Genomic DNA, 55723 nt, shown 5'->3' with positions numbered 1-55723 from the left:
CCTGGTGTCGGCGAAGGCGAGCCGCGTCCCGAACGCGCTGTGGTCCTCCCTCGACGACCTGTCCGCGCTCTCCGGCCAGGTGGCCTCGCGCCGTCCCGACGCGGTCACGGCGCGCGTCGAGGGCGGCGGGCTCGTCGTCGCCGGTCGCCGCCTGGGCATCGCCCGCGTCGTCGACACCCGCGTCACCACGCTGCCCGACGACGTGCCGGTCACCGACCCGGCCCGCCGGGTCGTCACCGGCCACGACCTCGACCTGCCGGTCGACGGCCGGCTGACCCCGGCCCACGTCGAGGCCCTGCTCGGGCGCGGCCCCGGCCTGACGCCGCTGGGCGACGACGTGCTCGCGGGCTGGCTGGTGGTCCGCGCGGCCGCCGGGCGCGAGGACGTCGCGGTCTCCGGCGCGGTCCGCCGCCGCCTCGCCGTCACCACGCTGCTCTCCGGCACCCTCCTCGACTGCGCCCTGCACGGCGAGGCCCTGCCCCAGCTCGCCCACTGGCTCGCCGCTCCCGGCCCCGGCACGCTCGCGGCCCTGCTCGACGTCGGCGCCACCTCCGGTGCCGGTCTCGCGACCGGCGCCGGCCTCGCCCTCGCCTCCCTGCGCGACCGCGGCACCACCGCGGCGTGACACCCGTCCCCACCACACCCCCCGCACACGATCTCCCCGAAGGAGTGCCGATGAAGGACCACGTCGAGCTGAGGAGCGGCGCCTACGCCGACTCCGTGACGCTGCTGCAGGTGAGTCGTGCCGTCCAGGCGGCCCCGGGGGTGGTCGCCGCCCAGGTCGCGATGGCCACCGGGCTCAACCTCGAGGTGCTCGCCGGCATGGGCTTCGACGTGCCGGCCTCCTCCCCCAACGACATGGTCGTGGCGCTGCGCCTCGACGACGACGCCGACGTCGCCACCGCGCTGGCCGCGGTCGACGCCGCCCTCGTCCCGGCCCGTCCCGCGTCGGGGGCCAGCGAGGTCGCGCCGCCGCGCACCACCGGCTCCGCCCTGCGCCGCACCGGCCCCGACGCGGTGGCGCTCGTGTCGGTGCCCGGCGCCAGCGCGACCGTCGAGGCGATGGACGCCGTCGAGGCGGGCCGCGACGTGATGGTCTTCAGCGACAACGTGCCGGTCGAGGAGGAGGTCGCGCTCAAGACGTACGCCGCCTCCCGCGGCGCGCTCGTCATGGGGCCGGACTGCGGCACCGCGGTGATCGACGGCGTCGGGCTCGGCTTCGCCAACACCACCCGCCCGGGCCGCATCGGCATCGTGGCCGCCTCCGGCACCGGCTGCCAGCAGCTCCTCGTCCTCCTCCACCACGCCGGTGCCGGGATCGACGGCGTGGGCGTGCGGCACGCGCTCGGCGTGGGCGGGCGCGACCTGTCGGCCGCCGTCGGCGGGCTCTCGACGCGCGAGGCGCTGCGCCGCCTCGACTCCGACCCCGACGTCGACCTCGTGGTCGTGGTGTCCAAGCCCCCGGCCCCCGAGGTCGCCGAGGCGCTGGCGAAGGACGCCGAAGCGCTGGGCACCCCGGTCGAGCTCGGCCTGCTCGGTCGCGGCCAGCGCGACCTCACCACCGTCGCCGAGGCCGTGCTGGCCCGGCTCGGGCACGAGGCGCCGCAGTGGCCGGTCGCGGGCGAGGACAACACCGGTGCGGCGACCGGTCCGCTGCTGCGCGGGCTGTTCGTCGGCGGCACGCTGTGCGACGAGTCGATGCTGATGGCCACCGAGGTGCTCGGGCCGGTCCGCAGCAACATCCCGCTGTCGGACGACCTCGGCCTCGACTCCACCGAGCCGGGCGACCTGCTCACCGACACCCACACGATGATCGACTTCGGCGACGACGCGCTCACCCAGGGCCGCGCGCACCCGATGATCGACCCGACGCTGCGCAACGAGCAGCTCGCCCGCGCCGCCGCCGACCCGCAGACCGGCGTCATCCTGCTCGACCTGGTGCTCGGCCACGGCGCCGAGCCCGACCCGGCCGCGATGCTGGCTCCCGCCATCCGCGAGGCCCGCAGCGCGCGGCCGGTGCCGGTCATCGTCAGCCTGGTCGGCACCGACCTCGACCCGCAGGGCCTCGACGCCCAGCGCGACGCCCTGGTCGCCGCCGGCGCCGAGGTGCACCTGTCCAACGCCGCGGCCACCCGCCGCGCCCTCCAGCTGCTCGAAGGAGCCCGCGCATGACCCCCACCGTCGTCACCCTCGGCGCCACGAGCCCCGAGGTCGTCGCCTGCGGCGCCGACATGTTCGCCGACGCCGTCGCCGGCCAGGCCGTCGACGTCGAGCGCGTCGACTGGCGCCCGCCGATGCCGGGCACCGAGGCCGACCTCGCCGCCGTCGCGACCGACCCGCGCCGCCCGGAGGCCAACCGCCGTGCCGTCGAGGCGATGCTGGGCGTGACCGCCCACCTCGTCGACGTCGCCCCCGCCTCGGAGGTCCTCGGCCTCGAGCGGGGCCAGTTCCTGCACGCCGGCCCGCCGATCGCGTGGGAGCAGGCCTCCGGCCCGCTGCGCGGCGCGCTGATGGGCGGCGCCGCCCTCGAGGGCCTCGTCGACGACCCCGAGGACGCCGTCGCGCTGTTCGAGTCGGGCAGCAGCGTCAGCCTCGAGCCGTGCCACCACCGCAGCGCCGTCGGCCCGATGGCGGGCGTGGTCACGCCGTCGATGTGGATGTGGGTCCTCGAGGACCGCGCCACCGGCCGCCGGACGTACTGCTCGCTCAACGAGGGCCTCGGCAAGGTGCTGCGCTACGGCGCCTACAACGACGAGGTGCTGACCCGGCTGCGCTGGATGGGCGACGTCCTCGGCCCGCTGCTGCAGGCGGCCGTCCGCGGGACCGCGGAGGCCTCCGACATCACCGGCATCCTCACCCAGATGCTGCAGATGGGCGACGAGGCGCACAACCGCAACCGCGCCGGCACCCTGATGCTGGTGCGCGACCTCTCCCCCGCGATGGTCACGTCCGGCTTCGACGCCAAGGACGTCGCGGACGCGCTGCGCTTCGTCGGCGGCAACGACCACTTCTTCCTCAACCTCGCGATGCCGGCCTGCAAGCTCGCCCTCGACGCGGGCCGCGACGTCCCCGGCTCGACCATGGTCGTGGCGATGGCGCGCAACGGCACCGAGTTCGGCATCCAGGTCTCCGGCACCGGCGACCAGTGGTTCACCGGCCCGGCGCAGGTCGCCGAGGGCCTGTTCCTCGGCGACTACGGCCCGGACGACGCCAACCCCGACATCGGCGACTCCGCGATCACCGAGACCGCCGGCATCGGCGGCTTCGCGATGGCCACCGCCCCCGCCATCGTGCGCCTCGTCGGCGGCACCGTCCCCGACGCACTGGCCACCACCCGCCGGATGCACGAGATCACCCTCGCGGAGAACCCGCGCTGGTCGGTGCCGGTCCTGGAGTTCCAGGGCACGCCCACCGGCATCGACGTGACCAAGGTGTGCCGTACGGGGATCCTGCCGCAGATCAACACCGGCATGGCCGGCGCGGTCGCCGGGGTGGGCCAGGTCGGTGCCGGGCTGGTCACGCCGCCGGCCGAGATCTTCCCGCAGGCCCTCGCCGCGCTCGCCGACGCCGCACGGGCGGCGCGCGCCTGACCCGTCAGGCGCGGGCGGGCCGCTCGTTGTAGACGCCCGCCGGCTCCTGCCCCGAGAGCTCACCGATCGCCGCCATGATGCGGTCGGTGAGCTCGCGGCGCGCCCGGCCGGACGGGACGTCGTCGTACTCGTCGGCGACCGTGATCGGCGCCCCGAAGCGCACCGTCACCTTCGCGCGGCGGGGGCGGCTCTCGCCGACGGGCTGGATGTCCTCGGTGCCCTCGAGGCCCACCGGCACGACTGGGCAGCCGGCCGTCAGCGCGAGGTGCGCGACGCCGGTACGGCCGCGGTAGAGCCGGCCGTCGCGCGAGCGGGTGCCCTCGGGGTAGATGCCGAACGCCTCCCCGCGGCGCAGCACCTCGAGCGCGGTGTCGAGGCTGGCAATGGCAGCCCTGGTGTCGTCGCGGTCGACGGGGAGCATGCCCAGGCCCTCGAACCAGGCGCGCTGCAGCGCGCCCTTGACGCCGGTGCCGGTGAAGTAGTCGGACTTGGCGAGGAACACCACCTTGCGCGGCACGACGACCGGGATCACCACGCTGTCGAAGAACGAGAGGTGGTTGCTCGCCACGATGACCGGGCCGGTGGTCGGGACGTGGTGCAGCCCCTCGACCGTCGGGCGCCACACGGCTCGGGCCAGCGGAGGGATGACGCCGTGCGCGACCGTGTAGAGCATGGCCCGATCCTGCCACCCCGGGTCGGTGCGGGTCAGGGAGCGTCCGCGCCCCGGAGCGTCGGGGCGACGAACGCCGCCCGGAGGTCGACCGCACCGCCCGGACGCAGCGGCGTGCCCTCCTCGAGGTACGCCTGCCGCGCCTCCTCGTCGTGCGAGGGCGGGAGCGAGCCGTCGGAGCGCACCACCCGCCACCACGCCACCGCCGCACCGTGGGTGGCCATCACGTTCCCGACCAGCCGGGGTCCGCCGCGGCCGAGGCGGTGGCCGACCACGTCGGCGATCGCGCCGTAGGTGGTGACCCGGCCGCGCGGCACCGACTCGGCGCACTGCAGCACCAGCTCGGCGTAGAGCTCGCGCTCCTCCGGGGTCGTCACTCCGGCTCCGCCTGCGTCAGCCGCGCGGTGGCGAGCAGCGCCACGACGGCCGCGAGCCCGGCCGCCAGCCACACCCAGGACGGCGCCACGACGGTGTCGAGGCTGCGGAGCGCGCCGTAGGCCACGGGCATCGGCACCAGGGTCAGCAGCGCGCGTCGCAGCCACAGGCGCGCCAGCCCCGGGTCGACCGGGAGCGTGCCGGGGCCGTGGGAGAGCACCACCGCGTCGACGTGGGCCAGCACCAGGAGCACGCCGACCACGAGCACCCGCCAGTCCAGGACGCCGTGGGCGCTCCACCAGCCGGCCACCAGGCCGAGCGCGACGACACCGGCGAGGTGGTCGGGGGTGCGCGCCCACAGCAGCGAGCACGCCACCACCCCGAGCAGCACGAACCAGTGCGGGACCACGGGCAGCGCCAGCGCGAGCGCCCCGCACGGCAGCAGCACCAGCAGCGTGCGCAGCGCCAGCACGGTGCGGGTGGTGCCGGGTGCGACGAGCCTCATCGCGCCCTCACCTTCGGCACCCGGGAGCGGCGCGCGAGCTGGCGCAGCACGGTGTCGAGGGTGCCGGGCCCGCGCCACGGCACCACCGGGCAGCCCAGCAGCGCGAGCTGGCGCAGCCGGTCGTCGCGCTCGATCCGCTGCATCCGCTCGGCCAGGCTCGCCAGCGCCAGCGGGTCGCCCTCCTGCTCGCGCTCGCCCAGCGTGTCGATCACGACGACGGCCGTCCCGCTGCGCAGCAGGCCGGCGGTGGCGGTGACCAGCGGGGTGAAGAGCATCGGCGACAGCACGTGGACCACGCTGCCCGCGCCCGCGCCGAGGTCGAGGCGCTCGGGCGCCTCGCTGCGCGCGTCGGCCCGGACCCGGGCGAGCGTGCCCTGCACCCGCTGCAGGTGCCGCGGCCCCGACCCGAGGCCGATCCGGACGGGGTCGGAGGTGAGCACCAGCAGGCCCACCCGGTCGCCGGTGCGGACGTGGTGCTCGGCGAGCGCGCTGGCGGCGCGCACCGTCAGGTCGAGGGTGCTCGCGGCGCCGTCGATGCCGCCGGAGACGCCGATGTCGCGCAGCGCGTCGACCACCAGCCAGACCCCGGCGTCCTGCTCCGCGCGCGTGGTGACGACGTGCAGCTCGCCGGTGCGCAGCGACACCGGCCAGGTGATCCGCTTGAGCCGGTCGCCGGTCGTGAACCGCCGGATCCCCTCGAAGTCGGTGCCGCTGCCGATCTGCCGCGACCGGTGCCGACCGACCAGGCCGTCGGGCTGCGGCACCTCGGCCCGGCTGTCGTACGGCGTCGCCTGGGGCAGCACGACCACGGAGTGCTCGGACATGTCCGCCGGCCCCCAGCGCCAGCCCGCCCACGCGCTGGTGAGCGCGACCCGCTCGGCGCCGAGCGCCCGCCTCCCCCAGCGGCGCGGGCTGACCTCGAGGACGGGCAGCCCGTCGGCCACGAGCGTCCCGACCGTGCCGTGGCGCGGGCGGGTGGCGACGTGCGCGGACCGGGCCGCCACCCGGACGGCGTGCTCGACGCCGGTGAGGTCGTCGACGTCCATCCGCACCGCGGTGCCCTGGCCCTCGTGGAGGCGGCCGTGGTCGACGGCGGTCCGCACCACCGGGTCGTGCCGCGGACGGTGCAGCAGCCCCATCGCGGCGAGCAGCACGAACGGGGCGCCGAGGACGACGAGCACGCCCTGGCCGAGCAGCAGCCCTCCCGCGGTGCCGCCGAGCGCCAGCAGGCACGCCCGGACCAGCCCCGCGGTGGGCCGCCACGAGCTCACCGGCGCGACTCCAGGGTGCGCGGCGCCTCGACGGACCCCAGCACGGCGTCGACGACCCGGGCCCCCGACGCCTGGGTCATCCAGAGGTCGGGCTTGACCGTCACCCGGTGCGCGAGGACGGCGCGGGCGACCACCTTGACGTCCTCCGGGACGACGTAGTCGCGCCCGCGGATCGCCGCCCACGCCCGCGCGGTGAGGACCAGGCCGAGGCTGCCGCGGGGCGACGCGCCGGTCAGCACGTCGGCGTGGCGACGCGTCGCGGTGACCAGGTCGACGCAGTAGCGACCGACCGACTCGTCGACGCCGACCTCCTCGACGGCGGCCTGCATCCGCGCCAGCCCCGGCGCGTCGGTGACCTGGGTGACCTCGACCTCCTCGCGCCGCCGGTCCAGGCGGCGCCGCACCACGTCGTACTCCTCGCCCTCGCTGGGGTAGCCGAACCCGACGCGCAGCAGGAAGCGGTCGAGCTGGGCCTCCGGCAGCGGGTAGGTGCCCTCGTACTCCACCGGGTTGGCGGTGGCGAGGACGTGGAACGGGCTCGGCAGCCGGTGGGTCTGGCCCTCGACGGTCACCTGCCCCTCCTGCATCGCCTCCAGCAGGGCCGCCTGGGTCTTGGGCGGCGTGCGGTTGATCTCGTCGGCGAGCAGCAGCCCGGTGAAGACCGGGCCCGGCCGGAAGTCGAACTCGGCGCGGCGCTGGTCGTAGACGTAGGACCCGGTCAGGTCGGCCGGCAGCAGGTCGGGGGTGAACTGGGCGCGCGCGAAGTCCAGGCCGAGCGCGGCCGCGAAGGACCGCGCCGCGAGCGTCTTGCCGAGGCCGGGGTAGTCCTCGAGCAGCACGTGCCCCTTGGCCAGGACGCCCGCCAGCACCAGCGCCAGCACCTCGCGCTTGCCGACGACGGCCCGGCCCACCTCGTCGAGCACCTGCTCGGCGAACGGCGCGACCTCGGTCGGTGCGGGTGCTTCAGTCACGGATCTCCTCGATTCGGGTCAGGATGCGGTCGACGTCGGCCGGCGAGAGCCGGCGGACGGGATCGAGCTCGAGGCGGAGCGCCTCGGCCAGGTCGGGGTCGCGGGCACGGGCGAGCGCGACGAGGCGCTCGCGCAGCGCCTCGGAGGGCTGGCTGGCCTGCCGGTGGCCGGTGAGGATCCGCAGGTCGCTGCTCGCCTGGTCGACCCGGTCGGACGGCGGCGGCAGGCCGCTGCGCCAGGACGTCAGCGGCACGTTGGCCGAGTCGAGGACCAGCCAGGCCGTGGCCAGCGCGATCAGGGACCACAGGGCGTACGGCACCGGCCGCGGACCGAAGTCGAACAGGGCGGCGGCGCCGAAGCCCACCGCGGCGAGCGCGACGCCCCCCAGCAGCCGCCCGCGCCACTGCGGCGAGATGCGGGCGGGCCGGGCCCTCACGCGCGCACCTCGAGGCTGCGTCGGATCTCCGCGAGCGCGGCCAGCGCGGCGTCGCGGTGCTCCTCGGTGATCGGGTGCTCGGAGAAGCGGGCCTCGCGGTAGAGGGTGGCGAGGCGGTGCACCGCGCCGGCGTCGGCCTCGACGAGGTCGAGGATGCGCAGCGTGTACTCCGAGGACGTCTCCCAGGACCGGCGGGGCGAGCCCGCGCGGGCGCCCTGCACCTCGAAGCGCGACCACGCCGCGACGATCGCGTTGCGGGCGTCGCCGTCGCGCAGCAGGTGGTCCTGGCCGGCGGCGTCCTCGGTGATCGCCGCGACCAGCCGGGCGGGCGCCGAGAGGGTCTCGAAGGCGACGTCGTCGGGCTCGTCCTCGGCCGGCGCCCGGCGCCGCCAGGCCTCGCGCAGCTGCAGCAGCAGGAAGCCGATGAAGGCGAGCACGGCCAGCAGGACCAGCGCCTCGAGCGTCCAGACGAGGATCTTCAGCCACAGCGGCGCGTCGGCCTGCTCGACCATCCGCCGGGCGTCCTGGTCGGAGGCGTCGGGCGGGTCGCAGTAGGTGCGGTCGGCGGCGTCCGGCGGGACCTCCACGGTCACGGTGCCGTCGGCGGCGGTGCGCACGGGGAGCGGGATGCAGGACTCGGTCGCGGTCGTCAGCGTGGCCGGCTGCGGCCCGTCGCCGGTGAAGACCCGGTCCGGACCCGCCAGGGTCCCCCACGCGACCAGCACCACGAAGGTGCTCGCGGCCAGCACCGCGAGCGCGGCGCGCATGCCCGACGTGAGCTCCCCTGACGCACGCATGGCGCGAACCCTAGGCGAAGGGTCCGCGCCGTGCGAGGGGTACGGGCTGCGGCTGCGTCAGTAGGCCGGCTGGCTCGGGTCGATCTGGCTGACCCAGGCCACCACGCCGCCACCCACGTGGACGGCGTCACCGAAGCCGGCGCCCTTGAGCACCGCGAGCACCTCGGCCGAGCGGACGCCCGACTTGCAGTGCAGCACGATCGGCTTGTCGGCGGGCAGGTCGCCGAGCGCGTTGCCGTTGAGGAACTCGCCCTTGGGGATCAGCACCGAGCCCGGGATCTTGTTGATCTCGTACTCGTTGGGCTCGCGGACGTCGATGAGCGTGAAGTCGCGCTCGCCGTTGTCGCGCTCCTTGAGCATCTGCTCGAGCTGGGTGACCGAGATGGTGGAGCCGGCCGCCGCCTCCGCGGCCTCGTCCGACACGGCGCCGCAGAACGCGTCGTAGTCGATCAGGCCGGTGACGGTGGCGTTCTCCCCGCACAGCGCGCAGCTCGGGTCCTTGCGCACCTTGAGCTTGCGCCACTCGAGCTCGAGGGCGTCGTAGATGACGAGCTTGCCGATGGCCGGGTCGCCGATGCCGGTGAGGAGCTTGATCGCCTCGTTGACCTGGATCGAGCCGATGCTGGCGCACAGCACGCCCAGCACGCCGCCCTCGGCGCAGCTGGGCACCATGCCCGGCGGCGGGGGCTCGGGGTAGAGGCAGCGGTAGCAGGGCGCGTCGTCGGACAGCGACGGCGCGAAGACCGACGCCTGGCCGTCGAAGCGGTAGATCGAGCCCCAGACGTAGGGGATGCCGAGGAAGTACGCCGCGTCGTTGACCATGTAGCGCGTCGCGAAGTTGTCGGTCCCGTCGACGATCAGGTCGTAGCCCTCGAAGACGCGCATGACGTTGTCGTTGTCGAGGCGCTCGTCGTGGACGACGACCTCGACGTAGGGGTTGACCTCGGCGATCGACTCCTTCGCCGACACCGCCTTGGACCGGCCCACGTCGGACATGCCGTGGATGATCTGGCGCTGGAGGTTGGACTCGTCGACCTCGTCGAACTCGGCGATGCCGAGGGTCCCGACGCCGGCGGCGGCGAGGTAGAGCAGCGCGGGCGAGCCGAGCCCGCCGGCACCGATGACCAGCACCCTGGCGTTCTTGAGCCGCTTCTGCCCGGTCATGCCCACGTCGGGGATGATCAGGTGGCGGCTGTAGCGACGGACCTCGTCGGTGGTGAGCTCGGCGGCCGGCTCGACGAGTGGCGGGAACGACACGGACTTCTCCTTGGCTCGGGTGAGGGTGCAACAGCACCGACGCACCCCATGTTCCCTCGCGCCCCGAGGACTCCCCGCACCACGTCCCGCGATGCGGACCGGGGTCCGGGCTGCGGGGCGGTTAGGCTCACCACGACCGCACTACCCAGGAGTACGACGTGACTGCAGGCCATCTCGACACAGGCTCCCCGCGACCGCGCGGCGGCCGGATGCCGCGGCGTGAGCGTCGCGCCCAGCTGCTCGAGTCGGCCCTGGAGGTGTTCGTCGCCCAGGGCTACCACTCCGCGGCGATGGACGACATCGCGGACCGGGCCGGGGTCTCCAAGCCGGTGCTCTACCAGCACTTCCCCGGCAAGCTCGACCTCTACGTCGCGCTCCTCGACTCCTCGTGCGACATGATCATCGACAACTGCCGCGCGGCGCTGGCGTCCACCACCGACAACCGCGACCGCGTGACGGCGACGATGAAGGTCTTCTACAGCTACGTCGCCTCCGAGGAGGGAGCGTTCCGCCTGGTCTTCGAGTCCGACCTGACCAGCGAGCCCGAGGTCCGCGCCCGCGTCGACCGGGTCACCGTGGAGTGCGCCTCGATGATCGCCGACGTGATCCGCACCGACACCGGCCTGCCCGACGAGGCGTCCGAGCTGCTCGCGGTGTCCCTCGTGGGAATGGCCCAGGTGTCGGCGCGGTTCTGGCTCGCGGGCGGCGGCGAGATCACGCAGGACGACGCGGCCTCCCTGGTCGCGGGCCTGGCCTGGCGCGGCATCCGGGGGTACCCGATGACCGACGACCACTGACCGGGCACGATCGACCCAGCAGTCCCACCGCAGTCCCCCAGACACCGACCAGCAAGGAGCACCACCGTGGAGGTCAAGATCGGCGTGCAGCGCGCGCAGCGAGAGCTCGTGCTCGACACGGACGTCACGCCCGAGGACATCGAGGCGCGCCTCGCCGAGGCGATCGCCGGCAACGGCGTGCTGCGCCTCGAGGACACCAAGGGCCGCACCGTCGTCGTCCCGGCCGCCGCGGTCGCCTACCTGGAGATCGGCTCGCCCAACGCGAGCACGGTCGGCTTCCGCTGACCCCCGGCGCCGCGAGGACCACGCCATGGGCCTGATCTGGACCGTCGTCGTCACGCTCCTGCTCGGCCTGGTCATCGGCTTCCTCGGCAAGGCCGTCGCGCCCGGCTCGCGCGACAACATCCCGCTGTGGCTGACGGTCGTGTGCGGCATCCTCGGCGCGTTCGTCGGCAGCTGGCTCTACTACCTGGTGTTCGGCGTCGCCTCCGACAACCCCGGGGGCGACATGAACGACACGAGCCGCGGACCCGACTGGTGGCGCCACGCGTGGCAGGTCGGGACCGCCGCGGTGCTCGTGGTCGTCGCAGCGACGATCACCGGGCGCCACGACCGGCGCGACCGCCGCGAGCGGCGCGTCGGCCGCGACCGGCGGTCCTGACCGGCGAGCCGGCTCGGCTCAGGGCTCCAGGCCGAGCTGCGCCATCCGGTCGGCGTGCCGCTCGGTCAGGCGGGTGAACATCCGCCCGAGCGCGGCCAGGTCGAGACCGGGACGGTCCACTCCCCCGGCGAGCAGCGCGGTGAGCGCGTCGCGGTCGCCCGCGACCCGCTGGGCCTGGGTGAGCGCCTCCCCCATCAGCCGCCGGCCCCACAGCGCGAGCCGGCCGCCGAGGCGGTGGTCCGCGGCGATGCCCGCGCGGACCCGCTCGACGATGAACGCGGTCTGCCCGGTGTCCTCGAGCGAGGCGATGATGACCTCGCGGGTCTCGGCGTCGAGGTAGGCCGCGATCTCGCGGTAGAAGTCCGCGGCCAGCCCGTCGCCGACGTAGGCCTTGATCAGGCCCTCGTAGTAGTCGGACGGCGCGGTGTGCTCGTGGAAGCTGTCGAAGCTCTCCCGGAAGGCCTGCATCGCCTCGGCCGGGTCGGCGCCGAGCTCCTCGAGGCGGTGCACGAGGTTCTCGAGGTGGGCGAACTCGGCGGTGGCCATCGCCCCGATCGCGATCTTGTCGGCGATGCCGGGGGCCAGCTTGGCGTCCTCGACGAGCCGCTCGAACGCGGACAGCTCTCCGTAGGCGATGGCGCCGAGGAGGTCCACGGCTGCCCGCCGGTAGTCCTCGTCGGGCGGGGCACTCTCGGCCGATGCGCTCATGCGCGCAGCCTAGCGATAGCATCGCGGTGACCGAGCCGCCGACGAACCCGTGCGGTGGCCGCCTGTATGTGCGCGGTCCGAGTGCCTTTCCGGAGTGCCCGACCGCATACGCGTGGGAATCCGACACTTGACGAAAGCGACACCCGTGACCACCACCTTCCGCGACCTGGGCGTGCTGCCCGAGATCTGCGACGCCCTCGAGCGCGCCGGCATCACCACCCCCTTCGCCATCCAGGAGATGACCCTCTCCGTCGCCCTCATGGGCACCGACCTGATCGGCCAGGCCCGCACCGGCACCGGCAAGACGCTCGCGTTCGGCATCCCGGTGATGCAGCGCTCCGTCGCGGTGACCGACCCGGCCTACGCCGACCTGCCGCAGGGCAAGCCGCAGGCGCTCATCGTCGCCCCGACCCGCGAGCTCGCGCTCCAGGTCTCCAGCGACCTGTCGCTGGCGAGCAAGGACATGGGCCTGCGCGTCCTCACCGTCTACGGCGGCGTCGGCTACGAGCCGCAGCTCGAGGCGCTCGACGCGGGCGTCGACATCGTCGTCGGCACGCCCGGTCGCCTGATCGACCTCGCCAACCGCCGCGCGCTCGACCTCTCCCACGTCCACGCGCTGGTGCTCGACGAGGCCGACGAGATGCTCGACCTCGGCTTCCTGCCCGACGTGATCACGCTGATCTCCAAGACCCCGGAGACCCGCCAGACGATGCTGTTCTCGGCCACCATGCCGGCCGCGATCGTCGCCCTGGCCCGCACCCACATGCGCCACCCGATGAACATCCGCGCCGAGTCGTCCTACGAGAACGCGACCGTCCCGGCGACCGCGCAGTTCATCTACCAGGCCCACGACCTCGACAAGCCCGAGATCATCGGGCGGGTGCTCCAGGCCGACGACGCCGACAAGATGATCGTCTTCACCCGCACCAAGCGCCAGGCGCAGCGCGTCGCCGAGGACCTGCAGGAGCGCGGCTTCAAGGCCTCCCCGCTCCACGGCGACATGGCGCAGGTCGCGCGCGAGAAGGCGCTGGCGCGGTTCCGCGAGGACAAGATCCAGGTGCTGGTCTGCACCGACGTCGCGGCCCGCGGCATCGACGTGCGCGGCGTCTCGCACGTCATCAACTACACCTGCCCCGAGGACGACAAGACCTACGTCCACCGCATCGGCCGCACCGGCCGCGCGGGCGCGACGGGCACCGCGATCACCTTCGTCGACTGGGCCGACCTGCACCGCTGGAAGATGATCAACAAGGCGCTCGACCTGCCCTTCGACGACCCGCAGGAGACCTACTCCACCTCCGAGCACCTCTTCCACGACCAGGGCATCCCGGCCGGCACCAAGGGCCGCGTCGTCGACCCCGCCCCGGTGGAGAAGAAGGAGCGCGCCCCGCGCGAGCGCCGGTCCTCCGACCGCTCGGGCTCCTCCTCGGACACGTCGGGCTCGTCCCCGGAGAAGTCCGGCGACGCCCCCCGTCGTCGCAACCGCAGCCGTCGCCGCACCCGCGGCGGCCAGTCGGTCGAGACCCCGAAGTCGTGAGTCAGCGCTTCTTCGGCGCCTTCTTCACCGTCTTCCTCGGCTTCGGCCGCGAGGCCCGCGCCACCAGGTTCTCCGCGACCTCGCGGTAGGCCGTCGCCCCCTTGCTGCTGCGGCTGGTCGCCAGGATGGACCGGCCGGCGGCAGGGGCCTCGGCGAACTTGATGGTCTTGGGGATCGGCGGCTCGACGACCTCGAGGTCGTAGGTCTCGCTGATCGTCTCCAGCACGGTGCGGGCGTGGTTGGTGCGCCCGTCGTAGAGCGTCGGCAGCACGCCCCAGACCTCGAGGCCGCGGTTGGTGAAGCGGCGCACGTCGTGGACCGTGTCGAGCAGCTGCCCGACACCGCGGTGCGACAGCGTCTCGCACTGCAGCGGCACCAGCACCCCGTCGGCGGCGGTGAGCGCGGCGACCGTCAGCACCCCCAGCGACGGCGGGCAGTCGAGCAGCACCCAGTCGTAGGGCCCCTCCTCGGTGTCGCCGAGGTCCTCGGCGAGCTGCTCGAGCACCCCCTTGAGCACGTGCTCGCGACCGGTGCGGGTCAGCAGGTCGGCCTCGGCGCGGGCCAGCTCGATGGTCGCCGGCAGCAGGTCGACGCCGTCCTCGGTCTCGATCACCACCTCCAGCGGGTCGAGGCCCTGGGTCAGGACGTGGTGCACCGACGTCTCGAGGTCCTCGGGGTCGATGCCGAGGGAGAAGGTCAGGCACGCCTGCGGGTCGAGGTCGACGAGCAGCACGCGGTGCCCGAGCTCGGCGAGCGCCGCCCCGATCGAGGCGACCGACGTCGTCTTGGCGACGCCGCCCTTCTGGTTGGCGACGGCGAGGGTGACGGGGCCGGGCTTCTGGGTGCTCATCGCTCGCCATTGTGCCGGACCGGGTCGCGCCCGGGCGGTCCGTCCTGAAATGCTCTGCCCATGACGACGTCCCTCATCACCGGCGCGACCGCCGGCATCGGCCTCGAGTACGCCCACCAGCTCGCCGCGCGCGGCGACGACCTCGTGCTGGTCGCCCGTGACGCGGCCCGGCTCGAGGCCGTGGCCGAGGAGCTGCGCCGGGCCCACCGGGTCGACGTCGAGGTGCTGGTCGCCGACCTCGTCGACCGCGAGCAGCTCGGCCGCGTCGAGGCGCGCCTGGCCGACCGGGACCGTCCGGTCGACCTGCTGGTCAACAACGCCGGCTTCGGCCTGAAGAAGCGCTTCCTCGACAACACCGTCGAGGAGGAGACCGCGATGCAGGAGGTGCTCGTCACCGCGGTGCTGCGGCTCAGCCACGCCGCGCTGGGCGCGATGGCCGAGCGCGGCCACGGCGGCATCATCAACGTCTCCAGCGTCGCCGCCTTCCTCCCCCGCGGCACGTACTCGGCCGCCAAGGCGTGGGTCAACAGCTTCAGCGAGTGGGCGCACCTGGAGTACCGCTCGCGCGGCGTGACCGTGATGGCGCTGTGCCCCGGCTTCACCAAGACCGAGTTCCACCAGCGGATGGAGGTCACCCGCGGCGACGGCTTCATGTGGCTCGAGCCGGAGTTCCTGGTCCGCAGGTCGCTCGAGGACTTCGCCAAGGGCCGGGCGTACTCGATCCCCGGCGCGCAGTACAAGACGATCATCGCGCTGACCCGCGCGATCCCCAACCGGGTGCTCCGGCTCACCCAGAACATCGGCCGTCGGTGACGGTGCGCCTCGCTCCCCCGCGCGTCGAGGACGCCGAGGCGCTCACCGACCTCCACCTCGACGTCTGGGAGGAGGCCTACGCCGACCTCATGCCGGCGTCGGTCTTCGCCGGGCGTCGCGCCCGGCGAGCCGACCGGGTGGCGAGCTGGAGCGCGATCATCGCGGCCGGGTCGAGCGACAACGTGCTCGCGTGGTCGCCCGACGGCACGCTGGTCGGCTTCTCCAGCACCGGGCCCGGCCGTGACGACCCGGCCGACGCGCTGCCGCCGCTGGAGCTGATGGCGCTCTACGCCCGCGCGTCCGTCCACGGCACCGGCGTGGGCCACGCCCTGCTGACCGCCGCGCTCGGCGGAGCGCCGGCGTACCTCTGGGTCCTCGACGGCAACGAGCGCGCGATCCGGTTCTACGAGCGCCAGGGCTTCGCGTTCGACGGCGCCACCAAGCCCGACGACGTCGGCCTCGAGCGCCGGATGGTGCGACACTGAGCCATGGACAGGGCCAGGCTCGTCGTCGCGTGCGGTGTCCTGGCGCTGCTCGTCGGCTTCGGCATCGGCACCGAGCGAGACCTGTCGGTCGACACCGCCGGCGGGTCCTACGCCTGCGGGAGCGCCATCCCTGCGTGGGCGCTGGTGACCGGCACCCGTGCCCCCGGTGACGGACCGGGGACGCGTGGCACGGAGCAGCAGGCGGCTGCGGAGGCCTGCGCGCCGACCGTGCGCGAGGCACGCCTGTGGGTCGCGGCCGTCATGGGCCTCGGCGGCGCGGTCGCGCTGGCGGGGCTGTCCGCGGTCGACCGGCGGAGGTCGACCCCTCCTCAGCCCAGCCGGACGCCCGACGTCGCGAGCGGGAGCAGCCGCTCGTACTGACCCGGGTCGGTGGTGTTGACGCCGAGGTCGTGGTCGACCGCGATGCCGCGCAGGCGGGCCCGGACGTCGGGGGTGCGGGTCGGGGTCATGGCATCACGCTCGCCCACCGCGGCCACCCCCCACCTCGGCCCCGAGGCCCGTCCTCCTCGTCCGATCGGCCGGGGCACGGCGCAAGCCTCGCACCGCGACTTCTCGGATAACGGGGGTGGGACGCGACGTTCCGGGACACAGTGGCCCGGTGCCAGTTCCTGCGACGCCCGCGCGCGCCCTCCGTCTGCTCGTCTCTGCCCTCGCCACGCTCCTCCTCCCCGTGACCGGCGCCCTGGTGGCGGCCCCCGCCCACGCGGCGCCCGGAACGGTGGTGGGACACGTCTACGACGCCGTGGGCGATCCCCTCGCGGGCGTCACGGTCACAGCGCTCGTCGCGCCGTCCTACGCGAGCTCGGCTGCTGCGACCACGACGGGCTCCACCGGCGAGTTCCAGCTGCCGCTGGCCCAGGGCACCTACCGCCTGCAGCTCGACAGGTCCGGCTACGCCCCCGCCCACTACGGAGGCGGCAGCGGGGTCGACCTGGTCGTCGACGACACGGGTCAGGTCGCGGTCGACGGCCAGCCGGTCGAGGACAACCTGCTCGACGACGTGACCCTCACCTCGACCGCCACGCACCAGGTCACCGGCACGGTCCGCGACACCGACGGGGCGGGCCTCGGTGGCATCGCGGTGCAGGCCTTCGACGCCGGCGACCGGACCACCCCGTTCGCCGAGGTGACCACCGTCCCCGGGTCGGGGGCCTACACGCTCGACCTCCCGACCGGCATCTACGTCGTCCGCTACACCGATCCCTCCGGCAGCCACGTCGCCCAGTGGTACGGCGGCGACGAGCCGGTCGACGTCGCGGTCAGCGCCGCCCGCTCCCTCGACCCGGTCGCGCTCGCCGTCGCGGCCCCGAGCACGCGGTTCCCCGTCGCCGGGACCGTCGTCGACGCCCTCGGAGACCCGGTGGCCGGCGTGGTGGTCGACGTGACCGGTGTCGGTGGCAGCGAGGACAGCGGCACCGGCACGACCGGAGCGGACGGCACCTACGGCGTCCCGGTCCTCCCCGGCTCCTATCGCGTCCAGCTCGCGAGGACCGGGTGGGTCACCACCGCCTACGGCGGCAGCGCCACCCCGTCGACGATCACGGTCGCGCCGGACGGCACGCTCGCGGTCGCGCCCGCCGAGGCCGTCACCGGCAACCGGCTCGCCGCCGTCGAGCTGCGGAGCACCCCGTTCGCGGTGACGGGTGTCGTGTCCGCGACCGACGGGTCGCCCCTCGGCGGCATCACGGTCCGCGCCTTCCGCGAAGGATCGACCGATCCCGCAGACCTGGTCGACCTGGTCGACACCGACACGAGCGGCTCCTACACCCTGAACCTCCCCGTCGGCGCCTACGACCTGGACTACGTCGACGACGACGGCGTCAGCCCGGCGTACGCCACGCGCTCCCTGGCCTCGGTGCACGTGACGCAGGGTGGCGGGCCCACGGTCGACGGCACCCCCGTCACCTCCCTGCCCGAGCAGCGCCTCGCGCTGTCGGCCGCCGACACCCCCCATCCCGTCCTCGGCTCGGTCGTCGACGTCAACGGCGACCCGGTCGACGGCCTCGTCGTCTCGGCCGTGCCGACCCGCGACGGAGCGGCTGCCTCCACCACCACCGGCGCCGACGGCAACGCGGGCGACCACGGTCGCTACCGGTTGTCGCTCGTGCCCGGCAGCTACGAGGTGACGGTCGCCGGGGGCGCGCACTGGCGCGACACGTCCTACGCCGGCGGGGGCGTCGGCACGGCCGACGTGACCGTCCTGGCCAACGGCGCGGTGGCCGTCAACGGCACGGCGATGGCCGGCTGGGACCTCGGACCCACCGCGGTCGACGGCAGGACGACCTACCCGCTCGGGGGCACGGTCACCGACGGGTCCGCGGCCCTCGCCGGGATCGCGGTCACGGCCTACGCCGAGTCCGACCCGAGCACCCCGGTCGCGACGACCACGACGGGCGCCGACGGGTCGTGGTCCCTGGCAGGGGTCTCCGGCCTGACCGTGGGCAGCTACGTCGTCGGGTTCGCGGGCACCGTCGACGACGTCGCCCACGAGCCGACCTGGTTCGGCGGCAGCACGCCGACGCCGGTCGTCGTCGCCCAGGGCGGCACCGCGAGCGTGGCCGGGACCCCGGTCGCCGGCAACCTCCTCCCCGTGGTCACCCTGGCGCCGTCGCCCGCGAGCGTGCCGCACGCCGTGGTCGGCACCGTCGTGGACGTGAACGGCGACCCGGTGGGCAGCGCGACCGTGACCGCCGTGCCGCAGTCCGGCACCAGCAGCAGCCAGCAGAGGGCCGTCACCTCCGGCACCGACGGGCGCTACCGGCTGGACGTCCGCCCGGGCACCTACCGCCTCACCTACGCCGCGGACGGCTTCACCGGTGCCACGTCGGTCGACGTGGTCGTGGACCTGGACGGCGTCGTCGTCGTGGACTCGAGCCCGGTGGACTCCGGCGAGCTCCGCCCGGTGGTCCTCGACGACGCCGTCGGCACCGCCACCGTGTCCGGTCGGGTCGTCGACACCGACGCTCGTCCGGTGGCCGGGGCATCGGTCGAGGTGCTCCGCGTCGCCGACCTCCCCGGGGCCTCCCCCGTCGCGACCACCACGACGTCCGCCACCGGCGCCTGGACGGTCACCGGCCTGCGCATCGGGACGTACGTCGTCCGCTTCGCCGACGGCGTGACGCCGCCGGTCGTGGGTGGGCCGTTCACGGTCGGCCAGGGCGACCGGGTCAGCGTCGACGGGGCCGCCCTGCCCGACGGGGCGCTGGGTGACACCGTGCTGCCCGCCGTGGTCCAGCCGCCCGTCGTCCAGCCGCCCGTCGTCCAGCCGCCCGTCGTCCAGCCGCCCGTGGCCAGCGTCCCGAGGGCCGGTGTGCCCACCATCTGGGAGGCACGCAGCGGCGCCCGGGGCGGGCGGAGCACCGCGACCGCGCGCTGGGGCTTCCCGGCCGACGGTGGAGCGGTGGTCTCCTACCGCGTGCAGGTGCGGGGGGTGACGCCGTCCGGCAGGACCGTCCGCCGCACCGTCGTGGTCCGGGACGCGTCGGCACGCGCGCTGGAGATCGCCCTCGCCCCCGGGACCTACCGGTTCCGCGTCTGCGCGGTCGACGCGAGCGGGCGCAGCGCCTGGTCCGACTTCTCCGACCGGGTCGCCGCTCGCTAGGGCAGGGTCACCGACGGGCCAGCGACATCAGCCGCTCGTACTGACCCGGGTCGGTGGTGTTGACACCCAGGTCGTGGTCGACCTTGCCGAGGCCGTGGTGGTCGCTGCTGCCGGTGACGACGAGGTCGAGGTCGGCCGCGACCTCGCGCAGCCGGGCCCGGACCTCGGGCGGGTGGTCCTGGTGGTCGACCTCGATGCCGGCCAGGCCGAGGTCGCGCAGCGACGCGAGCGCGTCGACGTCGAGGACCGTGCGGCCGCCGCGTCCCCAAGGGTGCGCGATGACCGGCACGCCGCCGGCGGCGACGAGGAGCGGCACCATGTCCTCGAGCTCGGCGGCCCAGCGGCTGCGGTAGCCGGGGCGACCGGGGTTGAGCAGCTCGTCGAAGGCCTGCGTGCGGTCCGCGACCACCCCCATCCGCACCAGCGCGTCGGCCACGTGCGGGCGGCCGGCGGCGACCGAGCCGCCCGACTCACGACGGACGTCGTCCTCGGTGATGTCGATGCCGTGCTCGCGCAGCGCCGCGACCATCGCGGGGGTGCGCTCGGTGCGGCCGGCGAGGATCCGGTCCAGGGCGGCGGTCAGCGGCGGGTACGCCGGATCGGGCAGGTAGCCGAGCAGGTGGACGCCGCGGTGGTGGAACACGGTGCTGATCTCGAGCCCCGGCACGAGCACGATGCCCACCTCGTCGGCTGCCCGCTGCGCCTCGTCCCAGCCGGAGGTGGCGTCGTGGTCGGTCAGCGCGACGACGTCGAGCCCGGCAGCGGCGGCCTCGCGGACCAGGTCGCCGGGGGTGTCGGTGCCGTCGCTGGCCGAGGAGTGGGTGTGGAGGTCGATGCGCACGTCAGCTGTTCCACCGCAGCAGCACCGGGGTCTCGCGCTCGAACGCGAGGACCGAGACCGTGGAGGTGTCGAGCCGGAAGAAGCGTCCCTCGGCGGCGGTCTGCTGGAGCCACCGTGCGGTCAGCACCCGCAGCGAGTGCCCGTGGGCGAAGACGATCGTCCGCTCGTGCTCGCGGGCGCGCGCCACGACGCGGTCCAGGCGCCGGGCGACCTCTGCGGCCGTCTCGCCGCCGGGCGTCGGGTGCGTCCAGACGCTCCACGTGGGGTCGGTCTCGCGGATCTGCTCGGTGGTGATGCCCTCGTAGTCGCCGTAGGCCCACTCGGCGAGGTCGTCGTCGACCTCCGCCCCGGCGAAGCCGGCGAGCTCGGCGGTGCGCCGCGCCCGCTGGCGCGGGCTGGTCAGCACGAGGTCGAACGCCACGTCGGCCAGGCGCGGGGCCAGCTCGCGGGCCGCCGCCTCGCCCTTCTCCGTCAGCGGCAGGTCGGTCACCGAGGTGTGCCGGCCGTCGCGGCTCCACTCGGTCTCACCGTGCCGGACCACCCAGAGCTCAGGACCCGACACCGATGCCATGCCGCGAGTCTGCCACGCGCGGGCCGTCGGGCTGCCACCATGCTCGGCATGGGCGCTGACCTCCGCCGGGCGCGGCTCGCGATCGCGGCCGCCTTCCTGACCCAGGGGCTGGTGTTCATCAGCCTCACCACCCGCCTGCCCCGCATCCAGGACCGGTGGGACCTCGACGAGCTGGCGCTGTCCGGCGTCCTGCTGATGATGGTCCTGCTGGCGGGCGCGGGCTCCCTGCTCGCCGAGCGCCTCGCGCCGCGCCTCGACAGTGCGCGGGTGCTGCGCGCCGGGCTGCTCACCGTGGCCGTGGCCGTCGCCGTGGCGATCCTGGCCCCGACGACCGCGGTGTTCGTGCTCGGCCTCGCGGCGTACGGCGTCGGGCTCGGGCTGGTCGACGCCACCGGCAACATGCAGGCGGTCGCGCTCGAGCACCGGCTGGGCCGGGTCGTGCTGCCCTCCTGCCACGGGGCATGGACGCTCGGCGGCGTCGTCGGGGCGGTGCTCACCCTCGCCACGACCGACGTGCAGTGGTCGGCCGTCGCGCTCGTGGCCCTGCTGCCGCTCGCGGCGGCCGCTGCGCCGTACCTCCCCCGCGACCACGGCGAGGCCGCGACGTCGACCGACACCGACGTGCCGTGGCGCCCGATCGTGCTGGTCGGGCTCGCCCTCGTCTGCTTCTACACCGTCGACACGGCCGCCGCGACGTGGGGACCGGTCTACCTCGACGACGAGTTCGCCGCGCCCGAGGGCCTGGTCGCGCTGGCGACGCTCCCCTACCTGCTCGCGAGCGGCCTGGTCCGCTTGGTCGGCGACGGCCTCACCGAGCGGGTCGGGGCGGTCCGCCTGCTGCGCGTGGGCGCGGCCGTGGCGCTGGTGTCGCTCGTCGTGGTGGTGGCGGCCCCGTCGTGGCCGGTCGCCGTGCTGGGCTTCACCGGGCTCGGCTGCGGCGTGGCGGTGGTCGCGCCGCTGAGCTTCTCCGCGGCGGCCGCGCTCGCCGGCCGCGACGCCGACCCGGCGACGCGGCAGGCCCGCGTCGACGCGGTGGTGGCGCGGTTCAACCAGTTCAACTACGTCGGCGCGCTGCTCGGCGCGGTGATGACCGGCGCGGTCGGCGCCGGCTCGCTGCGGGTCGGCTTCGCCGTCCCGCTCGTGCTGGTGGTGGCCCTGTTCTGGCTGGCGCGGGCCTTCGCGCCGGCGGACGACCTGTCATCGGGACGGGCGCCCGCCGACGCGTAGCGGTCGGGTGACCTCGGCTCAGGCGCCCCCGCCACCGGCCTTGCGGCGGTGCATCGGCTTGGCGACGTTCTTGTCGTTGACCTCCGAGCCGTGCGCCTTCTCCCGCGAGCCCGCGGTGTCGTCGGGGTGGTGGTGGCCCTGCTTGCGGTCCAGGGCCTCCCGCATCTTCGCCTTGAGGTCGGCGTTCGGGTCCTGGTCGGCCATGGGTCCTCCTGGGATCGCGGTGGTGGTGCGTACGGAGTGCCACCCTGCCAAAGCCGACCCGACCGGGTCGAGGGGTTAACCGCGTCCCGGTCGCCGCAGCACGTCGACGCGCCCGGCGAGCTTGCCGGCCATCCGGTAGACGTGCCAGCGACAGTCGCCGAGCATCACGTCGTAGGCGGCGTCGCCGAACTCCGCGCGGTAGCGGTCCGGGTCGCGCAGCAGGCGGGCCAGGCGCAGCAGGGCCCGCGAGCCGGCGCCCTCCTGCTCCTCTGTCCACTCGCCCCACTCGGCGGCGAGGTCGAGGGTGTCGACGACCTCGAGGCCGGACCGCGCGACGGCGTCGTCGAGCACGGCCGGGTCGGCCGACGACGGCACCACCCCCATCACGTCGAAGAGCCACGCGGCCTCGCCCGGCTCGAGGAGGTCGGTGGCGACCACCTGGTAGGAGACGACGTGGCCGCCCGGGCGCAGCACGCGCGCGGCCTCGGCGTAGGCCTCGGCGGGGCTCTCGACGTGGACCATCACGTCGCGGCACCACACGAGGTCGAGCGACCCGTCGCGCAGCGGCACGGCCGTCGCGGTGCCGCGCTCGAACGAGACGCGCGAGGCGATGTCGGGCGCGAGGTCGCGTCGCGCCTCGCGGGCCAGGTCGAGGTGGCGCTGCACCGGGTCGATGCCGAGCACGCGGAGGCCGAAGTGGGTGGCCAGCCGGAAGGCGTACGCCCCCTCCCCGCAGCCGACGTCGACCGCGCGGCTGTCCGGGGGCAGGTCGAGCTCGCGCACGACCTGGAGCAGCACCGACGGGTCGCGCGGCGCCAGGCTCTCGTCGAGCCTGGCCGCGAAGGCCTCCTCCACGCGCGGGTAGGTGTCGTAGAAGAAGTCACGGTCCCAGGCCACGAGGGAGAGTCTGCACCGTCGAGGCGCCCTCATAGGATCACTCCATGGCCCGGCGCGTGTTCCTCCACTGCGGCACCGCCAAGTCCGGCACCACCTACCTCCAGGACCTGTGGTGGCACCACCGCGGCGCGCTGCGCGAGCGCGGCCTGCTGCTGCCCGGCGAGGCGCTGCGCGACCACTTCCACGCCGCCGCGCTGGTCAAGGGGATGGAGGTCATCGTCGACGAGCTCGACGACGACGACCGGGCGGTGTGGCAGCGCCTGGTCGCCGAGACCCGCGGCTGGGCGGGCGACGCGCTGATCAGCCACGAGCACTTCTCCGACTCCTCGGCCGAGGCCGCGGCCGCGGCGCTCGCCGACCTCGCGACCGCCGCCGACGAGGTCCACCTCGTGGTGACGGTGCGCGACCTCGGCCGGGTGCTGCCGTCGGCCTGGCAGCAGCGGGTCAAGCAGGGCGCGCGTCAGTCCTACGGCCGGTTCCTCGCCACCGTCCGGCGAGGCGAGGACGACCAGAAGTTCTGGCGCTACCAGGACGTCCCGGGCATCCTCTCCCGCTGGGCGGCCGGGCTGCCGCCCGAGCGGGTCCACCTCGTCGTCGTCCCGCCGTCGGGCGCGCCTCGCGACGAGCTCTGGCAGCGCACCGCCCGGGTGCTGGGCGTCGACGTGTCCGGCCTCGACACCGACCCGCGCCTGCCCAACGACTCCCTGTCGGTCGTGGAGGCCGAGCTGCTGCGTCGGGTCAACCGCCGCATCCCGCGCGAGCGCCGGTCGGTCGCCCTGACCCGGCTGACCAAGGGCTCCTTCGCGCGCGACCTGCTGGCCGGGAGCGCGCCGCGGGAGGCCTTCGTGCTGCCGGTCCGCCACGCCGGCTGGGTGCGCGAGCGCTCGGAGGAGATGGTCGCGCGGCTGCGCGCGGGGGGCTGGGACGTCGTCGGCGACCTCGACGACCTGCTGCCGGCCGGGCCGCGCGAGGGGCGTACGCCCGACCAGGCCGGCGACGACGAGCTGCTGGCCGTCGCGACGACGGTGGTGGCCCGGATGATCGAGCAGGAGCGCTGATGGCCCGACGCGTCCTCGTGCACATCGGCACCCCCAAGTCCGGCACCACCTACCTCCAGAGCCTGTGGTGGCACAACCGCACCGCGCTGGCCGACCGGGGCCTGCTGCTCCCCGGCGGGTCCGCCGACGAGCAGTTCCGGGCCGCGGCCGTCGTCCGTGACAACGCGGGCGTGCTCGCGACGATGGACGAGCGCCAGCGTGGCGCGTGGGACCGCGTCGTCGACGAGGTGCGCGGCTGGGACGGCGACGCGCTGCTCAGCCAGGAGCAGCTGGTCGAGGCCTCCGGGGCGTCGGCGTCCGCGGCCCTCGACCGGCTCCGGTCGGTGGCCGGGGAGGTGCACGTCGTGGTCACCGCGCGCGACCTGGTCCGCCAGGTGCCGAGCGCGTGGCAGCAGCGGGTCAAGCACGGGTCGCCCACCACGCTGCGGCGGTTCTTCGCGCGGGTGGCCAAGGACGACCCGGACTTCAACTTCTGGCACCACCAGGACGTGCCGCGGATCCTCGAGCGGTGGACCGACGGGCTGCCGCCCGGGCACGTCCACGTCGTCGCGCTCCCCCGGCCCGGCGCCGACCGCGACCTGCTGTGGCGACGTACGTGCGACCTGCTCGGGATCGACGACACCGGCCTCTCGCTCGACGCGCCGGTCGCCAACGAGACCCTCGCGCCGGCCGAGATCGCCTTTCACCGCGCGGTCAACGCCCACTTCCGCAACGCCCACCTCGACGTCGCGCTCTCGCGCCGGGTGAAGGGGTTCATGGAGCCGCGGCTCGGCGGCGCCGCTCCCCAGCGGATCGCGCTGGCGCCCGACGTGCACGCCTGGCTGGTCGAGCGCGGCGACCGGATGGTCGACGAGCTCGCCGGCGCTCCGTGGCACGTCGTCGGCGACCTTGACGACCTGCGTCCCGACCCCGAGCCGGGGCTGGGCGTCGACCCCGACGCGGTGCCGACGGCCGAGGTGCTGGCGGTGGCCGAGGAGTTCCTCGCCGCCGAGCTGCTCGCCCGGGCCGACCCTCCGGCCGCCCCCGCGCGAGCGGTGCGTGAGGAGGATTCCGGGGCCGCAGAATCCCCCTCACGCACCGCCCTCGGGCGTGTCGTGCGCCGACTCACCGGCGGGCGGTGAGTGGGGAGGATTCCGAGGGTCGGGAATCCCCCTCACACACCGCTCGGAGCGGCGTCAGCGGGGCACGAGCACCCAGTGGTCGAGGTCGAGCAGCACGCCGTCGGCGTACGCGCCGTCCTCGCCGCGCAGCGTCATCGACTCGTCGCGGCCCCTGGTCGCGACCAGCCGCAGCCGGAGCGCGCCCACGCCCGGGGCGTCGAGCTCGGCGGTGTCCAGCACCTCCGACCAGGCGTGGACCGTGTCCCCGGCGAACGCGGGCGCCACGTGGGCGCCGGCGTTGATCGCCGCGACCAGCTGGGCGTTGGCCAGGCCGTTGAACGACAGCGCGCGGGCCAGCGAGATCACGTGGCCGCCGTAGACCAGCCGCCGCCCGTCGGGGCGGGCCTCGGTGCTGAAGTGCACCTTCGCGGTGTTCTGCCACAGCCGGGTCGCCATCATGTGCTCGGCGTCGGTGAGGGTGACCCCGTCGACGTGGTCGATCCGCTCCCCCACCTCGTAGTCGCCGAGCAGGTGCGGCGAGCCCGCGGCGACGGTGTCGTACGCCGTGAGGTCGAGGCCGGCCGGCACGACGAGGTCGGCGGCGGCCACGGCCGGCGCGAGGTCCGGCACGACCGTCTCCGGGGCCGGCGCGTCGGCCGAGCGCTTGTGCACCATCACCCAGCGCGCCCAGTCGATCGCGACCTCACCACGCTGGTTGGTGGCGGTGGAGCGCACCCACACGACGCCGGTGCGGCCGTTGGAGTTCTGCTTGAGCCCGATCACCTCGGAGCGGGTGCGCAGGGTGTCGCCCGGGACGACCGGGACGTGGAAGCGGCACTCGGCGTAGCCGAGGTTGGCCACCGCGTTGAGCGAGACGTCCGGCACCGTCTTGCCGAAGGCGACGTGGAAGCCGATCAGGTCCTCGACCGGGTGCGGCGCGAGGCCCACCGACGCGGCGAACTCGGCCGACGACCAGATCGCGAACCGGGTCGGGTAGATCGCGCCGTAGAGCGCGCGGTCCCCCTCGGTGACCGTGCGCGGGGTGGCGTGCTCGATGACCTGGCCGAGGGTGAAGTCCTCGAAGAAGTTGCCCGGGTTGGTCTTGGCGGCGTGGCTCATGCGCCACATCGTGCCGCAGCGACGGGCGCCCGGGCGGGTCCGGTCACGTGGACTCGGTCACAGCGCGCTCACGACGTGACGCCGCTGACGACCCGTCCGCCGGGCGTCGTCACCACCGTGCCGGCCGTCCCGTCACCGGCCAGGTGGACGCGCACGCGAGGTCCGGTCCCGGAGTCGGAGACGACCACGCGCTGCACGCCGACGTCGCGCCCCAGCGCCGAGCGGGCCACCTCGACGTTGCGGACCAGGCGGCGCACGTCGAGGGTCCGCAGGTCGACGGTGGCGACCCCGGCGGCGACCGGCGTACGCCCGGAGAGCTGCTCCCAGGAGCCGGACCACGCCCACATCCGGGCGCTCGGCTCCTCCCCGCGCACCGGGACCGTCACGGTCACCCGGCCGTCGGCGACGACGACCTGGAGCGCCTCGTCGGTGCCGAACTGCTCGGAGTAGGCCCGCAGGAACCCCCGCAGCCCGCTCGCGTCGAGTTCGCCGTCGGTCACGACGACGGGGACGGCCTCGCTCGACCCGCCGGCCCGCCCGGTGGTCCCGGAGGGCCCGACGGCGAGGGCGAGCAGGGCCACGAGGCCCGTGACGCCCACGCCCACGAGGACGAGGAAGATGCTCAGCCCGACCAGCACGCCGCCGGCGCGCCGCGAGGGTCCGCGCCGCACCGGCACCATCGGGGCCGGCTGCGCGGCGCGGGCCACGGGACGCAGGTCGCGGGTCAGCGTCGCGAGCTCGTCGGCGGTCTCCGCGCCGCGGGCCCGGTCGAGGCGCAGGTCGCGGTCGGCCTCGCCGATCTGCCCGTCGGCGTGGGCCGCCGCGATCCAGGCGAGCGCCGCGTCACGCTCCGCGTCCTTGGCGCCGAATCCCCTCATGGACGGGAGTCTAGGCCTCCGAACGGGTACTGAACGCGGCATCGAAGGCCGTCGACGGCGCGTCGAAGGCCAGGCGCCGGACGAGCTCGAGCGCCTCCGGCGCCCCGACCAGGCGGTCCATCCCGGCGTCCTCCCACTCCACCGAGATCGGCCCGTCGTAGCCGATCGCGTTGAGCATCCGGAAGCACTGCTCCCAGGGCACGTCGCCGTGGCCGGTCGAGACGAAGTCCCAGCCCCGCCGCGGGTCCGCCCACGGCAGGTGCGAGCCCATCCGGCCGTTGCGACCGTTGCCGACCTGCAACTTCACGTCCTTGCAGTCGACGTGGTAGATCCGGTCGCGGAAGTCCCAGAGGAAGCCGACCGGGTCGAGGTCCTGCCACACGAAGTGGCTGGGGTCCCAGTTCAGCCCGAACGCCTCACGGTGGCCGATCGCCTCCATCGCCCGCACGGTCGTCCAGTAGTCGTAGGCGATCTCGGAGGGGTGCACCTCGTGCGCGAAGCGCACGCCCTCGTCGTCGAAGACGTCCAGGATCGGGTTCCAGCGGTTCGCGAAGTCCTCGTAGCCGGCGTCGACCATGGCCTGGGAGGCCGGCGGGAACATCGCGACGTACTTCCAGATCGAGGAGCCGGTGAAGCCGACGACGACGTCCACCCCGAGGCGGCGGGCCGCCCGCGCGGTCGTCTTCATCTCCTCCGCGGCGCGCTGGCGCACGCCCTCGGCGTCGCCGTCTCCCCAGATCCGGTCGGGGAGGATATCGCGGTGGCGGGCGTCGATCGGGTCGTCGCACACCGCCTGGCCCTTGAGGTGGTTGCTGATCGCGAACACCTGCAGGCCGTGCTCCTCGAGCACCGCGCGCTTCGCGGCGACGTAGCCGTCGTCCTCGACCGCGGCCCAGGGGTCGAAGTGGTCGCCCCAGCAGGCGATCTCGAGGCCGTCGTAGCCCCAGCCGGAGGCGAGGCGGCAGACCTCCTCGAACGGCAGGTCGGCCCACTGGCCGGTGAACAGGGTGACGGGGCGGGTCATCAGGTGTCCTTCCTCGGGTGGGTCATACCGGTACGTCCTGCCAGGCGTTGTCGTTCGAGCTGGTCTCGACGGCCGCGAGGACGCGCTGGACCTGCAGGCCGTCGGCGAACGACGGGGCGGGGTCCGTGCCGGCGGCGATGTCGGTGACGAGGTCGACGACCTGGTGGGTGAAGCCGTGCTCGTAGCCGAGCAGGTGTCCCGCGGGCCACCAGGCCGCGACGTAGGGGTGCTCAGGCTCGGTGACCAGGATCCGCCGGAAGCCGGCCGTCGCCGCGTCGTCGTCGCCGTCGTAGAAGTGCAGGACGTTCATGTCCTCGAAGTCGAAGGCGAGGCTGCCGCGCGAGCCGTTGACCTCGATGCGGATCGCGTTCTTGCGGCCGTTGGCGAACCGGGTCGCCTCGAACACGCCCAGCGCTCCTCCACGGAAGTGGGCCAGGAAGGCGGCGGCGTCGTCCACCGTCACCAGCCCACGTTCCGTGGAGCCCCCCGCTGCGGCGCCGGCCAGCCCGGTGTGCGCCTCTGCCGGGAGCGGTCGCTCCTTGACGAAGGTCTCGAGCCGGCCGGACACCGTCGCGATCGTGTCGCCGGTGATGAACTGGGCCAGGTCGACGACGTGGGCGCCGATGTCGCCCAGGGCACCGGACCCGGCCCGGGACTTGTCCAGGCGCCACGACATCGGCGCCTCCGGGTCGACGATCCAGTCCTGCAGGTACTGCGCGCGGACGTGGTGGACCTGGCCGAGCCGGCCCTCGGCGACCAGGCGGCGCGCGAGCCCGATCGCGGGCACGCGCCGGTAGGTGAAGCCCACCATCGACCGGACGCCCGACGCCGCGGCCTTCTCGGCCGCCGCGACCATCGCCTCCGCCTCCTCGACGGTGTTGGCGAGCGGCTTCTCGCACAGCACGTGCTTGCCTGCCTCGAGGGCCGCCACGGCGATCTCGGCGTGGGTGTCCCCGGGGGTGCACACGTCGACCAGGTCGATGTCGTCGCGGGCGACGAGCGCCTGCCACGACGTCTCGGTGGACTCCCACCCCAGGCGGGTCGCGGCCTCGGCGACCCTGGCCGCGTCACGGCCCGCCACCGCCGCCATGCGGGGGTGGAGCGGCAGGTCGAAGAAGCGGGGAGCGTTGCGCCAGGCCTGGGAGTGGGCGGCGCCCATGAAGGCGTGGCCCACCATCCCCACGGCGAGGGTGTCGTGCTGGTGCGTCATCGGTGTCCTCGGTGTCGTCGGTGTCAGGGCGTCGGCCGCGACCTCAGGACTCGAACGCGGTGTCGATGAACTGGTCGACGTTGTCGGCCGTCACGACCGGCGCGTAGAGCTGCACCTCGCGGGGCACCTCGACCTCGACCAGGTCGCCCATGGCCTTCTCCTGCACCAGCAGGCGGGCGAGCTTGACGCCGTCGGCGCCCTGCGTCGAGGGGTAGATGACCGTCGCCTTGAGGACGCCGGAGTCGTCCTGGATGGCACGCATGGCGTTGGCGGAGCCGGCGCCGCCGATCATGGTGAACTCGTCGCGGCCGGCGCTCTCGATCGCCGCCAGGACGCCGACGCCCTGGTCGTCGTCGTGGTTCCACAGGAAGTCGATCTCGGGCTCGGCCTGCAGGAGCTGCGAGGCGACCTCCTCGCCGCTCGCGACGGTGAACTGGGCGGCCTGGCGGGCGTCGACGTCGAGGCCGCACTCGGCCAGGGCGTCCTCGAAGCCCTGGCTGCGGTCCTGGGTCAGGGGCAGCGAGTCGATGCCGGCGATCTCGGCGACGACGGCGTCCTCGTTGCCGTCGGCCTGCTCGCAGACGTACTGACCGGCCGAGACGCCCATGCCGTAGTTGTCGCCGAGGACGGTGACGCGGGCGGCGTTGGGGTCGTCGAACTCGCGGTCGACGTTGATCACCGGGATGCCGGCCTCCATGGCCTTCAGCGCCACCGGCGTCATCGCCGCGCCGTCGAACGGGAGCAGCACGATCGCGTCGACCCCGTCGTTGATGAACGTCTCGACCTGGCTGATCTGCAGGCTGACGTCGTTGGTGCCCGTGGCGACCTTGAGGTCGAGGTCGGGGTACTGGTCGGAGAGGGCGCGCACGTTGTCGGTGATGGCGGCCATCCAGCCGTGGTCGGCGGCGGGTGCGGAGAAGCCGATGGTGACGGTGTCACCCGACTCGTCGTTGGCCCCCGAGGCGGCAGCCGGCGTGGAGCCCGACGAGCCCTCCTCGTCGTCGGCCGCGTCCTGGGCGCTGCCGGTGCAGGCGGAGAGGGCCAGGACGGCGGCGGCGCCGGCCACCAGACCGGGGAGACGGCGGCCGGGCTGGCGTGAGGGGGTGGTGCGCAGACGCATGGGGTGCTCCTTGGGTGCGGGTGGGTGGTGCCGGGTGGTGGCGGGTGTGGTCCGGGTACGGGGTCAGGTCGTGGTCGAGCGACGCGCCAGGCGCTGCTGGAGCAGCACGGCGACGACGATGATCAGGCCCTTGGCGACGGCCTGGGTCGAGGCGTCCTGGTTGTTGAGGACGAAGACGTTGCTCAGGGTGCTGAAGATCAGCACGCCGATGACGGTGCCGACGATGGTGCCGCGGCCACCGGTCAGCAGGGTCCCGCCGATCACGACGGCGGCGATGACGTCGAGCTCCAGCAGGGTGCCGTGGGTGGAGGTGCCGGTCGACGTGCGGGCGATGAACATCAGGGCGGCGAGGCCGCAGCAGAGGCCGACCAGGACGTAGAGCAGCACGGTGTGCCGCCTGACGTCGATGCCGGCGAGCCGCGCCGCCTCGGGGTTGCCGCCGACGGCCAGGGTCCGGCGCCCGAACGTGGTGCGGTTGAAGAGGAACCAGCCCGCCACCGAGACGAGGGCGAAGATGACGACCAGCAGCGGGATGCCGAGGACGTCGGCGGTCCAGAAGTCCTTGAACCCCTGGACGCCTGCGGAGTCGGGCAGGTCCGGCGACGGCACGATCTGGGTGCGCCGCTCGGAGATGATCTCGGCCAGCCCGCGGGCGGAGGCCAGGGTCGCGAGGGTCATGATGAACGGGACGACGTTGCCGTAGGCGATCAGCACCCCGTTGACCAGGCCGCAGGCCGCACCGACCGCGAGCGCCGCGAACACCATCAGCAGCCAGTGCGTGTCGTTGGCCATGCTCTGCGTGGCGAACGTGGTGGCCCACACGGAGGCGAGGGCCACGATCGCCCCCACGGACAGGTCGATGCCGCCACCGGTGATCACGAAGGTCATGCCGATGCTGACGACGCCCGTGATGGAGGCGAGGCGCAGGATGGTGACGACGTTGTCGACGCTGGCGAACCGGTCGCCGGCCGTGACGGCGCCGACCGCGCAGATGACCAGCAGGGCGACCACCAGGCCGAGGTTGCGCCCGAACGCCCCGCCCATCAGCCCGGCGCCGCGCGACGCCCGCTCGGGCTCCGCGGCCGCGCGCTCGACCCGGACCGTGTCCCCGGACGGCGCGACGGGGTTCTCGACGGACGCCAGGTCGGGCCCGTCGGTGCCGGGGGTGGTGCGGTGCTCGCTCATGCGGCGCTTCCTTCCATGACCAGGTCGAGGACCCGGGACTCGTCGATCTCGTGCGCGGGGCCCTCGTGCACGACGCGGCCCTCGCGGACCACCAGCACCCGGTCGGACAGGCCGAGCACCTCCTCCACCTCGCTGGACACGACCACCACGGCGACCCCGGAGTCGGCCAGCGCGCGCACCACGGCGTAGATCTCGGCCCGCGCTCCGACGTCGACGCCGCGCGTGGGCTCGTCGAGCAGGAGCACGCGGCACTCGCGCAGCAGCCACCGCGCCAGCACCACCTTCTGCTGGTTGCCGCCGGACAGCAGCCGGACGAGGCGGTCGACGCCGCCGGGGCGGACGTCGAGGGAGCCGGTGACCTCCGCGGCCCGGCGTCGCTCCTCGCCGCTGTCGAGGAAGCCCAGACGGGCGAAGCGGCGCAGGGTGGAGACGGTGACGTTGCGGTAGACGGCCTGGTCGAGCAGCAGGCCCTGGCTCTTGCGCTCCTCGGGCGCGAGCCCCAGGCCCGCCCTGACGGCAGCAGGGACCGACCCGCGGCGCAGCTCGCGTCCGTGGACCCGGACGCTGCCGGCCGACGCCCGGCGGGCGCCGTAGACGGTCTCCAGGATCTCGGAGCGACCGGCGCCCACGAGGCCGGCGAGACCGACGATCTCGCCCGCGCGCACGCTCAGGTCGACGCCGGAGAACACGCCGGCGAGCTCGAGACCCCGCACGTCCAGCACCGGCTCCCCCGTCGCCGTCGCGCCGGTGCGCGGCGGGAAGACGTACTCGATGGAGCGTCCGGTCATCAGCCTGATCAGCTCGGCGGTCGGGGTCTGGTCGACCGGCAGCCCGCTGGCGACGGTCCTGCCGTCCTTCAGCACGGTGATCCGGTCGCCGATCTGGCGGATCTCCTCGAGGCGGTGGGAGATGTAGACGACCGCGACGCCCGTGGCGGTCAGGTCGCGGATGGTGCGGAAGAGGGTGTCGACCTCGCCCTGGTCGAGCACCGCCGACGGCTCGTCGAGGATCAGCAGCCGCGTGTCCTGGGACAGGGCGCGGGCCATGCTGACGACCTGCTGCGCGGCGGGTGGGAGTCGCCCGACGGCGCGGGTGGCGGAGATCTCGGGGTGGCCCAGGCGGGCCAGCAGCTCGCGGGCGCGGCGGTTGGTCTCGGGGACCCGGCTGACGCCGCCGCGGCTGAGCTCGTGGCCGAGGAAGATGTTCTCCGCGACGGTGAGCTCGGGCACCAGGTCGAGCTCCTGGTAGATCGTGGAGATCCCCAGCCTCATCGCGGCCTGGGGCGTGCCGAGGGTGACCGGCTGGTCCTCCCACAGGACCTCGCCCTCGTCCGGCTGGTAGCTCGCGGAGAGCACCTTGATCAGGGTCGACTTGCCGGCGCCGTTCTGGCCGAGCAGGCAGTGCACCTCGCCGGCGCGCACGTCGAGGTCGACGCCGCCGAGCGCCAGCACGCCGGGGAAGCGCTTGACGATGCCGCGCACCTCGAGGAGGGGGGTCTGGGAGGAGGCCACGCACGGACTGTGGCATGCGTCACGCCCTTTTGTCGATAGGCATGCAAAAGTCTCCCTTCTATTGCGTAAAGGTCGGGATGTGCTTGACTCCCGCCGTGCGTACCGGTGAGCTCTTCGACCTGCTGCGCGACGGACGCCCCTGGACGCGCGCGCAGCTCGCCGACGCCACCGGTCTCGCCCGCTCCACGATCACGGCGCGCATCGACACCCTCATGCGCCTCGGGCTGGTCGCCCCGTTCGGGGGCGCGCGGTCGACCGGTGGCCGCCCGCCCGCGCTGTTCGCCATGAACCCCGCCGCACGCCTCGTGGTCGGCGTCGACGTCGGTGCGACCCATGCGCGCGTCGCGCTCACCGACCTCGACGGCACCGTGCTCGGCGAGGTGGACGCCCGGCTGGCCGTCGCCGAGGGGCCCGAGCGGGTGCTCACCTGGGTGGTCGACTCCGTCCGCGGGCTCGTGGCCGCGACCGGTCGGCCCGAGTCCGACCTGGCCGCGATCGGCATCGGCCTGCCGGGACCGGTCGAGCACTCGACCGGCCGCCCGATCAACCCGCCGATCATGCCCGGCTGGGACCGCTACGACGTCCCTGGCCACCTGCACCGGGAGTACGACATCCCGGTCCTCGTCGACAACGACGTCAACATCATGGCGCTCGGCGAGCGCCGCCGGCACCTGCGCGACGTCGACGACCTGGTGCTCATCAAGGTCGCCACCGGCATCGGCGCGGGCATCGTCTCGGGCGGCGTGCTGCAGCGCGGCGCGCAGGGCACCGCGGGCGACCTCGGCCACGTGCGGGTCCCGGGCGCCGAGGCCGTGCAGTGCCGCTGCGGCAACTCGGGGTGCCTCGAGGCCGTCGCCGCCGGGCCGGCGCTGGCCGCGGCCGTGCGGGCCCAGGGCGAGCAGGCAGAGGACGGCGGCGACGTCGTCGAGCTGGTCCGGCGCGGCAGCCGCCCGGCGATGGCCGTGGTCCGCCAGGCCGGCCGTGACATCGGCGAGGTGGTCGCCACGATGGTCAACCTGATCAACCCGTCGGTGGTCGTCATCGGCGGCCAGGTCGCCGACGCCGGCGAGCACCTGCTGGCCGGGATCCGCGAGTCGGTCTACCAGCGCTCGCTGCCGCTCGCGACCGAGCACCTGAGGATCGTCACGTCCCAGGCCGGCGGCCAGGCAGCGGTGCTGGGCGCCGCGGCGCTCGCGATCGAGCACGTGCTGTCGCCCGACGTCGTGGACGCCGCCGGCGAGGCGCTCGCGGCCGTCGAGGCGAGGACCGAGGCGCCCGGCGCCTAGCGTCCCGCGCCGGGACGGCTCGGGCCCGTCAGTGCAGGCGGTAGTCCTTGAGCAGGCTGCGGCCGATGATCATCTTCTGGATGTCGGAGGTGCCCTCGCCGATCAGCATGAACTTGACCTCGCGCATCAGCCGCTCGATCTCGTACTCCTTGGAGTAGCCGTAGCCGCCGTGGATCCGGAAGGAGTCCTCGACGACCTCGTTGGCGTACTCGGAGGCGACCATCTTGGCCATGCCGGCCTCGACGTCCATCCGCTGGCCGGTGTCCTTGAGCCGGGCGGCCTTGACCATCATCGTGTGGGCGACCTCGACCTTGGTGGCCATCTCCGCGAGGCGGAACAGCACGGCCTGGTGCTCGGCGATCGCCTTGCCGAAGGTCTTGCGCTGCTGGGCGTAGGCGATCGCGAGCTCGAAGCCGCGCCAGGCCAGGCCGCAGGCACGGGCCGCGACGTTGACCCGTCCGACCTCGACGCCGTCCATCATCTGGAAGAAGCCCTTGCCCGGCTCACCGCCGAGGACCTGGTCGGCGGAGATCCGGTGACCCTCGAGGATCAGCTCGGTCGTCTCGACGCCCTTGTAGCCCATCTTCTCGATCTTGCCCGGGACGGTGACGCCCTGGGCGGTCTCGCCGAAGCCCGCCTCCTTCTCCACCAGGAAGGTCGTCATGTTCTTGTAGACCGAGTCGGCTCCCTCGTCGGTCTTGGTGAGCAGGGCCACGAGCGTCGAGGTGGCGCCGTTGGTCAGCCACATCTTCTGACCGGTGATCGCGTAGGAGCCGTCGTCCTGGCGCGCGGCCTTGGTGGAGACCGCCGAGACGTCGGAGCCCAGGCCGGGCTCGGACATCGAGAACGCGCCGCGCACCTCGCCGGTGGCCATGCGCGGGAGGTACTTCTGCTTCTGCTCCTCCGTGCCGTGCTGGATCAGCATGTAGGCCACGATGAAGTGGGTGTTGATCACGCCGGAGACGCTCATCCAGCCGCGCGCGATCTCCTCGACGACCAGCGCGTAGGTCAGCAGCGACTCCCCCAGCCCGCCGAACTCCTCGGGGATGGTCAGGCCGAAGACACCGAGCTCCTTGAGCCCCTCGATGATCTCGGTCGGGTACTCGTCGGCGTGCTCGAGCTCCTGCGCGACCGGGATGATCTGCTCGTCCACGAACTGGCGCACGGCCTTGAGGATCTCGGTCTGGTCCTCGGTGAGGCCGTCGGTCTGGCAGAGGCGGGGCATGCGGGGGCTCCTTGCGCTCGCGGCTGGATCGCTCGGAGTCTAGTTATCGGTCGTTCACCTGGGCAGGGCTGTCGTCCGAGACTGATGTCACATCCTCGCGGGGCTCCAGCGCGGTGTCCGGGACGTCCTCGCGCTCGCGCCCGGCACGCTGCCGACGGCGGGAGCGCCACCCGGCCAGGGCCAGCCCGAGGCCGATCAGCGTGCCGACGCCGGCGCCGGCCAGCCCGGTGGCCAGGCCCGGCGGGCGGTAGGTGAGGTCGACGGTGCCGCTCGCGCCCGCGGGCAGCGTGACGGTCAGCAGGCCGACGTCGCTCCGGGTGACCTCGAGGGCCTTGCCGTCGAGGTCGGCGGACCAGCCCGGCCAGGCGAGCATGGAGAAGACCAGCCGACCGCCCTCGTCGGCCGACGACACCTGCACGGTCTGGTGCAGCTCGCCGCGGGTCTCGGCGGAGGCCACCTCGACGCCGTCGGACGCCCAGGAGAGCTCCGAGCCGGCCCAGGGCTGCTCGCCCTGGCGGCGGAGCCGGACCACCTTGGCGTCCTCGTAGTCCTTCACCCAGCCCGCGCCGGGGGCGACGCCCTCGGCGATCTCCGGCTGCACGACGACGGTGTCGAGCTTCATCAGGTCCGCGAGCGGCGGCTGCCCGGCGCCGCCGACCTTCCAGAGGTTGCGGTAGCCGCACGGCTGGGTCAGGCCGTCGTACTCCATGCAGAAGTTCCGCGTGAACGGCAAGAAGCCCATGCCGGTGTAGTTGTTGACCGCCTCGACGCCCGCGGGGTGGTACATGCTGCCGGGCAGGAACGAGCCCTTCCACTGCTCCTCGAGCTTGCGGGTCTGGCCCTTGTTCTGCAGCGGCTTGAGGTCGGCGAACTGCATCACACGGCCGTCGAGGTCGGAGAAGCTGGCCTGGAGCGCGGAGACGTTGCTCGGGACGTGCCACAGCCGCGAGCTCGCATTCTCGCCGAACACCCCGACCTGGAGCGCCAGCACGGCACCGACCCCGCCCATCGCGACCAGCGCGACCAGCGCGGTCCGGCGCAGCACCAGGTGGGCGGCGAGCGCGACGACGGTCAGGACGGCGACCACGGCGGTGCCGATGGCGGCGCGGCGCAGCGCCTGCGGGTCCTGCGACCAGGTCAGCCAGCCCAGCGCCACCAGGACGATGCCGGTGGCGGCGAGGCGCGGCCGCATCGTCGAGCGGGCCAGGCCGTGGCTGAGCAGCACGGCGAAGACGACCATCACGCCGAGGTAGAAGTACTCGATGACCCGCAGCGGCCAGCGGAACAGCCACAGCTTGCTGGGGCCGAGCGTCAGCGCGAGGTAGACCGCGGTCACCACGCCGAGCCCGACCAGCTCGCGCGAGCGGCGGCGGAGCACGTCGTAGCGCAGCCACGGCAGCAGCGGCAGGACGAACCAGGCGAGGAAGGTCGCCGGGACCATCATCGGGCCCGTGATGGCGCGGATCGGCGGCGTGTGCAGCGGCGAGCTCGCGGCCAGCAGGTCGCCGGCCGTGGGCCGCAGCTTGCCGCTGTTCTCGAAGAGCGCGCCGGTGGAGCGGACCGCGAGGTCGGAGGACTCCAGCAGCGGGAGGTAGACCAGCGGCAGGAACGCCGCCACGCCGATCCCGACGAGCACGATCCGCAGCACGCCGCCCCACGCCCGCTGGACCGCACCCTCGAGGAGCATCGCGGCACCGACGACGATCACGGCGAGGGTGCCGTAGGGGTTGCCGTTGAGGACCGCGAGCACGCCGGCGAGGAAGGCCCAGAACGGGCTCCCGACGCCGCGGAGCGCACGCCGGAAGGTGAGCCAGACCCAGGGGGCGTAGGCGAACGACATCAGGCCCGACGGCCACGAGCCCGCGTCCCAGAACAGGGTGAAGCCAGAGAAGGGCAGCGCCACCGCGACCGCGGCCGCCGCGGCCGGGGCGGCGTCGTACTCGCGGGCCAGCAGGTAGGTGCCGAGCGCCAGCAGCACCATGACGCTCGCCTTGACGAGGTACGTCGTCACGGCCAGGTCGGGTCCGAGCGAGACCGTGAGCCACACCAGCACGTTGAGCGGGTTGTAGGTGCCGAAGAGGGCCTCCGCCACGTAGTTGCCGCCGGCCCACGACTGCGGGTCGAGCCAGATCGGCCACTGCCCGGACCGGACCAGCTCGCCGAAGTGCCACCAGGTCGGGGCGAACTGCGCCGCGGTGTCGCCGCGCTGGTAGAACCAGCCCGTGATGACGTACGGGATCGCGGTGTAGACCGCGGTCACGACCACGACCAGCACCGACCAGGGCCAGGTGGCGCGGGCCGCCGGACCGCGGCGGGCGCCGCGGGTGCGGGAGGGGCTGGAGTCGCTCACTCCGGGTGGCTCCGTTCGGTGGGCTCGAGGACCTCGTGCTCGCGTCCCAGGACCGAGGTCACCGGGGCGTCGGACTCGCTGCTCTCCTTGAGCAGGAAGAGGGGCCGCTGCTTGGTCTCGGCGTAGATCCGGCCGAGGTACTCCCCGATCACGCCGAGCACGATGAGCTGCACGCCGCCGAAGGCGGTGACCGCGCAGATCGTGGTGACGTAGCCGGGGACGCTGTTGCCGTGCACGATCGCGTCGACGAGCACCCACAGGGCGTAGCCGACGGCGATGACGGTGGCGAGGATGCCGAACCAGATCGACATCCGCAGCGGGCGGTAGTTGAACGACACGACGCCGTCGATGCCGTAGTTGAACAGGTTGCGCATGCTCCACTTCGTGGCGCCGGCCTCCCGCGAGACGTTCTCGTAGTCCACGACCGCGGTCGGGAAGCCGATCCAGGCGAACAGGCCCTTGGAGAACCGGTTGGTCTCCCCCAGCGTGAGCAGCGCCCGGACCGCGCGGCGGTCGAGCACGCGGAAGTCGCCGACGCCGTCCTCGAGGTCGACGTCGACGAGGCGGTTCATCATCCGGTAGTAGAGCCGCGACAGGGCGGTGCGGAGCGCGGGGTCGCCGGCGCGGGTCCGGCGTGCGACGACCTGGGAGTAGTCGCCCGAGTCGAGCAGCGGCAGCATCTGGGCCAGCAGCGTCGGCGGGTGCTGGAGGTCGGCGTCCATGATCGCGACCTTCTCGCCCCGCGCGTGGCTGAGCCCGGCGAGCATCGCCGACTCCTTGCCGAAGTTGCGGCTGAGCGAGAGGTAGCGGAACCGCGGGTGCGCGGCGTGCACCTCGCGGAGCATCGGGAGCGTCCGGTCGCGGCTGCCGTCGTCGACGAGGATCACCTCGAAGTGCGGCGTCAGCGCCGAGAGCTCCTCGGTGAGCACCTCGACCAGGCGCGGGAGGGACTCCTCCTCGTTGTAGCAGGGCACGACCACGGAGAGCTCGACGCGCTCGCTCGTGGAGGGGTCCGGGACGGCAGGCATGGCGCTCATGCTCCCATCCCGTCTCCTGCGCGCCGGGCCACCACCTCGGCCACGTCGCGCTCGAGGTCGTCGACCAGCGCCGCCAGCGGCACCTCGAGGGCCGCGTTCTCCGCGACCGCGACGGCCAGCGAGTCGACCGCCGCCTCAAGGGCGACGACGTCGCCGAGGCCGCTGGCCGCGACCACCCGGCGCAGCCGGTCCGCGGGGCTCACAGCGACCGGTCCCGGTAGGTCCGCAGCGCCTGCATGGTGATCTCCTCGTCCTGCTGCGCGGCGGGCAGGAGGAGCTGGGCGACGACGTCGCTGAGCGTCGCGACCCGCAGGTGGAGGGCACGCGACCGGGCGACCTCGGCCTCGAGCTCGGCGATGCGGCGCTCGAGGCGGACGACCCGCTGGTCGCGCACCGGGCTGGTGACCCGCTCGAGCGAGCCGCGCACGGCTCCCTTGATCCGGTCCGCGCGCCCGACGGGAGCGGGCTCGGCGTCGGTGTCGAGCGGTGTCCGGACGTCTGCGCCGGCAGCCCGGGCCCAGACCAGGAGGTCGGCGAGGGCGAGGGCGGCCGACCCGGCCACCTCGGCGTCGGTCACCTCGCCCGGCAGCCGGGCGTCGCGCGGCGAGGGGCGCAGGTCCTCGAGGTCGCCGTGGACGCGGTGGCCGGCCGCCGTGATCGCGGCGATCGCGGCCTCGGCCTCCGCTGCGGCCTCGTCGAGGTGCGCCGCGGTCAGGCCGATCGGCTCGCGGCCGATCGGGGCGAGGACGGTGTGGGCGAGCAGGTCGCGCTGCCACAGCGACTTCTGCCGGCCGCCGCGGATCCGGCCGTCGAGCGCGACGTTGACCCGGCGCAGCAGCTCGGCCTCGACGACGCCGAGCGACTCGTTGGCCCGCTCCACGTCGAGGTCCAGGCCGGCGACCGCGTCGAGGCCGGTGGCCTCGGCGAAGCGGTGCCAGAGCTCGTCGGGGCCGGCGCCCCCGGACGGGACCGTGACCACGTGCACCCGCTCGGGCGGCAGGTCGGCGCCCCAGCGCGCGGCGACGTTGGCGGGTTGCATGGTGCGCCAGCCCCACTCGCTGCCGGCCGCCGACTCCTGCGGGGGCGACCACTGCTCGAGCGGCCGGGTGAGGCCGAACTTCAGCTGCTCCTGCCACGACGAGGCGATCGCCTGCCCGAGGTCGCGGGCGGAGACGACCACGTGCACCTCGAGGCCGTCGAGGCGCGCGAGCGCCGCGCGGGCCTGGTCGGCCGACGCGTTGGCGAACAGCTCGTAGCTCACGACCGCGGCGCGGCCCGGCCAGGAGCGCACCTGCTCCACGATCCGGTCCCACGCGCCGGCGGCGTCCTCGGGGAGGTCGGCGAGGCGGCGGTCGCCGCGCACGGCCATCGCCGCGTGGATCAGGTCGAGGCGGGGCCCGGCCACGAGCACGCCGGCCTCCTCGAGGGTGGCGCGGTTGTGCTCCAGCACCTGCTGGACGAAGGTGGTGCCCGACTTCGGGGCTCCCACGTGGAGATGTACGACCTGCGTCATCGGTGCGTCCGAACCTCTCGAGCCGACGTCTTCGGGGTGGGGTAGTCGACGATCATCCGCCAGGTGGCGGGGCTTCCGGTGCGCGCCGCCCGGGACGCGGCCGCGAACCCCTCGCGGTGCACGACGCGGCCGCCGCTCGCGCGCACGTCGGCCTCGACGTCGGCCGGGTCGACCGGCCACAGCCGCGGCGCGCCGGTGCGCTCCTCGGCCGCGCGGCAGGCCGCCGGCGAGCGGCTGACGCCCTCGACGAAGGCGCGGCCGCCCTCGCCGAGCGCCATCGAGGCGAAGCGCCACAGCTGGGCGCGCGAGCGCGGCGGGACCGCCTCGAGCAGCCGACGCGCGGTGACCACCCTGGCGCCCTTCTGGCGCGCCGCGAGGGCCCCGACGGTGAGGACGTCGCGCTCGTCGAGCAGGTTGAGCACCCGTCGGCCCACGGTCTCGGGGAGGTCGATCTCCCGACCGCCGAGCGCGTGCTTGCCGGGGTGGGCGTAGTCGTAGCCGATCGCCTTGCAGCCGACCCGGTCGTAGAGCCGCAGGTCGGCCGAGGAGCCGGACCCGACGTCGAGGACGCGCAGGCCCTCGCCGGCGGCGTCACCGAGCCGGTCGACGACCCAGTGGGCGAACGGGCTCGGGCGCATCCCGGCGGCTCCCTGCTGGCCGTTGAACTGCGTCCAGTCGCGCCGGTGGGTCATCACCGAGCTGAACCAGCCGTCGAAGCGGTCGGTGACCTCGCGCGAGGGCAGGTGGCGGAAGGACGGGTCCGGGACCCGCCAGTCCGGTCCGTAGGACACGGTGAGCAGCCGGTCGGGGTCGGCCGGCGCCGGCATGTCGCGGCCCTCGAACTCCAGCGCCCGCAGCGGCAGGACGGCCGAGCGCGGCACCCGCTCGCGGACCGTGGCGGTCTCGTGCAGCAGGTCGCCGACGTAGAAGCAGGTGTAGATGTCGATGCCGTCCTCGCCACCGTCGGGCGCGTCGTAGACGACGGTGATGAAGCTGGCGGTCTTGTGCTTCACCGAGATCCCGGCGTCGACGAGCGCCCGCGCGACGTCCCAGATCTCGACGGCCATCTCGGCCGGCGTCTGCTTCTCGGACAGGAAGCACAGGTCGATGTCGCTGTCGTGGCCGATCACCGAGCCGGAGCGGGCCGCCCCGAGCAGCGTGCCGAAGGAGATCCACCCCTCGAGCCCGCACGCGTCGCGCATCACCTCGAGCACCCGCTCGGCCATCGCCGTCATCGCCTCGACGGCGCCGGTCTCGCGGCGGGTCTCGAAGATGCGCTGGGTGAGGCCCCACTTGTCGATGATCACGGGGTTGCCGAACCGGTCGACGATCTCGACGCGGCCCTCGCCGGTGCCGAAGACGACCTCGCCGCGGAACACCTCGGCGTCGTCGACGGTGACCGTCACGAGCGAGCGGCCGTCGAGCCGCGCGGCCAGCCGCTTGGGCCACGGCACGGTGACCGGCCCGGGTCCGTCCTCGACCGCCACGGACCAGCCGCGCCACCCGTCGAAGTGGACGTCGAGCGAGCAGTCGGTGCCTCGCTGGAGGTGGAGGCCGTCGTCGTCGACGCGGTCGACCACCGGCAACATCTCGACTCCTCCCTGCGTCTGGCCGCCCGCCCCGCGACACGGGGCGGGCAGCCGGGACACTACTGCACGCTGAAGCGCGAGGAGACGACGGCGTGGTCGGTCGTGCGGCGCACCTGGGCGCCCTGGTTGACCTCGGTCGTGTCGAACGTGCCGCCCTTGCCGAAGATCCAGTCCACCCGCATCGCCTTGGGCAGCTGGCAGGCCTTGCCGGCCGTGCGACCGCCGACCGCGGCGGCCATGTCGGTCGGGCAGGCGATCCGGCGGAACGCCTTGGCGTGCTCGTTGAGGTCACCGGTCACGAGGATCGGCAGGCCGTCGCCGTTCAGCTTCTTGACGACCTGCTTGATGATCTCCATGCCCTTGTCCCGGTCGGCCTGCATCTTGCCGGGCGACAGGTGCGCGTTGATCCAGTAGACCTCCTGGCCCGTGGACGTGTTGCGCAGCCGCACGAGGGCCTGGGGGCGCGAGGACCCCATGAACGGCATCTGGACGGTGTTGCCCCAGACGAAGGACCACTCGGAGTCCTTCCACATCACCGACTGGGGCGCGGCGTCGTAGCCCATCGTGTTGCCGGGGTAGAACGAGAAGTCGCCGTTGGTCGCCACGTCGAGCGCGGTGATCTGGTCGGGCTGCGGCTCCGACAGCCCGACGAGGGTGGCGCCGCGCTGGCTGATGAGCGTCTTCGCCCACTCCGCGCGGACCCGACCGGGAGCGAAGTTCGGGCGCGCGCCGCCCGGCGCGGTGTGCTGGCTGCCGAGGACGTTGAACGTCATCACCTGCACCGCGGTGGAACCACGCTTCGCCCGGCCGTTGACCTTCGGGCGCGAGGAGATCGCCTTCTGGGCGACCTTCTCGGCCGACCACTGCTTGACCTGCTTGGTGGTGACGGCCGTGCCGGGACCCCACGAGGGCGCCGCCTCGGCCGGCATCCGCGGCGACACGATGGTGCCGTCGCCGAGCTGGCCGGCGTCGTTGGCGCCCCAGCACCCGGCGCCCTCGGCGCACAGGTGCAGCCAGCCACCGGTGACCGGACCGGTGGCGGTGAGCCCCGACCCGACCGGCGTGGTGGACCCGCTGCCGGTCGCGGCCGGGCCGAGCTGGCCGTAGCGGTTGTCGCCCCAGCAGGAGACCGCGCCGTCCGCGCGGGTGCCGCACGTCGCGGTGAGGGCGGTGCCGACGGCGGTGAAGCCGCCTCCGGACACCTGGACCGGCTTGGCCGAGTTCGTGCGGGTGCCGTTGCCGAGCTCGCCGTTGGCGTTCTCGCCCCAGCACCACGCGTCGCCCGCGGCCGTGACGCCGCACGAGCGGCCCCACGTCGTGGCGACCTGCACGAGCTGCAGGCCACCGGTCACCGCGGTCGGCACGCTCCGGTTGGAGATGGTGCCGTCACCGACCTGGCCGAAGGCGTTGTCGCCCCAGCAGAAGGCCGTGCCGGACGTGGTGGTGCCACAGGTGTGCCAGCCGCCGGCCGAGACCGACGTCCACTGCACCGTTCCGGCGACGCGCACCGGGGCGCTGCTGCGGGTCGACTGGTTGCCGGCGCCGAGCTGGCCGCGCTGGTTCTGGCCCCAGCACCAGGCCGACCCGTCGGTCTGGGTGGCGCACGCGTGCTGCCACGACGCGGAGACGTCGCGCCAGGTGGTGCCGGTGCCGACCTGGCGCGGCAGGATCGAGGTGGCCTTGTCGGCCCCGCCGAGCTGGCCGAAGTTGTTCAGGCCCCAGCACCACAGGGTGCCGTCGGTCTTCACGCCGCAGGTGAAGCTGCCGCCGGTCGCGACCTTCGACCAGCCGGCGCCGCCCGCGACCTGGACCGGGTTGATCCGCAGGGTCGTGGTGCCGTCGCCGAGCTGTCCGAAGTCGTTGCGGCCCTGGCACCACAGCGTGGTGTCGGCGCGCACGCCGCAGGAGGACTGGCCGCCGGCCGCGGAGCCGCCGGAGGGCGCACGGACGTTGACCAGCACGCTGGCCGTCCGCGCCGACGTCGCCGGGGAGACGCCCGCGACGGTGAACCGCAGCTCGTAGATGCCGGGGGTGTCGATCCGGCCGGTGAGCGCGCCGGTCTCGCCCAGGCTGAGCCCGGCCGGGACCGTGACGGGCGTGAAGCGGGCCGCCTGGCCCGTCGGCGAGCCGCCCTGGACCGCGACCTGGGTCGCGACCTGCTCACCGATGCCCACGACGACCTGCTCGGTGGAGACCACCGGCCACAGCGAGACCTGGTCGTAGGCCCGGCTCGCGGCGGTGCGCATCGCGGCGCGGGACTTCTTCGAGGCGTAGGACAGCGAGAGGCCGAGCGCCTTGCGGGCGGCCGTCCTGCCCGGGTTGCAGACCAGGTCTCCCTTGTGGCAGACCGAGATGACCCGGAAGGTGCCGGTCGCGTCGGGCACGTCGCCCGCTGAGCGGGTGAAGCGGGTCAGGATGCCCTCCGAGGCGCGCCCGGCGCCCGGGTTGCCGAGCGGGCGGCCGGCCGACGACTTCTTGGTGCGGGCGGGGTCGGAGATCGTCACGACCGCCGGGACCGAGCCGAGGGAGTCGCGCTTGTCGAGGTCCTGGGCGACCTGGTGGGCGACGGCCGCGCCCTGCGCGTAGCCGACGAGCAGCACCTGCTGCTCGGGGCACGACGCGAGCTGGCGGTTGACCTGCTTGCGGGTCGCCTTGATGCCCGAGCGGATCGGCTTCTTCCAGCGCTTGAGACCCGCACGCGAGACCGCCCCCGCAGCGGGCCCGCGCTGGGTGCGCAGCGTCACGACCGAGCCGGGGGTCTTGAGGCGCACCCGCTTGACGGTGACCGTGCGCGCCTGGCCGGCGGCCTTCTTCTGCACCTTGTTGGTGATCGCGGAGACCACCTGGCCCGGCTTGTTGCCCTTGCCCTGGCCGTTGCCGTCGACGGCGACGACCAGCAGGTCGGTGCAGGCCGCGGCGCGGCGCGCCTGCGCCGCGACGGGGACGAGGTCACCCGCGCCCACGGCGCCGGAAGGGTCAGCCGCCTGCTGGCCGTTGGCGGCGAGCAGCAGGCCGGCGACCAGGCCGAGCGTGGCGAGGCGCGCGACGCGCGACGACGCCGGTGCGAGCCCGGCGGGTGGAGATTCCTCGCGGATTCCTCGGGACCGGGCTCGCAGCAGCGTCATGTCAGTTCTCCTCCTTGATGAGGGCGTAGGGGTCGACGCCACGCTTGCGGGCGCGGGCCTCGACCATCGCGTCGTACTGGTCCTGCGCCGCGGCGCGGGCCTGGTAGGTGTCGAGCGCGCCGACGGCGATCCGGCCGGTCGGGGCCGCGCCGTTGTTGCCGGGGTGCTCGGGACCCCAGGCGGCGGGACGGTGGGTGAACATGTAGTCGATCCACTGCATGTACTTGTTGGTCACCCACTTCTTGTTCACCACGCCGACCACCTCGTCGCTGGCGAGCGCCACCGACGTCCAGTTGGCGGAGCCGTTCCAGACCATGCGGGCGGCCGTGTTGCCGCCGTAGTAGCCCGAGATGGCCATCGACTTCATGTGGACGTAGCGGTCGTAGAGACCGTCCTCGTCGTTGTCGTAGGCGAGGTGGGTCAGCGGCACCCGGGCGGCGCGCAGGATCCTTAGCACCTCGCCGCCGAACATGGCGTAGACGAGCCGGATGTTGCAGCCGGAGCGCTGGAGCTGGGCGATCTTGCGGGCCAGCGCGAGACCGCGGTCGCCGTACATCGCGGTCTGCGCGATCCGGATGCGGGTGGTGCCGTTCCGGTTCGTCGTCGCGCCCTTGCAGGTCACCTGGTTGAGGACGTCCATGATCGGGTCCGCGCCGGCGTTCTTGCCGATGTAGGGGTAGAACGCGGTCGCGACGGCCCCGTCGTCGTAGTAGCCGGTGTAGGCGTTCTTGATCGGCTTGTCCTTGGTCATCTCGTCGAAGACGGAGAGGAACTGGTCGTAGCGGGTCTCGTCGTTCTTGATCGTGAAGAGGTCGTTCCACTGGATCGTGGCGCCGAGCTCGGTGGCGTTGTACGAGCCGTACATCGTCACCCAGCGGACCGTCTTGATCGCCTTGTTCTTCTTCACGCGCACCTTGTTGAAGAGGAAGAACTTGGTGTGCGGGATGCCGTACCGGCCGCGGCAGGAGCCGATGCAGCGGCGCAGGAAGCTCTTCTTCTCCTTGGCGCGGCCCTTGTTGCCCTGCTTGAGCGCGGTCCAGAGGCGCGCGGCGTCCACGTTGGGGTTGTTCGGGTTCCAGTTCGCACGGTCCATGACGACCTGCACGCTCACCTTGCGCCGGTGGGCGCGGATGAGCGCGTTGGTGATCGCGGCGCTGCGCACGTTCCAGGCCGAGATGCGGATCTTGCCGCCGCGCGGGACCGAGTCGATGGTGCGGTTGACCTGGCTGATCAGACGGCGCACCGCGGGCTGCGTGCCGTAGGGGTTGTTGAAGGACGGACCCGCCTTCGGGACGTACTTGTCCGGAGTCCCCTTCGCCGAGGCCGGTGCCCCGGTGAGCGTCACGGCGACCAGGGCGGTCGCGACGAGCATGATGATCTTGCGCACGGCAGTTCCCCACATGGTGTCTGTCACGGCGACGGCGCGGCCTGCGAGGGCATGCCGGGGCGCTCCCCGTGACGATTGGTTGTCGACTGTATCTCAGTTTTCACATCAGTCACACCAGCCCCAGAGCGGGACTGTGGCTGGATCGTGACCAACGGCCGCCCGGACGGGGCGGATCAGGCCCCGCAGGAGGCCAGGGCCTTCTGGAAGTCCTTGTTGCGACGCAACGGTACGTCGGACTCGTTCACGGCCTCGCCCTTGGCGGCGTAGAAGGTGGTGCCGAAGGTGACCAGGCGCTGGCCCGACGAGCAGCGGTAGACCATCGCCTCGACCCACTTCCCCTTGGTGGCGTCCTGGCAGCCCCGGTAGTCCTCGGGCAGCACCTGGCCGTCGACCCAGACCGCGGCGCAGTCGGGACCGGCCGGCTCGCTCGGGGTCTCGGACGGCGTCTCGGAGGGCGTCTCGGAGGGGCTCTCGGACGTGCTGGACGACGGGTCGGCCGCCGCGTCCGGCTCCTGGTCACCGCAGGCGGTGAGCGCGAGCCCGACGAGGGCGAGCCCGGCGAGGAGTGGTGCTCGGCTGGTGCGTGTCATGGCTGGTCCCCCGGGTCAACCACACGGGCATCCGCGTGGATGAAGTAGTGGTCACTGGCTCTGGCCAGAGTAGACCCGTCCTGCAGGTATCCGGAGAATCCGACGCCGCCACCGCCGCCGCCCATGATCCAGTCGACCCGCAGCGGGGGCGGCGGGAGCGTGCAGCCGGCGCCGCCGCCGTTGGCGGCGAGGAAGCCGGTGGCCTGGCAGACCTTGTAGAAGAACTCCTCGTGCTCGTTGACGTCGCCGCCGATGATCACGGGCTTGCCCGACTCGGCCATCAGCCGCTGCATCAGCGAGATCGCGATGGCGGTGCCGGAGTCGCGCTCGCCCTCGAGGCCGCCGGCCGAGGTGTGGATCGAGATCACCCAGAACTCGGCGCCGGTCTGCAGGTCGCGGAGCAGCACGTAGGGCATCGGGATGGCCTGGCTGGCGAAGGTGAAGGTGACCGAGCCGCCGTCGAGCATCTCGAAGCGCGAGGAGCGCCACGCGATCTGGAGCCGCTGGCCGTTGCTGCCGAGCGACTGCTGGGGCCAGATGGAGTAGCCGCCCAGCCGGGCGTTGAGCACGCCGAGCTGGTCGTCCTGGACCTCGGAGAGGGTCACCACGTCGACGCCGCGCGACATGATGATGCCGGAGCTGATCGCCGCGCGCTCGGTGCCGGGGCCGTAGCCGCCGGGGCCCGCGGTGTGCTGGCTGCCGAGGATGTTGAGGGCGCCGACGCGGAAGGTCGAGGTCTTCTCCATCGCGGCCAGGCGCGCCTCGCGGCGCGCGGCGATGCGCAGCCGCTTCGCCTCCCGCTTCTCGGCGCGGGCCCGCGCCTTCGCCTCGGCCGCGCGCTGGCGGATCCCGAGGTACGCCTCGCGGGCGGCGAGGTTGTCCATCGGCACCGCGCTGCGGCTCCCGGCGCGGCCCAGCCCGGCGACGCGCTCGGGGCGGGTCTGCGCCCGCGACGCCTGCGGCGGGTGGGTCGCGGCGACCTCGGCGGCGGTGATGCTGGTCGTCCCGCTCACGTCGCTCGTGTCGTCACCGCCGGTGGGCACCAGGAAGAGCGAGGCCACCATCACGCCCGTCGCCACGCACGCGGGGACGAGCAGGCGCCAGGTCGACCACGCGGAGCGGGCCGGGCGCGGTGGCGTCGCCCGGCGTCGGGCAGCGCGGTGGGAGGACACGGAGGCGGGGGACCCTTCGACGTCGACAGCGTGAGCGAGGCCCCTGGGGGCGTGCGGGGCCGGGTCGAGGGTAACCCATGACCGCCCTCCCCCTCATGTCTTCGGCGGAACCGGCCCACCGCCCCAGCGGCCGCGGCGCACGCTAACGTTGCGGCCGTGAGCACCACGCCGACCCGTGTCTTCGTGGCCCGGCTCGTCGGGCTGCCGATCTTCGACCCCCGGGGCGACCAGGTGGCCAAGGTCCGCGACCTCGTCGTCGCGATCCGGACCGAGACGAGCCAGCCGCGGGTGCTCGGCATGGTCGCGGAGGTGTTCGGCCGGCGCCGGATCTTCGTGCCGATGACCCGGATCACCAACATCGACAGCGGCCAGGTCCACACCACCGGCCTGCTCAACATGCGGCGCTTCGAGCAGCGCTCCACCGAGACGCTCGTGATGGGCCAGATGCTGGACCGGACCGTCACGATCCACGACCCCGGCAAGGACGCCGACATCACCGGTGTCGTCTACGACGTCGCCATGGAGCAGGCCCGCAACCGCGACTGGGTCCTCTCCCGGGTGGCGGTCCAGGAGCCGAGCAAGGGCTTCCGGCGACGCGGCCAGACCCACGTCGTGGAGTGGCGCGACGTCGTCGGGCTGACCCGCCACGAGCCCACGCAGGGCGCGACCCACCTCATCGCCGCGCTCAACGACATGCGCCCGGCCGACGCGGCCAACATGATCCACGACCTCCCCCCGGAGCGGCGTACGGCCGTGGTCGCCGCGCTGGACGACGAGCGGCTCGCCGACGTCCTCGAGGAGCTGCCCGAGGAGGACCAGGTCGAGATCCTCGAGCACCTCGACTCCGAGCGCGCCGCCGACGTCCTGGAGGAGATGTCGGCCGACGACGCCGCCGACCTGATCGCCGACCTCAACCCCGAGACCGCCGCGACCCTCCTGGGCCTGATGGAGCCCGACGAGGCCGAGGACGTGCGCCGGCTGATGTCCTACGACGACAACACCGCCGGCGCGATGATGACGCCCGAGCCGGTCATCCTCTCCCCCGACGCCACCATCGCCGACGCCCTGGCCCACGTGCGCAACCCCGAGCTCACCCCCGCCCTCGCGGCGCTGGTCTACGTGTGCCGCCAGCCGCTCGAGACCCCGACCGGCAAGCTGCTCGGCGCCGCGCACATCCAGCGGCTGCTCCGCGAGCCCCCGTCGACGCTGGTCGCGGCCGCCCTCGACGAGTCGATGGACCCGCTGCGCCCCGACGCCTCGATGGACGAGGTCGCGGCCCACCTCGCGACCTACAACCTCGTCGCGGCACCCGTCGTCGACGACGAGGGCCGGCTGCTCGGCGCGGTCACGGTCGACGACCTGCTCGACCACATGCTGCCCGAGGGCTGGCGCGACCGCGCGCCCCGCCCGGGCCGGATCAACGGCGGACCGACCGCGGGGAGGGCCGGATGAGCGAGAACCGACGACCCCGCCTGGACACCCCGCGCGACACGCGTCGCACGCTCGTGCGCCGACCGACCGTCGACGCCGACGCGTTCGGCGTCTTCGCCGAGTCCTTCGCCCGCTACATGGGCACGGCGAAGTTCCTGCTGTGGATGACCGGGTTCGTCGCGGCGTGGGTCGTCTGGAACGTCCTCGCGCCCGCGGACCTGCGCTTCGACGAGTTCCCGTTCATCTTCCTGACCCTCATGCTCAGCCTGCAGGCGTCCTACGCCGCCCCGCTGATCCTGCTGGCGCAGAACCGGCAGGAGCAGCGCGACAAGGTGGTCGCCGAGCAGGACCGCCAGGCCAACGCGCGCGCCCACGCCGACATGGAGTTCCTGGCCCGGGAGGTCGCCTCGCTGCGCATGTCCGTCGGCGAGGTCGCCACCCGCGACTTCCTGCGCTCGGAGCTGCGCGGCCTGCTCGGCGACATCGAGCAGCTGGCGCGCCCCGACCCGCCGGAGGACCAGGGCCTGCAGGACCCACGGCCGGCGCCGTGACGTCGCGGGGCGGCTCGTAGACTCATCCATCATGAGCACCCCCACGCAGCAGCAGGTGATGGACGCCCTGGGAGGCGTGAACGACCCGGAGATCAAGCGCCCGATCACGGAGCTGGGGATGGTCGACTCGGTCGCGGTCGCCGAGGACGGGGCCGTGGCGGTCCACGTGCTGCTCACCGTGGCCGGCTGCCCGCTCAAGGACACCATCAACCGCGACGTCACCGCCGCGGTGTCCGCGGTCCCCGGCGTCACCGCCGTCGACCTGACCCTCGGCGTGATGACCGCCGAGCAGCGCGCCGGGCTGAAGGAGATCCTCAGCGACGGGCGCGCCCAGCGCGAGATCCCGTTCGGCCAGCCGGGCTCGCTCACCAAGGTCTACGCGATCGCCAGCGGCAAGGGCGGCGTCGGCAAGTCGTCGGTCACGGTCAACCTGGCGCTCTCGCTCGCCGCGCAGGGCCTGAAGGTCGGGATCGTCGACGCCGACATCTACGGCCACTCGGTGCCCGCGATGCTGGGCATCGCCGACGCCCGGCCGACGCAGGTCGACGACCTGATCATGCCGGTCCCCACGCCGAGCGGGGTCTCGGTCATCTCGATCGGGATGCTCAAGCCGCGCCGCGACCAGGTCGTCGCCTGGCGCGGCCCGATGCTCGACCGGGCCCTCGTGCAGATGCTCGCCGACGTCTACTGGGGCGACCTCGACGCGCTGCTGCTCGACCTGCCGCCCGGCACCGGCGACGTCGCGATCTCGCTGGGCCAGCACCTCCCGAGCGCCGAGGTCGTGGTCGTGACCACCCCGCAGGAGGCGGCCGCCGAGGTCGCCGAGCGCGCCGGCACGATGGCCTCGATGATGCACCAGCGCGTCGTCGGCGTCGTGGAGAACATGAGCTACCTCCCCTGCCCGCACTGCCCCGCCGAGGACGACCACCGCCTCGAGGTGTTCGGCAGCGGCGGCGGCGACCGGGTCGCGGCCACCCTGTCCGAGCGGTTCGGCTACGACGTGCCGGTCCTGGCGCGGATCCCGCTCGACGTGTCGCTGCGCGAGGGCGGCGACGTCGGCAAGCCGATCGTCGAGGCCGACCCCACCGCACCGGCCGCGCGCGAGCTCGCCGGGATCGCCAGCACCCTGTCGGGGCGTGGACGCGGCCTCGCCGGCATGCAGCTCGGCCTGACGCCGGCGAACCGGTTCTGACGACCGCGGGCGCCCGGTAGGTTCTGGATCATGTTCGACATCGGGTTCATGGAGCTGGCCGTGATCGCCCTCGTGGCCGTCGTCGTGCTCGGACCCGACCGGCTGCCCGACCTCGCCCGGCAGGCGGCCCAGCTGCTCCACCGCGCCCGCGGGCTGGCCCACAACGCCCGCGACGAGCTGCGCAGCGAGCTCGGGCCGGAGTACTCCGACCTCCAGCTGCGCGACCTCGACCCGCGCACCATCGTGCGCAAGCACATCACCGAGGCGATGGCGGAGGTCGACCGCGAGGAGGCCGAGCGGGCGGCCCGCGCCAGCACGCTCCCCGACGGACAGGTGCCGCCCTACGACGTCGAGGCGACCTGACCGGGTCGGGCTCCCACCCGGGCTAGTCCTCGCGGCTCTGCACGGCCACCAGGCCCGCGTAGGGCACCAGCACCGGTGCACCCGCGTCGTCGGCCGCCGACCCCGGCTCCACGTCGGGCCGGCACTCGAGGAAGTCTCCCGCCACCCGCCCGACGGTGCCGGCGTGCCACGACCCGTCGGCCAGGTGCAGCACGCAGCGTAACCCCGACTCCGACAGCCGCCGCAGCGCGGCGCGGAGGCTGATCCGGTCCACCGGCGACCACGCCACCTCGGGGACCGAGCGCGCGGAGGCGCCGTGCACCGCGACGACGTGGTGCACCGGGACGATCCAGTCCTGGCCGCGACCCGCCAGGAGGCACCAGCCCTCCCCCACGCGGCCCAGCCGGCCCTCGACGCGGCCCACGTGCGGCAGGTCGAGGGCCACCTCGGCGCCCCGCGAGGCCATCAGCCGGCTGGCGAGGGTCACCGCCGCGTACTCCGCGCGGGCGCGGTCGGCCAGCTCGGCCTCGCGATCCGCCTCCCACAGGGCGGCCGCCCGGCCCTCGAGGTCGTCGAACAGCGCGAACAGCTCGTGCTCCCAGGACATGGCCGCGAGCCTACGGGCTGCGGCCTGTGCACAACGCGTTGACACCGATCGCAAATGTGCCTTTGATGAAGCAAACGCACGCAAACGAAAGGTTCGCGATGTCTCGGGGGACGACGAGGATCCGCGCCGCCACGGTCTGGCTCGCGGTGAGCGCCGGCACCGCCGGCACGGCCCAGGTGGCCCACGGCCTGGTGCGCGAGGCCCTCACCGCCGGGAGCGCCGGGCCCTCCGGCGTGACGTCGACGCTCGTCGCCGGGTGCGCGGTCGTGCTGGCGCTCGCGCTGCTGCGCACCTGGCTGGTCACCACCGTCACCGTCGCCGGGGTGGTCACCGGATCCACGGGCGGCGTGGAGCGCCACGCCGGACCCACCCGGCGCCTCGTGCTGCTCGCCTGCGGCGTCGCCGTGGCCGCCGGCGCGGCGGCCCCCGCGGCGGCCCCGGCGGGCCGACGGGGGCGCCGGGGCGACGGTCGCCACGTCGTCGCCGGCCTCGCCCTGCCCGAGCGGGCGGTCGCGACGACCACCGGACCCACGTCGGCACCCACGTCGGCCGAGGGCACCGCGCCCGCCGGGGACTACGTCGTGCGCCCGGGCGACTCGCTGTGGTCGATCGCCGTCGCCCACCCGGCCGGCGACGGCACGGGCACCGACGAGCGCTGGCGCGCCATCTGGCGCGCCAACCGTGCCGTGGTCGGGGACGACCCCGACCTGATCCACCCCGGGCAGGCGCTCCGCCTGACCCCGACCACCCACCAGGCCCCCCAGGACGGAGACCGACGATGACCAGCCAGCAGCCCAGCCGAGCCGAGGTGATCGCGCTGCGCGCGACCGGCCGCCCGACCGTCCCCGTGGCGAGCGTCCAGGGCTCGCTCGCCCTCGACCTCACCCCGCGCACCGCGCCGCCGCGACCGCGCCTGCGCAGCGCGCGGACCAACGACCTGGTCGTCGTGGCCACGGCCACCCGGGCCCAGGTCGACGCGTTCGTCGGTCGCTACCTCCAGGCCGCCGTCGAGGTGGCGGCGGGCGACCGCCCGGTCAGCCAGGTGCTGCGCCACACCGTGCCGGAGGTCTACGACCGGCTCGCCGAGCGGGCTCGCGCCGTCGCCGCGGTCGCCGGACCCGTCCACGGGGGCGTGCGCGCGCCGAACCCGGCCCGGCCGGTCGTGGTCGGGGTCCGGACCGCGCTCATCCGCGACGACGCCGTCGAGGCGAGCGCCCACGTGCGATACGGACGTCGCTCCCGGGCGGTCGCCGCACGCTTCGAGCTCGTGCGGGACCGCTGGCAGTGCGTCGCGCTGGTGTGGGGCTGAGACCGGAGGCCGGTCAGCCGCCCATCGTCGCGCGGCCGGTGGCACCGCCGGGGGCGCCGTGGCACCGCTTGAACTTCTGGCCCGAGCCGCAGGGGCACAGCGCGTTGCGGCCGATGCCGGCGAACTCGTCGTCCTCGGCCGGCGCCGCGGCGACGACCTCGGCCTCGCCGTCCTCCGAGGGCGCGCTGTAGGACAGGTTCTGCGGACGCTTCGGCTTGTCGAGGCCCTTGGCCCGGATCGTGGGCCCCTGCGCCTGCTGCGGCTCGCCCTCGGCACCCGGGGCGTGGGCGGCGGCCTGCGCGAAGTCGATCTGCGGCGTCGCCACCGAGATCTGCGGCGCCGGGGCCTGCTCCTCCTCCTCGACCTCGACCTGGAGGTTGAACAGGAAGCCGACCGACTCCTCCTTGATGCCGTCCATCATCGCGGCGAACATGTCGAAGCCCTCGCGCTGGTACTCCACGAGCGGGTCGCGCTGCGAGTACGCGCGCAGGTAGATGCCCTCGCGCAGGTAGTCCATCTCGTAGAGGTGCTCGCGCCACTTGCGGTCGAGGACCGAGAGCACGACGCGGCGCTCGAGCTCGCGCTGCACCTCCTCGCCCATCTCGGCCTCGCGGCGGTCGTAGGCGTCCTGCGCGTCCTCCTGCAGGTCGGCGATCAGCTTGTCGCGGCTGATGTTGGCCAGTCCCCCGGCCTCCTTGACGATCCCGTCCTGTGTGAGGCCCACCGGGTAGAGCTGGCCGAGCGCGGTGAACAGCGCGTCGAGGTCCCAGTCCTCGGCGTAGCCCTCGGTGGTGCCGCGGACGTAGCCCGCGACCACGTCGTCGATGAAGCCGCGGATCTGCTCGCCGAGGTCGGCGCCCTCGAGCACGCGGCGGCGCTCGGCGTAGATGACCTCTCGCTGGCGGCTCATCACGTCGTCGTACTTGAGGACGTTCTTGCGGGACTCGAAGTTCTGCGACTCGATGTTGGCCTGGGCGCCCGCGATCGCGTTGCTCACGCGCTTGGCGTCGATCGGCACGTCGTCCGGGACCTTGAGGACCGTGAGGATCCGGTCGACCCACTCGGACTTGAACAGCCGCATCATCTCGTCCTGCAGCGAGAGGTAGAACCGGGACTCGCCCGGGTCGCCCTGACGGCCGGAGCGACCGCGCAGCTGGTTGTCGATGCGGCGCGACTCGTGGCGCTCGGTGCCGACGACGTAGAGGCCGCCGAGCTCGCGGACCTCGTCGTGCTCGGCCGCGACCTGGGCCTTGATCCGCTCGACCATCGCGGGCCACGCGGCGTCGTAGTCCTCCGGCGCCTCGACCGGGTCGAGGCCCTGCTTGCGCAGCTCCTGGTCGGCGAGGAAGTCCACCGAGCCGCCGAGCATGATGTCGGTGCCTCGACCGGCCATGTTGGTCGCGACGGTGACCGCGCCCTTGTGGCCGGCGAGCGCGACGACCTTCGCCTCGTCGGCGTGTTGCTTGGCGTTGAGGACGGTGTGCGGGATGCCGCGCTTCTTGAGCAGGTTGGAGAGGTACTCGGACTTCTCCACCGACACGGTGCCGATGAGGATCGGCTGGCCCAGCTCGTGGCGCTCGGCGATGTCGTCGGCCACGGCCTCGTACTTCGCCTCCTCGGTGCGGTAGACGAGGTCGACGTTGTCGATGCGTTGCATCGGCCGGTTGGTCGGGATCGGCACGACGCCGAGCTTGTAGATCTTGTCGAACTCCGACGCCTCGGTCATG

At 73.8% G+C, this 55723-nt stretch carries 55 protein-coding genes (2 of these 55 running past the window's edge); 21 read left to right on the top strand and 34 right to left on the bottom strand.

Features of this window, described 5'->3' with window-relative positions; all coding sequences use genetic code 11:
- The 3 genes in view from LN652_RS19220 to LN652_RS19210 are tightly spaced (at most 50 nt apart) and all read left to right on the top strand, a layout consistent with a single transcriptional unit that may run on beyond the window.
- Window positions 1-625, top strand: the 3' portion of a protein-coding gene (locus LN652_RS19220; protein ID WP_230444775.1) for an oxamate carbamoyltransferase subunit AllH family protein. Its footprint begins 149 nt before the window's first position; only the last 625 of its 774 coding nucleotides appear in the window; its start codon lies off the left edge, out of view; the stop codon is at window positions 623-625.
- Between the two features lie 50 nt (window positions 626-675).
- Entirely contained in the window at window positions 676-2172 is a 1497-nt protein-coding gene (locus tag LN652_RS19215) for an FdrA family protein (protein WP_230442190.1), read from the top strand.
- Window positions 2169-3590 (top strand): YlbE family protein, encoded by a 1422-nt coding sequence (locus tag LN652_RS19210; protein ID WP_230442189.1) that lies wholly within the window; start codon window positions 2169-2171, stop codon window positions 3588-3590. The genes LN652_RS19215 and LN652_RS19210 overlap by 4 nt, the downstream gene beginning before the upstream one ends.
- Before the next feature lie 4 nt (window positions 3591-3594).
- Here the strand turns inward: LN652_RS19210 and LN652_RS19205 are convergent, their stop codons facing one another.
- Genes LN652_RS19205 through moeZ form a run of 8 tightly spaced genes read right to left on the bottom strand, consistent with a single transcriptional unit; the run spans window position 3595 to window position 9872 of the window.
- A complete protein-coding gene (locus tag LN652_RS19205) occupies window positions 3595-4263 on the bottom strand; it encodes a lysophospholipid acyltransferase family protein (protein ID WP_230442188.1) in 669 nt (222 codons plus the stop codon).
- A 32-nt stretch (window positions 4264-4295) separates the two neighbouring features.
- A complete protein-coding gene (locus LN652_RS19200) occupies window positions 4296-4637 on the bottom strand; it encodes an MGMT family protein (protein ID WP_230442187.1) in 342 nt (113 codons plus the stop codon).
- Window positions 4634-5140 carry a hypothetical protein gene (locus LN652_RS19195; protein WP_230442186.1) on the bottom strand — a complete coding sequence of 169 codons (507 nt, stop codon included), beginning with the start codon at window positions 5138-5140 and terminating at the stop codon, window positions 4634-4636. The genes LN652_RS19200 and LN652_RS19195 overlap by 4 nt, the downstream gene beginning before the upstream one ends.
- Window positions 5137-6411, bottom strand: a complete 1275-nt coding sequence (locus LN652_RS19190) for a DUF58 domain-containing protein (RefSeq protein WP_230442185.1) — start codon at window positions 6409-6411, stop codon at window positions 5137-5139. The genes LN652_RS19195 and LN652_RS19190 overlap by 4 nt, the downstream gene beginning before the upstream one ends.
- A complete protein-coding gene (locus tag LN652_RS19185) occupies window positions 6408-7382 on the bottom strand; it encodes an AAA family ATPase (protein ID WP_230442184.1) in 975 nt (324 codons plus the stop codon). The genes LN652_RS19190 and LN652_RS19185 overlap by 4 nt, the downstream gene beginning before the upstream one ends.
- Window positions 7375-7818, bottom strand: a complete 444-nt coding sequence (locus LN652_RS19180) for a hypothetical protein (protein ID WP_230442183.1) — start codon at window positions 7816-7818, stop codon at window positions 7375-7377. The genes LN652_RS19185 and LN652_RS19180 overlap by 8 nt, the downstream gene beginning before the upstream one ends.
- Window positions 7815-8615: a DUF4129 domain-containing protein gene (locus tag LN652_RS19175; protein ID WP_230442182.1), complete on the bottom strand. Its 801-nt coding sequence runs from the start codon at window positions 8613-8615 to the stop codon at window positions 7815-7817. Before LN652_RS19175 ends, LN652_RS19180 begins: the two co-directional genes overlap by 4 nt.
- Before the next feature lie 57 nt (window positions 8616-8672).
- Window positions 8673-9872: an adenylyltransferase/sulfurtransferase MoeZ gene (gene moeZ / locus LN652_RS19170; protein WP_230442181.1), complete on the bottom strand. Its 1200-nt coding sequence runs from the start codon at window positions 9870-9872 to the stop codon at window positions 8673-8675.
- A gap of 209 nt (window positions 9873-10081) precedes the next feature.
- On the opposite strand from moeZ, the gene LN652_RS19165 reads away from it, so the two are divergent.
- From LN652_RS19165 to LN652_RS19155, 3 genes are all read left to right on the top strand, one after another.
- Complete coding sequence (locus LN652_RS19165; RefSeq protein WP_230444774.1) at window positions 10082-10669, top strand: TetR/AcrR family transcriptional regulator; 588 nt, start codon at window positions 10082-10084, stop codon at window positions 10667-10669.
- A 66-nt stretch (window positions 10670-10735) separates the two neighbouring features.
- A complete protein-coding gene (locus LN652_RS19160) occupies window positions 10736-10954 on the top strand; it encodes a DUF3107 domain-containing protein (RefSeq protein ID WP_230442180.1) in 219 nt (72 codons plus the stop codon).
- A 25-nt stretch (window positions 10955-10979) separates the two neighbouring features.
- Entirely contained in the window at window positions 10980-11330 is a 351-nt protein-coding gene (locus LN652_RS19155; protein ID WP_230442179.1) for a GlsB/YeaQ/YmgE family stress response membrane protein, read from the top strand.
- 18 nt (window positions 11331-11348) lie between these two features.
- On the opposite strand, the gene LN652_RS19150 is transcribed toward LN652_RS19155, so the two are convergent.
- Window positions 11349-12038, bottom strand: a complete 690-nt coding sequence (locus LN652_RS19150; protein ID WP_230442178.1) for a ferritin-like fold-containing protein — start codon at window positions 12036-12038, stop codon at window positions 11349-11351.
- 172 nt (window positions 12039-12210) lie between these two features.
- Here LN652_RS19150 and LN652_RS19145 point away from each other — a divergent pair, with 172 nt between their 5' ends.
- Window positions 12211-13575, top strand: coding sequence for a DEAD/DEAH box helicase (locus tag LN652_RS19145; protein ID WP_407941563.1), 1365 nt, complete (start codon window positions 12211-12213; stop codon window positions 13573-13575).
- Between the two features lies 1 nt (window position 13576).
- Here LN652_RS19145 and LN652_RS19140 read toward each other — a convergent pair whose 3' ends face one another.
- Window positions 13577-14425 (bottom strand): ParA family protein, encoded by an 849-nt coding sequence (locus LN652_RS19140; protein ID WP_230442176.1) that lies wholly within the window; start codon window positions 14423-14425, stop codon window positions 13577-13579.
- Between the two features lie 60 nt (window positions 14426-14485).
- Between LN652_RS19140 and LN652_RS19135 the strand changes: the two genes are divergently transcribed.
- From LN652_RS19135 to LN652_RS19125, 3 genes are read left to right on the top strand one after another with little or no spacing between them, the layout of a single operon-like run.
- Window positions 14486-15238, top strand: a complete 753-nt coding sequence (locus LN652_RS19135) for an SDR family NAD(P)-dependent oxidoreductase (RefSeq protein WP_230442175.1) — start codon at window positions 14486-14488, stop codon at window positions 15236-15238.
- Window positions 15235-15723: a GNAT family N-acetyltransferase gene (locus LN652_RS19130; RefSeq protein WP_230442174.1), complete on the top strand. Its 489-nt coding sequence runs from the start codon at window positions 15235-15237 to the stop codon at window positions 15721-15723. The genes LN652_RS19135 and LN652_RS19130 overlap by 4 nt, the downstream gene beginning before the upstream one ends.
- 3 nt (window positions 15724-15726) lie before the next feature.
- Window positions 15727-16104, top strand: coding sequence for a hypothetical protein (locus LN652_RS19125; protein ID WP_230442173.1), 378 nt, complete (start codon window positions 15727-15729; stop codon window positions 16102-16104).
- Here LN652_RS19125 and LN652_RS19120 read toward each other — a convergent pair.
- The gene (locus LN652_RS19120; RefSeq protein WP_230442172.1) at window positions 16053-16193 is read right to left on the bottom strand and encodes a hypothetical protein; all 141 of its coding nucleotides are present in this window, start codon (window positions 16191-16193) and stop codon (window positions 16053-16055) included. The two genes, LN652_RS19125 and LN652_RS19120, sit on opposite strands and share 52 nt — an antisense overlap.
- Before the next feature lie 149 nt (window positions 16194-16342).
- Between LN652_RS19120 and LN652_RS19115 the strand changes: the two genes are divergently transcribed.
- The gene (locus LN652_RS19115; protein WP_230442171.1) at window positions 16343-19345 is read left to right on the top strand and encodes a carboxypeptidase regulatory-like domain-containing protein; all 3003 of its coding nucleotides are present in this window, start codon (window positions 16343-16345) and stop codon (window positions 19343-19345) included.
- A gap of 7 nt (window positions 19346-19352) precedes the next feature.
- Here LN652_RS19115 and LN652_RS19110 read toward each other — a convergent pair whose 3' ends face one another.
- Window positions 19353-20186, bottom strand: a complete 834-nt coding sequence (locus tag LN652_RS19110; RefSeq protein ID WP_230442170.1) for a PHP domain-containing protein — start codon at window positions 20184-20186, stop codon at window positions 19353-19355.
- 1 nt (window position 20187) lies between these two features.
- Window positions 20188-20757: a histidine phosphatase family protein gene (locus LN652_RS19105; protein WP_230442169.1), complete on the bottom strand. Its 570-nt coding sequence runs from the start codon at window positions 20755-20757 to the stop codon at window positions 20188-20190.
- Window positions 20758-20805: 48 nt separating this feature from the next.
- Here LN652_RS19105 and LN652_RS19100 point away from each other — a divergent pair, with 48 nt between their 5' ends.
- Window positions 20806-21984 carry an MFS transporter gene (locus LN652_RS19100; protein ID WP_230442168.1) on the top strand — a complete coding sequence of 393 codons (1179 nt, stop codon included), beginning with the start codon at window positions 20806-20808 and terminating at the stop codon, window positions 21982-21984.
- Window positions 21985-22002: 18 nt separating this feature from the next.
- Here LN652_RS19100 and LN652_RS19095 read toward each other — a convergent pair whose 3' ends face one another.
- A complete protein-coding gene (locus LN652_RS19095; protein ID WP_230442167.1) occupies window positions 22003-22188 on the bottom strand; it encodes a DUF5302 domain-containing protein in 186 nt (61 codons plus the stop codon).
- A 75-nt stretch (window positions 22189-22263) separates the two neighbouring features.
- Window positions 22264-23085: a class I SAM-dependent methyltransferase gene (locus tag LN652_RS19090; RefSeq protein ID WP_230442166.1), complete on the bottom strand. Its 822-nt coding sequence runs from the start codon at window positions 23083-23085 to the stop codon at window positions 22264-22266.
- 44 nt (window positions 23086-23129) lie between these two features.
- Between LN652_RS19090 and LN652_RS19085 the strand changes: the two genes are divergently transcribed.
- Together LN652_RS19085 and LN652_RS19080 are read left to right on the top strand one after the other, a co-directional pair.
- A complete protein-coding gene (locus LN652_RS19085; protein WP_230442165.1) occupies window positions 23130-24143 on the top strand; it encodes a hypothetical protein in 1014 nt (337 codons plus the stop codon).
- A complete protein-coding gene (locus tag LN652_RS19080) occupies window positions 24143-25264 on the top strand; it encodes a hypothetical protein (RefSeq protein WP_230442164.1) in 1122 nt (373 codons plus the stop codon). The genes LN652_RS19085 and LN652_RS19080 overlap by 1 nt, the downstream gene beginning before the upstream one ends.
- Before the next feature lie 54 nt (window positions 25265-25318).
- On the opposite strand, the gene LN652_RS19075 is transcribed toward LN652_RS19080, so the two are convergent.
- The 7 genes from LN652_RS19075 to LN652_RS19045 form a co-directional block, all read right to left on the bottom strand.
- Window positions 25319-26362 (bottom strand): MaoC family dehydratase, encoded by a 1044-nt coding sequence (locus tag LN652_RS19075; RefSeq protein WP_230442163.1) that lies wholly within the window; start codon window positions 26360-26362, stop codon window positions 25319-25321.
- A gap of 68 nt (window positions 26363-26430) precedes the next feature.
- Window positions 26431-27240 carry a DUF1707 domain-containing protein gene (locus tag LN652_RS19070; protein WP_230442162.1) on the bottom strand — a complete coding sequence of 270 codons (810 nt, stop codon included), beginning with the start codon at window positions 27238-27240 and terminating at the stop codon, window positions 26431-26433.
- A 10-nt stretch (window positions 27241-27250) separates the two neighbouring features.
- Window positions 27251-28264, bottom strand: coding sequence for a sugar phosphate isomerase/epimerase family protein (locus LN652_RS19065; RefSeq protein ID WP_230442161.1), 1014 nt, complete (start codon window positions 28262-28264; stop codon window positions 27251-27253).
- Between the two features lie 22 nt (window positions 28265-28286).
- A complete protein-coding gene (locus LN652_RS19060) occupies window positions 28287-29474 on the bottom strand; it encodes a Gfo/Idh/MocA family protein (protein ID WP_230442160.1) in 1188 nt (395 codons plus the stop codon).
- Between the two features lie 43 nt (window positions 29475-29517).
- A complete protein-coding gene (locus LN652_RS19055) occupies window positions 29518-30594 on the bottom strand; it encodes a substrate-binding domain-containing protein (RefSeq protein WP_230442159.1) in 1077 nt (358 codons plus the stop codon).
- 63 nt (window positions 30595-30657) lie between these two features.
- The gene (locus LN652_RS19050; RefSeq protein WP_230442158.1) at window positions 30658-31779 is read right to left on the bottom strand and encodes an ABC transporter permease; all 1122 of its coding nucleotides are present in this window, start codon (window positions 31777-31779) and stop codon (window positions 30658-30660) included.
- Window positions 31776-33290, bottom strand: a complete 1515-nt coding sequence (locus tag LN652_RS19045) for a sugar ABC transporter ATP-binding protein (RefSeq protein WP_230442157.1) — start codon at window positions 33288-33290, stop codon at window positions 31776-31778. The genes LN652_RS19050 and LN652_RS19045 overlap by 4 nt, the downstream gene beginning before the upstream one ends.
- A 95-nt stretch (window positions 33291-33385) precedes the next feature.
- Here LN652_RS19045 and LN652_RS19040 point away from each other — a divergent pair, with 95 nt between their 5' ends.
- Window positions 33386-34576 (top strand): ROK family transcriptional regulator, encoded by a 1191-nt coding sequence (locus LN652_RS19040; protein ID WP_230442156.1) that lies wholly within the window; start codon window positions 33386-33388, stop codon window positions 34574-34576.
- Window positions 34577-34604: 28 nt separating this feature from the next.
- Here the strand turns inward: LN652_RS19040 and LN652_RS19035 are convergent, their stop codons facing one another.
- The 10 genes from LN652_RS19035 to LN652_RS18990 form a co-directional block, all read right to left on the bottom strand.
- Complete coding sequence (locus LN652_RS19035; RefSeq protein ID WP_230442155.1) at window positions 34605-35801, bottom strand: acyl-CoA dehydrogenase family protein; 1197 nt, start codon at window positions 35799-35801, stop codon at window positions 34605-34607.
- A gap of 43 nt (window positions 35802-35844) precedes the next feature.
- A complete protein-coding gene (locus tag LN652_RS19030; RefSeq protein WP_230442154.1) occupies window positions 35845-38151 on the bottom strand; it encodes a YfhO family protein in 2307 nt (768 codons plus the stop codon).
- A complete protein-coding gene (locus LN652_RS19025; protein ID WP_230442153.1) occupies window positions 38148-39188 on the bottom strand; it encodes a glycosyltransferase family 2 protein in 1041 nt (346 codons plus the stop codon). Before LN652_RS19025 ends, LN652_RS19030 begins: the two co-directional genes overlap by 4 nt.
- A complete protein-coding gene (locus tag LN652_RS19020) occupies window positions 39185-39391 on the bottom strand; it encodes a hypothetical protein (RefSeq protein WP_230442152.1) in 207 nt (68 codons plus the stop codon). Before LN652_RS19020 ends, LN652_RS19025 begins: the two co-directional genes overlap by 4 nt.
- The gene (locus tag LN652_RS19015; RefSeq protein WP_230442151.1) at window positions 39388-40701 is read right to left on the bottom strand and encodes a DUF6752 domain-containing protein; all 1314 of its coding nucleotides are present in this window, start codon (window positions 40699-40701) and stop codon (window positions 39388-39390) included. Before LN652_RS19015 ends, LN652_RS19020 begins: the two co-directional genes overlap by 4 nt.
- On the bottom strand, window positions 40698-42290 hold the full coding sequence (locus LN652_RS19010; protein WP_230442150.1) for a methyltransferase domain-containing protein: 1593 nt from the start codon (window positions 42288-42290) through the stop codon (window positions 40698-40700). Before LN652_RS19010 ends, LN652_RS19015 begins: the two co-directional genes overlap by 4 nt.
- Before the next feature lie 59 nt (window positions 42291-42349).
- Complete coding sequence (locus LN652_RS19005; protein WP_230442149.1) at window positions 42350-45415, bottom strand: RCC1 domain-containing protein; 3066 nt, start codon at window positions 45413-45415, stop codon at window positions 42350-42352.
- 1 nt (window position 45416) lies between these two features.
- Complete coding sequence (locus LN652_RS19000) at window positions 45417-46802, bottom strand: phospholipase D-like domain-containing protein (RefSeq protein ID WP_230442148.1); 1386 nt, start codon at window positions 46800-46802, stop codon at window positions 45417-45419.
- A 173-nt stretch (window positions 46803-46975) separates the two neighbouring features.
- Window positions 46976-47392, bottom strand: a complete 417-nt coding sequence (locus LN652_RS18995; RefSeq protein ID WP_230442147.1) for a hypothetical protein — start codon at window positions 47390-47392, stop codon at window positions 46976-46978.
- On the bottom strand, window positions 47389-48564 hold the full coding sequence (locus LN652_RS18990) for an exonuclease/endonuclease/phosphatase family protein (protein ID WP_230442146.1): 1176 nt from the start codon (window positions 48562-48564) through the stop codon (window positions 47389-47391). The genes LN652_RS18995 and LN652_RS18990 overlap by 4 nt, the downstream gene beginning before the upstream one ends.
- A gap of 156 nt (window positions 48565-48720) precedes the next feature.
- Between LN652_RS18990 and LN652_RS18985 the strand changes: the two genes are divergently transcribed.
- Genes LN652_RS18985 through LN652_RS18970 form a run of 4 tightly spaced genes read left to right on the top strand, consistent with a single transcriptional unit; the run spans window position 48721 to window position 52101 of the window.
- Window positions 48721-50016, top strand: a complete 1296-nt coding sequence (locus LN652_RS18985; RefSeq protein WP_230442145.1) for a magnesium transporter MgtE N-terminal domain-containing protein — start codon at window positions 48721-48723, stop codon at window positions 50014-50016.
- Window positions 50013-50546, top strand: coding sequence for a DUF1003 domain-containing protein (locus LN652_RS18980; RefSeq protein WP_230442144.1), 534 nt, complete (start codon window positions 50013-50015; stop codon window positions 50544-50546). Before LN652_RS18985 ends, LN652_RS18980 begins: the two co-directional genes overlap by 4 nt.
- A 31-nt stretch (window positions 50547-50577) precedes the next feature.
- Window positions 50578-51738, top strand: a complete 1161-nt coding sequence (locus tag LN652_RS18975) for an Mrp/NBP35 family ATP-binding protein (RefSeq protein ID WP_230442143.1) — start codon at window positions 50578-50580, stop codon at window positions 51736-51738.
- 30 nt (window positions 51739-51768) lie between these two features.
- On the top strand, window positions 51769-52101 hold the full coding sequence (locus LN652_RS18970; RefSeq protein ID WP_230442142.1) for a sec-independent translocase: 333 nt from the start codon (window positions 51769-51771) through the stop codon (window positions 52099-52101).
- A 22-nt stretch (window positions 52102-52123) separates the two neighbouring features.
- Here LN652_RS18970 and LN652_RS18965 read toward each other — a convergent pair whose 3' ends face one another.
- A complete protein-coding gene (locus LN652_RS18965) occupies window positions 52124-52687 on the bottom strand; it encodes a hypothetical protein (protein WP_230442141.1) in 564 nt (187 codons plus the stop codon).
- 98 nt (window positions 52688-52785) lie between these two features.
- On the opposite strand from LN652_RS18965, the gene LN652_RS18960 reads away from it, so the two are divergent.
- Window positions 52786-53469, top strand: coding sequence for a LysM peptidoglycan-binding domain-containing protein (locus LN652_RS18960; RefSeq protein WP_230442140.1), 684 nt, complete (start codon window positions 52786-52788; stop codon window positions 53467-53469).
- A complete protein-coding gene (locus tag LN652_RS18955; protein WP_230442139.1) occupies window positions 53466-53996 on the top strand; it encodes an Rv3235 family protein in 531 nt (176 codons plus the stop codon). Before LN652_RS18960 ends, LN652_RS18955 begins: the two co-directional genes overlap by 4 nt.
- A gap of 13 nt (window positions 53997-54009) precedes the next feature.
- On the opposite strand, the gene secA is transcribed toward LN652_RS18955, so the two are convergent.
- Window positions 54010-55723: the 3' portion of a preprotein translocase subunit SecA gene (gene secA, locus LN652_RS18950; protein WP_230442138.1), read on the bottom strand. Its footprint extends 1124 nt past the window's final position; 1714 of the gene's 2838 nt are visible here — the last part of the coding sequence; the start codon falls outside the window, past its right edge; it ends in the stop codon at window positions 54010-54012.

Source organism: Nocardioides okcheonensis, assembly GCF_020991065.1.
Taxonomy (GTDB): domain Bacteria; phylum Actinomycetota; class Actinomycetes; order Propionibacteriales; family Nocardioidaceae; genus Nocardioides; species Nocardioides okcheonensis.
The sequence above is the reverse complement of the archived record's forward strand: the minus strand, read 5'-3'. Positions and strand labels throughout refer to the sequence as shown.

Bases quoted from the DNA above. Each gene is read 5' to 3' on its own strand.
- LN652_RS19215 (WP_230442190.1), top strand. From the start codon at position 676: ATGAAGGACCACGTCGAGCTGAGGAGCGGCGCCTACGCCGACTCCGTG.
- LN652_RS19210 (WP_230442189.1), top strand. From the start codon at position 2,169: ATGACCCCCACCGTCGTCACCCTCGGCGCCACGAGCCCCGAGGTCGTC.
- LN652_RS19205 (WP_230442188.1), bottom strand. From the start codon at position 4,263: ATGCTCTACACGGTCGCGCACGGCGTCATCCCTCCGCTGGCCCGAGCC.
- LN652_RS19195 (WP_230442186.1), bottom strand. From the start codon at position 5,140: ATGAGGCTCGTCGCACCCGGCACCACCCGCACCGTGCTGGCGCTGCGC.
- LN652_RS19175 (WP_230442182.1), bottom strand. From the start codon at position 8,615: ATGCGTGCGTCAGGGGAGCTCACGTCGGGCATGCGCGCCGCGCTCGCG.
- LN652_RS19165 (WP_230444774.1), top strand. From the start codon at position 10,082: ATGCCGCGGCGTGAGCGTCGCGCCCAGCTGCTCGAGTCGGCCCTGGAG.
- LN652_RS19155 (WP_230442179.1), top strand. From the start codon at position 10,980: ATGGGCCTGATCTGGACCGTCGTCGTCACGCTCCTGCTCGGCCTGGTC.
- LN652_RS19150 (WP_230442178.1), bottom strand. From the start codon at position 12,038: ATGAGCGCATCGGCCGAGAGTGCCCCGCCCGACGAGGACTACCGGCGG.
- LN652_RS19140 (WP_230442176.1), bottom strand. From the start codon at position 14,425: ATGAGCACCCAGAAGCCCGGCCCCGTCACCCTCGCCGTCGCCAACCAG.
- LN652_RS19135 (WP_230442175.1), top strand. From the start codon at position 14,486: ATGACGACGTCCCTCATCACCGGCGCGACCGCCGGCATCGGCCTCGAG.
- LN652_RS19125 (WP_230442173.1), top strand. From the start codon at position 15,727: ATGGACAGGGCCAGGCTCGTCGTCGCGTGCGGTGTCCTGGCGCTGCTC.
- LN652_RS19120 (WP_230442172.1), bottom strand. From the start codon at position 16,193: ATGACCCCGACCCGCACCCCCGACGTCCGGGCCCGCCTGCGCGGCATC.
- LN652_RS19105 (WP_230442169.1), bottom strand. From the start codon at position 20,757: ATGGCATCGGTGTCGGGTCCTGAGCTCTGGGTGGTCCGGCACGGTGAG.
- LN652_RS19100 (WP_230442168.1), top strand. From the start codon at position 20,806: ATGGGCGCTGACCTCCGCCGGGCGCGGCTCGCGATCGCGGCCGCCTTC.
- LN652_RS19095 (WP_230442167.1), bottom strand. From the start codon at position 22,188: ATGGCCGACCAGGACCCGAACGCCGACCTCAAGGCGAAGATGCGGGAG.
- LN652_RS19085 (WP_230442165.1), top strand. From the start codon at position 23,130: ATGGCCCGGCGCGTGTTCCTCCACTGCGGCACCGCCAAGTCCGGCACC.
- LN652_RS19080 (WP_230442164.1), top strand. From the start codon at position 24,143: ATGGCCCGACGCGTCCTCGTGCACATCGGCACCCCCAAGTCCGGCACC.
- LN652_RS19075 (WP_230442163.1), bottom strand. From the start codon at position 26,362: ATGAGCCACGCCGCCAAGACCAACCCGGGCAACTTCTTCGAGGACTTC.
- LN652_RS19070 (WP_230442162.1), bottom strand. From the start codon at position 27,240: ATGAGGGGATTCGGCGCCAAGGACGCGGAGCGTGACGCGGCGCTCGCC.
- LN652_RS19065 (WP_230442161.1), bottom strand. From the start codon at position 28,264: ATGACCCGCCCCGTCACCCTGTTCACCGGCCAGTGGGCCGACCTGCCG.
- LN652_RS19060 (WP_230442160.1), bottom strand. From the start codon at position 29,474: ATGACGCACCAGCACGACACCCTCGCCGTGGGGATGGTGGGCCACGCC.
- LN652_RS19055 (WP_230442159.1), bottom strand. From the start codon at position 30,594: ATGCGTCTGCGCACCACCCCCTCACGCCAGCCCGGCCGCCGTCTCCCC.
- LN652_RS19050 (WP_230442158.1), bottom strand. From the start codon at position 31,779: ATGAGCGAGCACCGCACCACCCCCGGCACCGACGGGCCCGACCTGGCG.
- LN652_RS19035 (WP_230442155.1), bottom strand. From the start codon at position 35,801: ATGCCCCGCCTCTGCCAGACCGACGGCCTCACCGAGGACCAGACCGAG.
- LN652_RS19025 (WP_230442153.1), bottom strand. From the start codon at position 39,188: ATGAGCGCCATGCCTGCCGTCCCGGACCCCTCCACGAGCGAGCGCGTC.
- LN652_RS19015 (WP_230442151.1), bottom strand. From the start codon at position 40,701: ATGACGCAGGTCGTACATCTCCACGTGGGAGCCCCGAAGTCGGGCACC.
- LN652_RS19010 (WP_230442150.1), bottom strand. From the start codon at position 42,290: ATGTTGCCGGTGGTCGACCGCGTCGACGACGACGGCCTCCACCTCCAG.
- LN652_RS19005 (WP_230442149.1), bottom strand. From the start codon at position 45,415: ATGACGCTGCTGCGAGCCCGGTCCCGAGGAATCCGCGAGGAATCTCCA.
- LN652_RS18995 (WP_230442147.1), bottom strand. From the start codon at position 47,392: ATGACACGCACCAGCCGAGCACCACTCCTCGCCGGGCTCGCCCTCGTC.
- LN652_RS18980 (WP_230442144.1), top strand. From the start codon at position 50,013: ATGAGCGAGAACCGACGACCCCGCCTGGACACCCCGCGCGACACGCGT.
- LN652_RS18975 (WP_230442143.1), top strand. From the start codon at position 50,578: ATGAGCACCCCCACGCAGCAGCAGGTGATGGACGCCCTGGGAGGCGTG.
- LN652_RS18970 (WP_230442142.1), top strand. From the start codon at position 51,769: ATGTTCGACATCGGGTTCATGGAGCTGGCCGTGATCGCCCTCGTGGCC.
- LN652_RS18965 (WP_230442141.1), bottom strand. From the start codon at position 52,687: ATGTCCTGGGAGCACGAGCTGTTCGCGCTGTTCGACGACCTCGAGGGC.
- LN652_RS18960 (WP_230442140.1), top strand. From the start codon at position 52,786: ATGTCTCGGGGGACGACGAGGATCCGCGCCGCCACGGTCTGGCTCGCG.
- LN652_RS18955 (WP_230442139.1), top strand. From the start codon at position 53,466: ATGACCAGCCAGCAGCCCAGCCGAGCCGAGGTGATCGCGCTGCGCGCG.